Source organism: Nostoc sp. JL23, assembly GCF_017115065.1.
GTDB lineage: Bacteria > Cyanobacteriota > Cyanobacteriia > Cyanobacteriales > Nostocaceae > Nostoc > Nostoc punctiforme_A.
Genome location: NZ_JABXKN010000143.1, coordinates 1 through 55,354, shown reverse-complemented (window position 1 = coordinate 55,354; position 55,354 = coordinate 1). Strand labels below are relative to the sequence as shown.

General features: G+C 42.5%; 64 protein-coding genes, 1 tRNA gene and 1 pseudogene. 46 read left to right on the top strand and 20 right to left on the bottom strand.

The genetic code is table 11. From position 1 onward, the window contains the following. Window positions 1–28 precede the first annotated feature (28 nt). From rplV to prfA, 26 genes are all read left to right on the top strand, one after another. The gene (rplV, locus tag HWQ42_RS30410) at window positions 29–385 is read left to right on the top strand and encodes a 50S ribosomal protein L22 (protein ID WP_069070777.1); all 357 of its coding nucleotides are present in this window, start codon (window positions 29–31) and stop codon (window positions 383–385) included. A gap of 53 nt (window positions 386–438) precedes the next feature. Further along, entirely contained in the window at window positions 439–1,221 is a 783-nt protein-coding gene (gene rpsC / locus HWQ42_RS30405; RefSeq protein WP_094342453.1) for a 30S ribosomal protein S3, read from the top strand. Window positions 1,222–1,287: 66 nt separating this feature from the next. Beyond that, window positions 1,288–1,713 carry a 50S ribosomal protein L16 gene (rplP, locus tag HWQ42_RS30400; RefSeq protein ID WP_012410718.1) on the top strand — a complete coding sequence of 142 codons (426 nt, stop codon included), beginning with the start codon at window positions 1,288–1,290 and terminating at the stop codon, window positions 1,711–1,713. Between the two features lie 3 nt (window positions 1,714–1,716). Continuing rightward, on the top strand, window positions 1,717–1,944 hold the full coding sequence (gene rpmC, locus HWQ42_RS30395; RefSeq protein WP_289799262.1) for a 50S ribosomal protein L29: 228 nt from the start codon (window positions 1,717–1,719) through the stop codon (window positions 1,942–1,944). A 6-nt stretch (window positions 1,945–1,950) separates the two neighbouring features. Next, entirely contained in the window at window positions 1,951–2,199 is a 249-nt protein-coding gene (rpsQ, locus tag HWQ42_RS30390; protein WP_094349093.1) for a 30S ribosomal protein S17, read from the top strand. 46 nt (window positions 2,200–2,245) lie between these two features. Then, a complete protein-coding gene (gene rplN, locus HWQ42_RS30385) occupies window positions 2,246–2,614 on the top strand; it encodes a 50S ribosomal protein L14 (RefSeq protein ID WP_099101129.1) in 369 nt (122 codons plus the stop codon). After that, window positions 2,614–2,967, top strand: coding sequence for a 50S ribosomal protein L24 (gene rplX, locus HWQ42_RS30380; RefSeq protein WP_292729115.1), 354 nt, complete (start codon window positions 2,614–2,616; stop codon window positions 2,965–2,967). Before rplN ends, rplX begins: the two co-directional genes overlap by 1 nt. Window positions 2,968–3,092: 125 nt before the next feature. After that, window positions 3,093–3,641, top strand: a complete 549-nt coding sequence (gene rplE / locus HWQ42_RS30375; protein WP_094349095.1) for a 50S ribosomal protein L5 — start codon at window positions 3,093–3,095, stop codon at window positions 3,639–3,641. Between the two features lie 20 nt (window positions 3,642–3,661). After that, on the top strand, window positions 3,662–4,063 hold the full coding sequence (gene rpsH / locus HWQ42_RS30370) for a 30S ribosomal protein S8 (protein ID WP_094349096.1): 402 nt from the start codon (window positions 3,662–3,664) through the stop codon (window positions 4,061–4,063). 79 nt (window positions 4,064–4,142) lie between these two features. Continuing rightward, window positions 4,143–4,691, top strand: a complete 549-nt coding sequence (rplF, locus tag HWQ42_RS30365; RefSeq protein ID WP_163927942.1) for a 50S ribosomal protein L6 — start codon at window positions 4,143–4,145, stop codon at window positions 4,689–4,691. A 2-nt stretch (window positions 4,692–4,693) separates the two neighbouring features. Next, entirely contained in the window at window positions 4,694–5,056 is a 363-nt protein-coding gene (gene rplR, locus HWQ42_RS30360; protein ID WP_094349098.1) for a 50S ribosomal protein L18, read from the top strand. A 79-nt stretch (window positions 5,057–5,135) separates the two neighbouring features. Further along, window positions 5,136–5,663 (top strand): 30S ribosomal protein S5, encoded by a 528-nt coding sequence (gene rpsE / locus HWQ42_RS30355; protein WP_094349099.1) that lies wholly within the window; start codon window positions 5,136–5,138, stop codon window positions 5,661–5,663. A 158-nt stretch (window positions 5,664–5,821) separates the two neighbouring features. Then, window positions 5,822–6,265, top strand: a complete 444-nt coding sequence (rplO, locus tag HWQ42_RS30350; protein ID WP_292729123.1) for a 50S ribosomal protein L15 — start codon at window positions 5,822–5,824, stop codon at window positions 6,263–6,265. A 74-nt stretch (window positions 6,266–6,339) separates the two neighbouring features. Further along, window positions 6,340–7,650 carry a preprotein translocase subunit SecY gene (secY, locus tag HWQ42_RS30345; protein WP_292729126.1) on the top strand — a complete coding sequence of 437 codons (1,311 nt, stop codon included), beginning with the start codon at window positions 6,340–6,342 and terminating at the stop codon, window positions 7,648–7,650. A 2-nt stretch (window positions 7,651–7,652) separates the two neighbouring features. Continuing rightward, window positions 7,653–8,207, top strand: coding sequence for an adenylate kinase (locus HWQ42_RS30340; RefSeq protein ID WP_292818577.1), 555 nt, complete (start codon window positions 7,653–7,655; stop codon window positions 8,205–8,207). 175 nt (window positions 8,208–8,382) lie between these two features. After that, complete coding sequence (gene infA / locus HWQ42_RS30335; protein ID WP_006276978.1) at window positions 8,383–8,607, top strand: translation initiation factor IF-1; 225 nt, start codon at window positions 8,383–8,385, stop codon at window positions 8,605–8,607. A gap of 124 nt (window positions 8,608–8,731) precedes the next feature. Beyond that, a complete protein-coding gene (gene rpmJ, locus HWQ42_RS30330) occupies window positions 8,732–8,845 on the top strand; it encodes a 50S ribosomal protein L36 (protein ID WP_015129703.1) in 114 nt (37 codons plus the stop codon). A gap of 115 nt (window positions 8,846–8,960) precedes the next feature. After that, complete coding sequence (gene rpsM, locus HWQ42_RS30325) at window positions 8,961–9,341, top strand: 30S ribosomal protein S13 (protein WP_094349103.1); 381 nt, start codon at window positions 8,961–8,963, stop codon at window positions 9,339–9,341. 54 nt (window positions 9,342–9,395) lie between these two features. Next, the gene (rpsK, locus tag HWQ42_RS30320) at window positions 9,396–9,791 is read left to right on the top strand and encodes a 30S ribosomal protein S11 (protein ID WP_012410703.1); all 396 of its coding nucleotides are present in this window, start codon (window positions 9,396–9,398) and stop codon (window positions 9,789–9,791) included. A gap of 311 nt (window positions 9,792–10,102) precedes the next feature. Then, the gene (locus HWQ42_RS30315; RefSeq protein WP_118167590.1) at window positions 10,103–11,050 is read left to right on the top strand and encodes a DNA-directed RNA polymerase subunit alpha; all 948 of its coding nucleotides are present in this window, start codon (window positions 10,103–10,105) and stop codon (window positions 11,048–11,050) included. Between the two features lie 31 nt (window positions 11,051–11,081). Then, window positions 11,082–11,432 carry a 50S ribosomal protein L17 gene (gene rplQ / locus HWQ42_RS30310; protein WP_094349105.1) on the top strand — a complete coding sequence of 117 codons (351 nt, stop codon included), beginning with the start codon at window positions 11,082–11,084 and terminating at the stop codon, window positions 11,430–11,432. A 132-nt stretch (window positions 11,433–11,564) separates the two neighbouring features. Then, window positions 11,565–12,413 carry a tRNA pseudouridine(38-40) synthase TruA gene (truA, locus tag HWQ42_RS30305; RefSeq protein WP_292818574.1) on the top strand — a complete coding sequence of 283 codons (849 nt, stop codon included), beginning with the start codon at window positions 11,565–11,567 and terminating at the stop codon, window positions 12,411–12,413. Between the two features lie 116 nt (window positions 12,414–12,529). After that, a complete protein-coding gene (gene rplM, locus HWQ42_RS30300; protein WP_012410699.1) occupies window positions 12,530–12,991 on the top strand; it encodes a 50S ribosomal protein L13 in 462 nt (153 codons plus the stop codon). After that, the gene (gene rpsI, locus HWQ42_RS30295) at window positions 12,991–13,407 is read left to right on the top strand and encodes a 30S ribosomal protein S9 (RefSeq protein ID WP_012410698.1); all 417 of its coding nucleotides are present in this window, start codon (window positions 12,991–12,993) and stop codon (window positions 13,405–13,407) included. The genes rplM and rpsI overlap by 1 nt, the downstream gene beginning before the upstream one ends. Window positions 13,408–13,539: 132 nt before the next feature. Further along, window positions 13,540–13,782 carry a 50S ribosomal protein L31 gene (rpmE, locus tag HWQ42_RS30290; RefSeq protein ID WP_069070756.1) on the top strand — a complete coding sequence of 81 codons (243 nt, stop codon included), beginning with the start codon at window positions 13,540–13,542 and terminating at the stop codon, window positions 13,780–13,782. Window positions 13,783–13,885: 103 nt separating this feature from the next. Continuing rightward, a complete protein-coding gene (gene prfA, locus HWQ42_RS30285; protein WP_292818569.1) occupies window positions 13,886–14,983 on the top strand; it encodes a peptide chain release factor 1 in 1,098 nt (365 codons plus the stop codon). A 9-nt stretch (window positions 14,984–14,992) separates the two neighbouring features. Here prfA and HWQ42_RS30280 read toward each other — a convergent pair whose 3' ends face one another. Then, the gene (locus HWQ42_RS30280) at window positions 14,993–15,439 is read right to left on the bottom strand and encodes a hypothetical protein (RefSeq protein WP_292818566.1); all 447 of its coding nucleotides are present in this window, start codon (window positions 15,437–15,439) and stop codon (window positions 14,993–14,995) included. Window positions 15,440–15,679: 240 nt separating this feature from the next. Between HWQ42_RS30280 and HWQ42_RS30275 the strand changes: the two genes are divergently transcribed. Beyond that, window positions 15,680–16,042, top strand: coding sequence for a helix-turn-helix transcriptional regulator (locus HWQ42_RS30275; RefSeq protein WP_094328443.1), 363 nt, complete (start codon window positions 15,680–15,682; stop codon window positions 16,040–16,042). Window positions 16,043–16,173: 131 nt separating this feature from the next. Beyond that, the gene (locus HWQ42_RS30270) at window positions 16,174–16,632 is read left to right on the top strand and encodes a DUF29 domain-containing protein (protein ID WP_292818559.1); all 459 of its coding nucleotides are present in this window, start codon (window positions 16,174–16,176) and stop codon (window positions 16,630–16,632) included. A gap of 51 nt (window positions 16,633–16,683) precedes the next feature. Here the strand turns inward: HWQ42_RS30270 and HWQ42_RS30265 are convergent, their stop codons facing one another. Together HWQ42_RS30265 and HWQ42_RS30260 are read right to left on the bottom strand one after the other, a co-directional pair. Beyond that, window positions 16,684–17,142 carry a hypothetical protein gene (locus HWQ42_RS30265; RefSeq protein WP_292818556.1) on the bottom strand — a complete coding sequence of 153 codons (459 nt, stop codon included), beginning with the start codon at window positions 17,140–17,142 and terminating at the stop codon, window positions 16,684–16,686. Beyond that, window positions 17,142–19,070, bottom strand: a complete 1,929-nt coding sequence (locus HWQ42_RS30260) for a hypothetical protein (protein ID WP_292818553.1) — start codon at window positions 19,068–19,070, stop codon at window positions 17,142–17,144. The genes HWQ42_RS30265 and HWQ42_RS30260 overlap by 1 nt, the downstream gene beginning before the upstream one ends. A 355-nt stretch (window positions 19,071–19,425) precedes the next feature. On the opposite strand from HWQ42_RS30260, the gene HWQ42_RS30255 reads away from it, so the two are divergent. The 6 genes from HWQ42_RS30255 (at window position 19,426) to HWQ42_RS30230 (ending at window position 25,719) form a co-directional block, all read left to right on the top strand. Continuing rightward, the gene (locus HWQ42_RS30255; RefSeq protein WP_104899075.1) at window positions 19,426–19,923 is read left to right on the top strand and encodes a hypothetical protein; all 498 of its coding nucleotides are present in this window, start codon (window positions 19,426–19,428) and stop codon (window positions 19,921–19,923) included. Window positions 19,924–19,957: 34 nt separating this feature from the next. After that, window positions 19,958–20,779 (top strand): Rpn family recombination-promoting nuclease/putative transposase, encoded by an 822-nt coding sequence (locus HWQ42_RS30250; protein WP_292818546.1) that lies wholly within the window; start codon window positions 19,958–19,960, stop codon window positions 20,777–20,779. A 285-nt stretch (window positions 20,780–21,064) separates the two neighbouring features. Then, a complete protein-coding gene (locus HWQ42_RS30245; protein WP_292818543.1) occupies window positions 21,065–22,750 on the top strand; it encodes an ABC-F family ATP-binding cassette domain-containing protein in 1,686 nt (561 codons plus the stop codon). A gap of 221 nt (window positions 22,751–22,971) precedes the next feature. Continuing rightward, complete coding sequence (gene gpmI, locus HWQ42_RS30240; RefSeq protein WP_292818540.1) at window positions 22,972–24,570, top strand: 2,3-bisphosphoglycerate-independent phosphoglycerate mutase; 1,599 nt, start codon at window positions 22,972–22,974, stop codon at window positions 24,568–24,570. Between the two features lie 98 nt (window positions 24,571–24,668). Continuing rightward, window positions 24,669–24,902, top strand: a complete 234-nt coding sequence (gene secG / locus HWQ42_RS30235; protein ID WP_099101249.1) for a preprotein translocase subunit SecG — start codon at window positions 24,669–24,671, stop codon at window positions 24,900–24,902. Window positions 24,903–24,912: 10 nt separating this feature from the next. Beyond that, window positions 24,913–25,719, top strand: a complete 807-nt coding sequence (locus tag HWQ42_RS30230; RefSeq protein WP_292818537.1) for a peptidase — start codon at window positions 24,913–24,915, stop codon at window positions 25,717–25,719. A gap of 61 nt (window positions 25,720–25,780) precedes the next feature. On the opposite strand, the gene HWQ42_RS30225 is transcribed toward HWQ42_RS30230, so the two are convergent. The 7 genes from HWQ42_RS30225 to HWQ42_RS30195 form a co-directional block, all read right to left on the bottom strand. Then, complete coding sequence (locus HWQ42_RS30225; protein WP_292818534.1) at window positions 25,781–26,224, bottom strand: DUF29 domain-containing protein; 444 nt, start codon at window positions 26,222–26,224, stop codon at window positions 25,781–25,783. 165 nt (window positions 26,225–26,389) lie between these two features. Next, window positions 26,390–26,785, bottom strand: coding sequence for a hypothetical protein (locus HWQ42_RS30220; protein ID WP_292818531.1), 396 nt, complete (start codon window positions 26,783–26,785; stop codon window positions 26,390–26,392). Window positions 26,786–26,914: 129 nt separating this feature from the next. After that, complete coding sequence (locus tag HWQ42_RS30215) at window positions 26,915–28,063, bottom strand: glycosyltransferase family 4 protein (RefSeq protein WP_292818528.1); 1,149 nt, start codon at window positions 28,061–28,063, stop codon at window positions 26,915–26,917. Window positions 28,064–28,419: 356 nt separating this feature from the next. Next, entirely contained in the window at window positions 28,420–30,072 is a 1,653-nt protein-coding gene (locus HWQ42_RS30210; RefSeq protein ID WP_292818854.1) for an MFS transporter, read from the bottom strand. Then, window positions 30,059–30,961 carry a DNA repair protein RecO gene (recO, locus tag HWQ42_RS30205; protein WP_292818525.1) on the bottom strand — a complete coding sequence of 301 codons (903 nt, stop codon included), beginning with the start codon at window positions 30,959–30,961 and terminating at the stop codon, window positions 30,059–30,061. Before recO ends, HWQ42_RS30210 begins: the two co-directional genes overlap by 14 nt. Window positions 30,962–31,059: 98 nt before the next feature. Beyond that, window positions 31,060–31,740: a deoxyribose-phosphate aldolase gene (gene deoC / locus HWQ42_RS30200; protein ID WP_292818522.1), complete on the bottom strand. Its 681-nt coding sequence runs from the start codon at window positions 31,738–31,740 to the stop codon at window positions 31,060–31,062. A 170-nt stretch (window positions 31,741–31,910) separates the two neighbouring features. Next, window positions 31,911–33,086 carry a DNA cytosine methyltransferase gene (locus HWQ42_RS30195; protein WP_292818519.1) on the bottom strand — a complete coding sequence of 392 codons (1,176 nt, stop codon included), beginning with the start codon at window positions 33,084–33,086 and terminating at the stop codon, window positions 31,911–31,913. Window positions 33,087–33,464: 378 nt separating this feature from the next. Between HWQ42_RS30195 and HWQ42_RS30190 the strand changes: the two genes are divergently transcribed. From HWQ42_RS30190 to HWQ42_RS30165, 6 genes are all read left to right on the top strand, one after another. Then, on the top strand, window positions 33,465–34,739 hold the full coding sequence (locus HWQ42_RS30190; protein ID WP_292818516.1) for a glycosyltransferase family 4 protein: 1,275 nt from the start codon (window positions 33,465–33,467) through the stop codon (window positions 34,737–34,739). A gap of 609 nt (window positions 34,740–35,348) precedes the next feature. Beyond that, the gene (rsfS, locus tag HWQ42_RS30185) at window positions 35,349–35,807 is read left to right on the top strand and encodes a ribosome silencing factor (protein ID WP_292818512.1); all 459 of its coding nucleotides are present in this window, start codon (window positions 35,349–35,351) and stop codon (window positions 35,805–35,807) included. Then, a complete protein-coding gene (locus tag HWQ42_RS30180; protein WP_292818509.1) occupies window positions 35,804–36,304 on the top strand; it encodes a CGLD27 family protein in 501 nt (166 codons plus the stop codon). The genes rsfS and HWQ42_RS30180 overlap by 4 nt, the downstream gene beginning before the upstream one ends. A gap of 95 nt (window positions 36,305–36,399) precedes the next feature. Next, window positions 36,400–37,353 carry an asparaginase gene (locus HWQ42_RS30175; protein ID WP_292729647.1) on the top strand — a complete coding sequence of 318 codons (954 nt, stop codon included), beginning with the start codon at window positions 36,400–36,402 and terminating at the stop codon, window positions 37,351–37,353. A gap of 46 nt (window positions 37,354–37,399) precedes the next feature. Further along, window positions 37,400–37,476 (top strand) — tRNA-Met (locus HWQ42_RS30170). A gap of 103 nt (window positions 37,477–37,579) precedes the next feature. Then, window positions 37,580–39,034: a YcjF family protein gene (locus HWQ42_RS30165; protein ID WP_292818506.1), complete on the top strand. Its 1,455-nt coding sequence runs from the start codon at window positions 37,580–37,582 to the stop codon at window positions 39,032–39,034. A gap of 303 nt (window positions 39,035–39,337) precedes the next feature. On the opposite strand, the gene HWQ42_RS30160 is transcribed toward HWQ42_RS30165, so the two are convergent. Next, window positions 39,338–40,387: a sugar transferase gene (locus HWQ42_RS30160; protein WP_292818503.1), complete on the bottom strand. Its 1,050-nt coding sequence runs from the start codon at window positions 40,385–40,387 to the stop codon at window positions 39,338–39,340. Window positions 40,388–40,585: 198 nt separating this feature from the next. Between HWQ42_RS30160 and HWQ42_RS30155 the strand changes: the two genes are divergently transcribed. Next, complete coding sequence (locus HWQ42_RS30155) at window positions 40,586–41,383, top strand: 7-carboxy-7-deazaguanine synthase QueE (RefSeq protein ID WP_292818500.1); 798 nt, start codon at window positions 40,586–40,588, stop codon at window positions 41,381–41,383. 503 nt (window positions 41,384–41,886) lie between these two features. On the opposite strand, the gene HWQ42_RS30150 is transcribed toward HWQ42_RS30155, so the two are convergent. Continuing rightward, a complete protein-coding gene (locus HWQ42_RS30150; RefSeq protein ID WP_292818497.1) occupies window positions 41,887–42,531 on the bottom strand; it encodes a DUF3318 domain-containing protein in 645 nt (214 codons plus the stop codon). A 77-nt stretch (window positions 42,532–42,608) separates the two neighbouring features. After that, complete coding sequence (locus HWQ42_RS30145; protein ID WP_292729217.1) at window positions 42,609–43,166, bottom strand: hypothetical protein; 558 nt, start codon at window positions 43,164–43,166, stop codon at window positions 42,609–42,611. A 661-nt stretch (window positions 43,167–43,827) separates the two neighbouring features. Here HWQ42_RS30145 and HWQ42_RS30140 point away from each other — a divergent pair. Continuing rightward, complete coding sequence (locus tag HWQ42_RS30140; RefSeq protein ID WP_292818494.1) at window positions 43,828–44,709, top strand: LysR family transcriptional regulator; 882 nt, start codon at window positions 43,828–43,830, stop codon at window positions 44,707–44,709. Between the two features lie 135 nt (window positions 44,710–44,844). Here the strand turns inward: HWQ42_RS30140 and HWQ42_RS30135 are convergent, their stop codons facing one another. Continuing rightward, window positions 44,845–45,447, bottom strand: a complete 603-nt coding sequence (locus HWQ42_RS30135; protein ID WP_292818491.1) for a hypothetical protein — start codon at window positions 45,445–45,447, stop codon at window positions 44,845–44,847. A 96-nt stretch (window positions 45,448–45,543) separates the two neighbouring features. On the opposite strand from HWQ42_RS30135, the pseudogene HWQ42_RS30130 reads away from it, so the two are divergent. Both HWQ42_RS30130 and HWQ42_RS30125 read left to right on the top strand, forming a co-directional pair. Next, a pseudogene (locus HWQ42_RS30130) lies at window positions 45,544–45,755 on the top strand (type II toxin-antitoxin system HicA family toxin). Beyond that, a complete protein-coding gene (locus tag HWQ42_RS30125) occupies window positions 45,755–45,985 on the top strand; it encodes a type II toxin-antitoxin system HicB family antitoxin (RefSeq protein WP_292818851.1) in 231 nt (76 codons plus the stop codon). Before HWQ42_RS30130 ends, HWQ42_RS30125 begins: the two are co-directional and overlap by 1 nt. A 28-nt stretch (window positions 45,986–46,013) precedes the next feature. Here the strand turns inward: HWQ42_RS30125 and HWQ42_RS30120 are convergent, their stop codons facing one another. The 4 genes from HWQ42_RS30120 to HWQ42_RS30105 all read right to left on the bottom strand — a co-directional run bounded on the left by HWQ42_RS30120 (window position 46,014) and on the right by HWQ42_RS30105 (window position 50,692). Further along, entirely contained in the window at window positions 46,014–46,631 is a 618-nt protein-coding gene (locus HWQ42_RS30120; RefSeq protein WP_292818487.1) for a Uma2 family endonuclease, read from the bottom strand. A gap of 171 nt (window positions 46,632–46,802) precedes the next feature. Continuing rightward, window positions 46,803–48,611 carry an ABC transporter ATP-binding protein gene (locus HWQ42_RS30115; protein ID WP_292818849.1) on the bottom strand — a complete coding sequence of 603 codons (1,809 nt, stop codon included), beginning with the start codon at window positions 48,609–48,611 and terminating at the stop codon, window positions 46,803–46,805. 236 nt (window positions 48,612–48,847) lie between these two features. Then, window positions 48,848–49,978, bottom strand: a complete 1,131-nt coding sequence (locus tag HWQ42_RS30110) for an aldo/keto reductase (RefSeq protein ID WP_292818484.1) — start codon at window positions 49,976–49,978, stop codon at window positions 48,848–48,850. Window positions 49,979–50,194: 216 nt separating this feature from the next. After that, entirely contained in the window at window positions 50,195–50,692 is a 498-nt protein-coding gene (locus HWQ42_RS30105) for a bifunctional nuclease family protein (protein WP_094349146.1), read from the bottom strand. A gap of 340 nt (window positions 50,693–51,032) precedes the next feature. On the opposite strand from HWQ42_RS30105, the gene HWQ42_RS30100 reads away from it, so the two are divergent. Further along, window positions 51,033–51,713: a riboflavin synthase gene (locus HWQ42_RS30100; protein ID WP_292818481.1), complete on the top strand. Its 681-nt coding sequence runs from the start codon at window positions 51,033–51,035 to the stop codon at window positions 51,711–51,713. A 76-nt stretch (window positions 51,714–51,789) separates the two neighbouring features. Here the strand turns inward: HWQ42_RS30100 and HWQ42_RS30095 are convergent, their stop codons facing one another. Both HWQ42_RS30095 and HWQ42_RS30090 read right to left on the bottom strand, forming a co-directional pair. Next, complete coding sequence (locus HWQ42_RS30095) at window positions 51,790–53,358, bottom strand: M23 family metallopeptidase (RefSeq protein ID WP_292818479.1); 1,569 nt, start codon at window positions 53,356–53,358, stop codon at window positions 51,790–51,792. Window positions 53,359–53,448: 90 nt separating this feature from the next. Then, the gene (locus tag HWQ42_RS30090; RefSeq protein ID WP_292818477.1) at window positions 53,449–54,267 is read right to left on the bottom strand and encodes a biotin--[acetyl-CoA-carboxylase] ligase; all 819 of its coding nucleotides are present in this window, start codon (window positions 54,265–54,267) and stop codon (window positions 53,449–53,451) included. A gap of 77 nt (window positions 54,268–54,344) precedes the next feature. On the opposite strand from HWQ42_RS30090, the gene pgeF reads away from it, so the two are divergent. Then, window positions 54,345–55,130 carry a peptidoglycan editing factor PgeF gene (gene pgeF / locus HWQ42_RS30085; RefSeq protein ID WP_292818474.1) on the top strand — a complete coding sequence of 262 codons (786 nt, stop codon included), beginning with the start codon at window positions 54,345–54,347 and terminating at the stop codon, window positions 55,128–55,130. Window positions 55,131–55,354: the final 224 nt, after the last annotated feature.

The window sequence follows — 55,354 nt, the reverse complement described above, 5'->3', positions numbered from 1 at the left end:
AGGACGAAGGACAAAATTGGAGAAAATTATGGCTACTAATACTACTGAAGTAAAAGCGATCGCTCGTTTTATCCGCATCTCGGCTTATAAAGTGCGTCGGGTACTCGATCAAATCCGGGGGCGATCTTACCGAGAAGCGTTAATCATCCTGGAATTCATGCCCTATCGCGCCACTGAACCCATCTTGAAGGTTCTCAGAAGCGCTGCTGCCAATGCGGAACACAACGCTGGGTTAGATCGGACTCAACTAGTGATTACTCAGGCTTATGCCGATCAAGGTCCGCCGTTGAAGCGGTTCCAGCCAAGAGCGCAAGGTCGAGCTTACCAAATTCGCAAGCCGACGTGTCATATTACTGTGGCCGTTGCAGCCGCCCCAGAAAAATAAGCACGTTTACACGAATAAATTGCGTAAAGTAAGAAATTTTAGAGGAAGCATTCGTGGGACAGAAGATTCATCCAGTTGGTTTTCGCCTGGGTATTACACATGAACATCAATCCCGTTGGTTTGCTGTTCCTGATCGCTATCCAGAACTTCTACAAGAAGATTACAAACTCCGTCAATATATAGAACAAAAGCTGGGTAGACAGGCTCAAAACAACGCCGGAATTTCCGAAGTACGGATTGAGCGCAAAGCCGACCAAATCGACTTAGAAGTACGCACAGCTAGACCTGGCGTAGTAGTGGGTCGTGGTGGACAAGGTATTGAATCCTTACGTACCGGACTCCAAGGATTGTTGGGTAGTAATCGTCAAATTCGGATCAATGTAGTTGAAGTTCAACGAGTTGATGCTGATGCCTACCTAATTGCTGAATATATTGCTCAACAATTGGAACGTCGGGTTTCCTTTCGGCGGGTAGTGCGGCAATCGATTCAACGCGCCCAACGCGCTGGCGTCCAAGGTATTAAAATCCAAGTTAGCGGTCGGCTCAATGGTGCGGAAATTGCCCGGACAGAGTGGACTCGTGAAGGGAGAGTACCTTTACATACCTTACGGGCTGACATTGACTACTCTTATTGCACCGCAAAAACTGTTTACGGCATTTTGGGTATCAAAGTATGGGTGTTTAAGGGAGAAATTATTCCTGGACAGGAACCAGATCCGCTACCACCCGCAAGCCGCGATCGCGAACGTGATCCCCGCGATCGCGATCGGGAACCCCGTCGCCGTCAACAACAACGTCGTCGCCAGCAATTTGAAGACCGCTCAAATGAAGGATAAATCGTCATTAGTCATTAGTAAATGGCAGATGGCAGATGGCAAATGACAAATGACAAATGACAAACCATGTTAAGCCCTAGAAGAACTAAATTCCGCAAACAACAGCGGGGACGGATGGAAGGACTAGCCACCCGTGGTAGTACCCTCAACTTCGGTGATTTTGCACTCCAAGCACAAGAACCTGCTTGGATTACCTCGCGTCAAATCGAGGCTTCCCGTCGGGCAATGACTCGTTATATTCGTCGGGGTGGACAAATCTGGATTCGGATTTTCCCTGATAAACCTGTAACCATGCGTCCTGCTGAAACCCGGATGGGTTCCGGTAAAGGTAATCCAGAGTTTTGGGTAGCTGTAGTCAAGCCAGGACGAATTTTGTTTGAAATTGGTGGAGTTTCTGAAGAAATCGCTCGTGAAGCGATGCGTTTGGCTTCATTTAAACTGCCCATCAAAACTAAGTTTATTGTGCGCTCTCAACCACAGGAGCAGGAGTAGCTTATGCCTCTTCCCAAGATTTCAGAAGCTAGAGAATTAAGCGACGAGAAGCTCTCTGATGAAATTGTCGCGATCAAAAGACAACTATTTCAGTTGCGCTTGCAAAAAGCCACCAGACAACTAGAAAAGCCCCACCAGTTTCGACAATTGCGCCACCGCCTAGCCCAATTGCTGACGCTAGAAACAGAACGCAAACGGGCAGCAAGTCAATCGGCTAAAGAAGCAAAGTAGGAGATTATGGCAGTTAAAGAACGAGTTGGCTTGGTAGTGAGCGATAAAATGCAAAAAACTGTGGTAGTCGCCATAGAAAACCGCGCTCCTCACCCCAAGTACGGCAAGATTGTGGTTAACACCCAACGATATAAAGTTCACGACGAAGAAAATCAGTGTAAAGTAGGCGATCGCGTTCGCATTCAGGAAACTAGACCCCTGAGTAAAACCAAGCGCTGGAAAATCACAGAAGTCCTGAACGTCAAGCCTACTTAAACCTCATCGTTGTTAGCAACTAACAACATTACAAGGGAGAATAATTGTGATTCAACCCCAGACTTACCTGAATGTCGCAGATAATAGCGGCGCCCGCAAACTGATGTGCATCCGCATCTTAGGCGGAGGCAACCGCCGTTATGGTTTTATTGGCGATAAAATTATCGCAGTTGTCAAAGATGCTACACCTAACATGGCTGTAAAAAAGTCTGATGTCGTGGAAGCAGTAATTGTCAGGACTCGGAAAGCTGTAAATCGTGACAGCGGCATGAGTATTCGCTTTGATGATAACGCCGCTGTAATCATCAACAAAGATGGTAATCCTAGAGGCACACGGGTTTTTGGCCCAGTTGCACGGGAACTGCGCGATAAAAACTTTACTAAAATTGTTTCTCTGGCTCCGGAGGTGCTTTAATGGCAACCAAACAGGGTACGCCCAAAGTATTCCACAAAATGCACGTCAAAACTGGCGACACCGTACAAGTGATTGCTGGCAAAGACAAAGGAAAAGTTGGTGAAATTATCCAGGCACTTCCCCAACTGAGTAAAGTCATCGTCAAGGGTGTCAACATTAAAACCAAGCACGTCAAACCTCAGCAAGAAGGGGAATCAGGGCGAATTATTACCCAAGAATTCCCAATTCATAGCTCCAACGTGATGCTTTATTCCACCAAGCAAAACGTTGCCAGTCGTGTTGGTTACACCTTTACCTCAGAAGGCAAAAAGGTCAGAAAACTCAAGAAAACTGGCGAAATTCTAGATAAATAGTCATTAGTCATTGGTCATTAGTCATTAGTTATTAGTAAAAAGACAAATAACAAAAGACAAAGGACAAATAACAAAGGACAATAAAAGTTCCCTGACCAAGCCCAGGGATATCAGGACAAAAAACTATGCCGACAACAAGACTCAAAACCTTATATCAAGAGACAATCGTCCCCAAACTGATTAATCAGTTTCAATATACCAACGTTCATCAAGTACCGAAGTTGGTAAAGGTTACGATTAACCGGGGTTTGGGTGAAGCAGCTCAAAATGCGAAGTCTCTAGAGGCATCCATTAACGAAATTGCCCTGGTAACAGGTCAAAAACCAGTGGTGACACGGGCGAAAAAGGCGATCGCTGGCTTTAAGATTCGTCAAGGGATGCCTGTGGGGATCATGGTTACTCTCAGAGCCGAACGGATGTATGCCTTTTTCGATCGGTTAGTTAGCCTGTCACTACCCAGAATTCGAGATTTTCGCGGTGTTAGCCCTAAAAGCTTTGACGGACGCGGTAACTATACTCTGGGCGTGAGAGAACAGCTAATTTTTCCAGAAGTCGAATACGACAGCATCGATCAAGTGCGTGGGATGGATATTTCCATCATCACCACAGCAAAAAACGACGAAGAGGGACGCGCCTTACTTAAAGAATTAGGAATGCCCTTTCGCGATCAGTAAGTTCATCTATAGAGGGAACGATGGCGGCTAACGACACAATTGCAGATATGCTGACGCGCATCCGCAATGCCAACCTGGCGCGGCATCAAACTACACAAGTGCCAGCGACAAAATTGACCCGAAGCATTGCCAAAGTGCTACGGGAGGAAGGCTTTATTGCTGAAATCGAAGAAGCAGAAGAAGGGGTAAAACGCAATCTGGTGATTTCCCTAAAATACAAGGGAAAAAACCGTCAGCCTCTGATCACCGCCTTAAAGCGGGTCAGTAAGCCTGGCTTACGTGTTTATTCAAATCGAAAAGAATTACCAAGGGTACTAGGCGGCATTGGCATTGCCATTATTTCTACATCCAGTGGCATTATGACTGACCGCGAAGCGCGACGTCAGAACTTGGGTGGCGAAGTACTTTGTTACGTTTGGTAGTCATTGGTCATTAGTCATTTGTCATTAGTGAAAGACAAAGGACAAAAGGCAAAGGACAAATAACAAAGGACAAAAAGTCATGTCTCGTATTGGTAAACGTCCAATTACTATTCCCGCCAAAGTTCAAGTGGCGATCGATGGTACAAATATTGTGGTGAAAGGCCCGAAAGGAGAACTTTCTCGCACTCTCAGAGATAATGTCTCACTCTCTCAAGAGGGGGAAATATTACACGTAAATCGTCGGGATGAAACTCGTACCTCAAAGCAGCTACACGGCTTGAGCCGTACTTTAGTTGCCAACATGGTCGAGGGAGTTTCCCAAGGTTTTCAGCGCCGTTTGGAAATTCAAGGTGTTGGTTACAGGGCACAACTTCAAGGGCGTAACCTAGTTTTGAATATGGGTTACAGCCATCAAGTGCAAATTGAACCACCAGATGGAATTCAGTTTGCCGTAGAAGGTACCACTAACGTCATTGTCAGTGGCTATGACAAAGAAATCGTCGGTAACACAGCCGCCAAAATTCGTGCCGTTCGTCCACCAGAACCTTACAAAGGTAAAGGCATTCGCTATGCCGGTGAAGTGGTAAGACGGAAAGCTGGTAAGACTGGTAAGGGTGGTAAGAAGTAGAAATGAAACTTACTCGTAGAGAATCAAAAAACCGTCGTCATCGACGCGTTCGTGGCAAAGTTATTGGCTCCCCAGAACGTCCGCGTTTAGCGGTATTCCGTTCTAATGAGCATATTTATGCCCAGCTGATTGATGATACTCAGCATCAAACCATCGTGGCTGCATCGACCGTAGAACCAGAGTTGAAATCTAGTTTAGCGTCATGTGCAAACCGCGATGCATCGGTACAAGTTGGTAAGTTGATCGCAGTGCGATCGCTAGAAAAAGGCATCACCAAAGTAGTCTTTGATCGCGGTGGTAACTTATATCATGGTCGTGTCAAAGCACTAGCTGATGCAGCACGCGAAGCTGGTTTAGATTTCTAAAGTCATTAGTCATTAGTTATTGGACAAATGACAAAGGACAAATGACAACTGACAACTGACGTTCACCAGAGCATAAATTATGGCAACAGAGCGTAAAAGTAGAACAAAGCGTGCCAAAAAAGAAGAAACCACTTGGCAAGAGCGGGTTATCCAAATCCGCCGCGTAAGTAAAGTGGTCAAAGGTGGTAAAAAACTCAGCTTCCGAGCGATCGTTGTCGTTGGTAACGAACGCGGTCAGGTTGGAGTTGGAGTAGGCAAAGCTTCAGATGTAATAGGTGCCGTTAAAAAAGGCGTAGCCGACGGCAAAAAACACCTTATTGATATCCCAATCACCAAATCCAACTCCATCCCCCATCCCATTGATGGCGTCGGTGGCGGTGCGAAAGTGATGATGCGCCCAGCCTCACCTGGTACTGGGGTAATTGCGGGTGGTGCTGTGCGAACTGTGTTGGAATTGGCAGGAGTTCGTAACGTTTTAGCCAAGCAACTAGGCTCCAACAATCCACTCAATAATGCTAGAGCCGCAGTTAATGCCTTATCTACACTGCGTACCCTTTCTGAAGTCGCCGAAGATCGCGGTATTCCTATTCAAAATCTCTACATCTAATTTAGTCATTAGTCATTGGTCATTAGTCATTAGTGAATAACAAAGGACAAATGACAAATGACAAACGCCCCTACGGGTTCGCCAGTTACTCATGGGGGAGACCCCCAAGACCGCACTGGCTCACAAATGACAAACGACAAATGAGAACTTGATAACTTATGAGACTCCATGATGTTAAGCCGCAAAAAGGCTCAAAGAAACGCAAGAAGCGTGTAGCTAGAGGTATTTCTGCCGGTCAAGGCGCTAGTGCTGGTCTAGGTATGCGGGGTCAAAAATCTCGTTCTGGTAGTGGTACCCGACCAGGTTTTGAAGGTGGTCAACAGCCATTGTACCGCCGCTTACCTAAGCTGAAGGGCTTTCCGATTATTAATCAGAAGATTTACACTACGATTAATGTAGAGAAGCTAGCCTCCCTTCCCGCGAATACGGAAGTAACTTTGACCTCATTGAAAGCCGCAGGTATCCTGACTGCTGTCAAAGGGCCATTGAAAGTTTTAGGTAACGGGGAATTGAGCATTCCGCTCAAAGTACAAGCGGCAGCTTTTACAGGTTCAGCTCGTAGCAAAATTGAGGCAGCTGGTGGTAGTTGTGAAGTCTTATGAGTGAGCCGGAACAGCGCACTTAAATGTAAGCCAACTCGCTGCCAGTGCTTGGTTCACTATAAAGGTAGCACTCTATGATCAGTCGAGATAAAGCCCCAACGGCTCAAGAAACTTTTATGCAGATGGCACAGGCAGCTGGCCTTAGAGGTAGGCTGCTTGTCACCGTCGGTATTTTAATTTTGGTTCGCCTGGGTATTTTCTTACCCGTGCCAGGGATTGATAGACCGAGATTTGCTGAAGCCATATCGGGCAGTAATTCCATATTTGGCTTATTGGATATATTTTCTGGGCGAGGACTTTCGACTTTAGGAGTCTTTGCTTTAGGAATTCTGCCCTTCATTAATGCGTCTATTATCATCCAATTGCTCACTGCGGCGATTCCATCTTTAGAAAATTTACAGAAAAATGAAGGGGAAGCCGGTCGGCGAAAAATATCGCAAATTACCCGATATGTAACTGTAGTTTGGGCAATTCTTCAAAGTACAGCTTTTTCGGCATTATTCCTCCAGCAATTCGCCTTAAAGCCAGGGCCAATCTTCGTAGCTGAAACTGCGATCGCTCTGACTGCTGGTTCGATGTTCGTCATGTGGGCATCAGAACTAATTACAGAACGGGGTATTGGGAACGGAGCATCATTGTTGATTTTTGTCAACATTGTTGCGTCATTACCAAAAGCTTTGGGTGATACCATCGACTTGGTGCAAGTCGGCGGTAGGGAAGCAGTTGGTCGGGTGATCGTGTTGATCTTAGTTTTCCTCGCAACAATTGTTGGTATTGTGATTGTTCAAGAAGGAATGCGACGCATCCCAATTATTTCAGCTCGTCGCCAAGTAGGTCGAAGAGTTTTGGCAGAGCAGCGTAGTTATCTGCCACTGCGGCTAAATCAAGGCGGCGTAATGCCAATTATTTTTGCTGCTGCCATCCTCAGTTTGCCACTGCTGATCGCCAATTTTACTAAAAATGCCGATTTGGCGAATATAGTTAACACTTATTTGAGTCCAAGCGGTTCTAGCTCCTGGGTCTATGCCTTGGTCTACATGGTTTCCATTGTTTTCTTCAGCTACTTCTATTCTTCGTTGATTCTCAACCCGGTAGATGTGGCGCAGAACTTGAAGAAAATGGGTTCTAGTATTCCTGGAATTCGTCCCGGCAAGGCAACTAGCGAGTATATCGAACGCGTGTCCAACCGACTAACTTTTTTGGGTGCGATCTTTTTGGGCTTCGTTGCTATTATCCCCACTGCCGTAGAAAGCGCTTTGAATGTGAAAACTTTCCGGGGAATAGGTGCAACCTCGTTGTTAATTTTAGTTGGTGTGGCAATTGAGACAGCCAAACAAGTCCAAACTTATGTCATCTCTCAGCGCTATGAAGGAATGGTGAAATAATAGTGACGCGATTAATCTTCTTGGGGCCACCTGGAGCAGGTAAAGGAACACAAGCTCAAACCTTGGCTGAACATTTGAATATTCCCCATATTTCTACTGGTGAAATATTAAGACAAGCCATGAAAGAGCAGACTCCTTTAGGAATCAAAGCTCAAGGTTATGTTGATAGCGGCGAGTTAGTACCCGACCAGCTAGTGGAGGACTTGGTACAGGAGCGCCTCGATCAACCAGATGCTAAAAATGGTTGGATTCTAGATGGATTTCCCCGAAAAGTGACCCAAGCAGCTTTTCTGGAGAAGTTACTGGAAGCAATACATCAAGGTGGCGAAAGGGTAGTCAATTTAGATGCACCAGATGAAATTGTCATCGCACGTTTGCTAGCTAGAGGACGAAAAGATGATACCGAAGAGGTGATTCGTCGTCGTTTAGAAGTGTACCGCGCTGAAACTGCACCTTTAATTGATTATTACGGCGATCGCAAAAAACTCCTAACAGTCAATGGCAATCAGTCCCAAGAAGATGTCACTAGTGAGCTACAAAAGGTAATCGCTTCGTGAAAAGAAGGGGAATAGAGAGTATAGAATTCCCTATTCCCCACTTCCCCTCCCAAGAAAAAGATCAATTTTAGCTAAGATATATTAATAAACTGTTGATATATTTCTTAAAATGTGTTTCTTTGCAGATGAAGCGCTGCAACTGAACACGAAATTGTTGAGTTGAGGAAAAAACAAATTGTCTAAGCAAGATTTGATTGAAATGGAAGGCACGGTTACAGAGTCCTTGCCCAATGCGATGTTTCGCGTTGACTTGGACAATGGCTTTAACGTGCTAGCACACATTTCCGGCAAGATTCGCCGAAATTATATCAAGATTTTGCCCGGCGATCGCGTCAAGGTGGAGTTAACCCCCTACGACTTGACCAAAGGCAGAATTACCTATCGACTACGCAAGAAGTAACTAGTAACTATATGTAGAGAATCTTACCATAAAACCATTTTTTTGACTGTTTATTAGTCATTTAACTGGATTAATTTCCCTAGAAATGCTATAATTTTATATTTGGAGTCAAAAAATAAAAGGCATGAAAGTTAGAGCCTCAGTCAAGAAAATTTGTGAAAAATGTAACGTGATCAAACGTCGTGGTCGCGTCATGGTGATTTGCGTGAACCCCAAGCATAAACAACGTCAAGGATAACGCTCTTACCAACAGAGCTAGTTGTAACACGCATATCATCATTAAAACGAAAAGACGCGATCAATCACGTTTTTCCAACCAACAGTAATTGCGACAACAATAGGGAGAGTTCATTGTGGCACGTATTGCCGGAGTAGACCTTCCACGCGATAAGCGCGTCGAGATCGGTCTGACTTATATCTACGGAATTGGGTTATCACGCGCTCAAGAAATTATAGCGGCAACTGGTGTGAACCCAGACATCCGCGTTAAGGACTTAAGTGATGCCGATGTAACAGCCCTACGAGGGGAAATAGAAAGCAACTATCAAGTTGAAGGCGACTTGCGGCGCTTGGAGTCTTTGAACATCAAGCGCTTAGTTGACATTGGTACCTACAGAGGCCGTCGTCATCGCATGGGCTTACCAGTTAGAGGACAAAGAACTCGCACCAATGCCAGAACCCGTCGAGGCAGAAGGCAGACAGTGGCTGGGAAGAAGAAGGCTCCAGGGAAATAATTTTGCAACGCTTGTTAATCCGAGCAAGTTTTACCTTAAATCAACTAAACAAGTATGGCGAGACAACCAACTAAAAAATCCGGGAGCAAGAAGCAGAAACGGAATGTACCCAGTGGGATGGCCTACATCCAGTCTACTTTCAACAATAGCATTGTCACCATTACCGATCAAAACGGAGATGTCATCTCCTGGGCCAGCGCTGGTTCTAGCGGTTTTAAGGGAGCAAAAAAGGGAACTCCCTTTGCAGCGCAAACCGCTGCTGAAAGTGCAGCCCGTCGAGCTATCGATCAAGGAATGCGCCAAATTGAAGTAATGGTCAGTGGCCCAGGAGCAGGTAGAGAAACCGCTATCCGGGCACTTCAAGGAGCAGGACTGGAAATTACACTGATTCGGGATATTACCCCCATTCCTCACAATGGTTGTCGTCCACCCAAGCGCCGTCGAGTTTAAATACCAAAACTTGGGCAGTGAGGACGAAAAGTTACAGCCAACAATGACCGCTTGAGCGTCTAACGTTCAAACTGTCATTAAGTTAAAGCTTGGGCGACCAGAAGCGTGTCAGATTTTCCCGCCGGGAAAGCTGTTAAGCTTCAGGCTACCCAAAATATTATTAGCGCCTGCAAGCTGAATGGGAGTGTCAAACTATACCGTAATTTTATACTAATAGTTTGATAGACCTAATAATCTACAGGACATAAATTCAATTCTGGAGGCAATTGATTTGTCTGCTAGCAGCACCTTAGAAAAAGGGAGGCTCATCCGTGGCGCAGTTTCAAATTGAATGTGTAGAGTCGAATACCGAAGAAAGTCGGAACCATTACAGTAAATTTGTTTTGGAACCTCTAGAACGCGGTCAAGGAACAACTGTTGGCAACGCACTGCGGCGGGTTTTACTATCTAATTTAGAAGGTACAGCAGTTACAGCAGTGCGGATTGCGGGCGTTTCACACGAGTTTGCTACAGTTCCGGGCGTGCGGGAAGATGTGCTGGAAATCCTCATGAAAATGAAGGAAGTTATCCTCAAAAACTATTCTTCGCAGCCTCAGATTGGAAGATTACTCGTTACCGGGCCAACAACAATCACTGCGGCGCATTTTGATTTGCCCAGTGAAGTAGAAGTCATCGATCCGACCCAGTATGTAGCCACCATTGCTGAGGGTGGAAAACTGGAAATGGAATTTCGGATCGAGAAAGGCAAAGGCTATCGTACTGTAGAGCGAGGACGTGAGGAAGCCACATCGTTGGATTTTCTGCAAATCGACTCGATATTTATGCCGGTGCGAAAAGTCAACTACAGTGTTGAAGAATCTCGTGGAGAAGGCTTGATTCCAAAAGACCGACTACTGTTGGAAGTTTGGACAAATGGCAGTATTTCCCCTCAAGAAGCACTATCTTCGGCCGCTGCGATCTTGGTAGATTTATTCAACCCGTTGAAAGACATCTCCCTAGAACCAACAGATACAGGTTCCGATATTCCAGACGATCCAACTGCCCAGATCCCCATCGAAGAGTTGCAACTTTCTGTGCGGGCATACAACTGTCTCAAACGGGCACAAGTTAACTCTGTGGCAGATTTGTTGGATTATACCCAAGAAGACCTCTTAGAAATTAAGAACTTTGGGCAGAAGTCAGCAGAAGAAGTCGTGGAAGCTTTGCAACGACGCTTGGGCATCACACTGCCAATGGAAAGAGGCTCTAAACACCCTTAAGAAAAACCTTCATAATTCATAGTGCATAATTATGCGTCACCGTTGTCGCGTCAAAAAACTCAGTAAACCAGCCGATCAACGCCGTGCTTTACTGCGATCGCTCGCCACCGAGCTGATCCGTCATGGTAAGATCACCACCACTTTAATTAGAGCGAAAGTTCTCAGAAGTGAAGTGGAGAAAATGATTACCCTAGCCAAAAATGGCTCCTTGTCAGCACGTCGGGAAGCTCTTGGCTATATCTTCGACAAACAACTGGTTCACGCTCTATTTGAGCAAGCTCCAACTCGATATGGCGATCGCCAGGGCGGTTATACCCGCATCCTGCGTACCGTACCGCGTCGGGGTGATAATGCAAAAATGGCAATAATTGAATTGGTTTAAGTCATTGGTCATTCGTCATTAGTCATTAGTCATTGGTCATTAGTGAATAACAAAGGACAAGTGACATAGACGCCCGGAGGGCGGCTTCCCGAAGGGTAGGACAAATGACAAAAGACAAAGGACAAAATCTGTATGTTAGAAAGCCACCAGCCTACACAAACTCATCGAGTAGCCTTGGTAATCCAATACCTGGGCACTCATTTTCATGGCTGGCAACGGCAAAAACAACACCGGACAGTTCAAGAAGAGATTGAAATTGCGATCGCTACTATTCTTGGGCATCATGTAACATTACACGGTGCTGGGCGAACCGATTCTGGAGTTCACGCTGCTGCTCAAGTAGCCCATTTTGAAGCAACAGGTTTCATTCCGCCTCACAAGTGGGCAACAATCCTCAACAGCTACCTGCCGCCAGATATATTAATCAGGGCTTCAGCTAGTGTCGATAACCGTTGGCACGCTCGCTTTAGTGCAGTCTATCGACGGTATCGCTACACAATATATACTGAAGATCGGCTTAACTTGTTTGTAAGACCCTTCAGTTGGCATTATTATTATGCACCCCTGGATGAATCTTTAATCCAAGCTGCCTTGAAACCTCTCTTGGGAAAGCATCACTTAGCTGCTTTTCACCGTGCAGGCTCAAAGCGATCGCATTCCTGGGTAGAGGTGCAAGCAGTAGAGTGTCGTCGCAGTGGGCCATTTATCCATATTGAAATACAGGCAGATGGATTTTTGTATGGCATGGTACGGCTGTTGGTAGGGATGCTGGTAGAAGTAGGTTCTGGACAACGAACACTTTCTAGCTTCACCGAACTCTGGAAAGAAGAACGCCGGGAAGAAGTGAAATATGCCGCACCGCCTCAAGGCTTGTGCTTGTTGCGAGTCGGCTATCCCGATTTTCCCTTTCCAAAAGAGATTTGGTACGACACCTTGCCAAAGTTCGTCACTAGTCAAGAGTCATTAGTCATTGGTCAGTAGAGACGCGATTAATCGCGTCTCTACAAAGGTCATTAGTGAATAACAAAGGACAACTGACAAATGACAAAAGACAAATGACTAATGACAAATTAAAAATGACAAAGGACAAATGACAAATGACAACAGTTAAAACATACCTTCCTTCTCAAGCAACCCTTGAGCGTGAGTGGTACATAGTAGATGCCACCGATAAACGTCTCGGTCGCCTCGCCAGCGAAATCGCTCAGGTATTGAGAGGCAAAAAGAAACCCGAATATACACCTCATCTAGATACAGGTGACTTCGTAATCGTCATCAATGCCGAGAAAGTAGCAGTCACAGGCAAAAAGCGTACTCAAAAGCTTTACCGCCGCCATTCTGGTCGTCCCGGTGGGATGAAAACGGAAACTTTCGCTAAACTGCAAGACCGCATACCAGAGCGGATTTTAGAACAAGCTGTTAAAGGTATGCTACCTAAAAATAGCCTGGGTAAGCAGTTGTTCACCAAGCTGAAGGTTTACGCTGGGCCTACGCATCCCCATGATGCTCAAAAACCCAAAGAACTAAAAGTTAGTACAATTCCTGGAGAAGAAAATTAATGGTAGTAGCAGATGCTAATAGCGGTCGCGCCGTATACTGGGGTACTGGCCGTCGTAAGAATGCAGTAGCAAGGGTACGCTTGGTTCCAGGTACCGGTCAACTGACTGTGAACGGTAAAGATGGAAATTTGTATTTCCAATTTAACCCCAACTACCTAGGAGTGATTAAAGCACCCCTGGAAACTCTGGGACTAGAAAACGAATATGACATTTTGGTGAAAGCAGAAGGCGGCGGCTTGACCGGACAGGCTGATTCTGTTCGTTTGGGAGTTGCTCGTGCTTTATGCCAACTAGACCCAGACAACCGCCCACCTTTGAAAACCGAAGGTTATTTGACTCGCGATCCGAGAGCAAAAGAGCGGAAGAAATATGGTTTACATAAAGCCCGGAAAGCGCCTCAGTACTCTAAGCGTTAGGGAATTGGGCATTGGGAATTGGGCATGGGGCATTGGTTTTTCCCACTTCCTCATCTCCCCCTACTCCCCACTCCCTAGCTGCAATTGAACGCTGAAAGTTATAATTGATATAGATTCATCACAAAAAGAACAATGGCTAAAGCTGATATTCACCCCAAGTGGTATCCAGATGCTAAAGTTTACTGCAACGGTCAAGTTGTTATGACCATTGGCTCTACCAAGCCAGAATTGCACGTAGATGTTTGGTCTGGAAATCACCCCTTTTACACCGGCACTCAGAAGATTATTGACACTGAGGGTCGAGTAGAGCGCTTCCTCCGCAAGTACGGTATGAGCAGCACTCAAACATCTGGCGACGAACAAGACAAAAAGTAGCGAGTTGGCTCTGCTGTTAACGACGGCCCTGCATCAGCTGGGTCGATTTTCATTTATATGCTCGAGCCAATTTGTTATTTTTTAAGGAGCGATCGCACTCGTCATGGCTGAATCATACTTACTAGACAAACTAAAATCCGTTGAACAAACTTTTAATGAATTAACCCGTCGTCTTGGCGACCCCGATACCGCTAGCAATCCTGATGAGTATCAAGAAATTGCTAAGTCTCGTTCTTCTTTGGAAGAGGTTGTTGATACTTATGAAATTTGGAAAACAGCCCAAGAAGACTTAATTGGAGCGCGTCAGGTTTACAAAGAATCTGCAAGTGACCCAGAGTTGCAAGAAATGGCATCACTGGAAGTAAAAGAACTTGAAGAAAAAATAGAACATTTAGAGTCTCGCTTGAAAGTCTTACTGCTACCACGCGATCCCAATGATGAAAAGAATATCATGTTGGAAATTCGCGCTGGTACTGGTGGCGATGAAGCAAGCATTTGGGCTGGCGATTTGATGCAGATGTACACCCGCTATGCCCAGACTCAAGGTTGGAAAGTTTCTCTAGTGAGCGAATCTCGTGGAGAAATGGGTGGCTGGAAAGAGGTCATTTTAGAAATTAAAGGTAATGACGTTTACAGCCAGCTAAAGTTTGAAGCTGGAGTGCATCGTGTGCAGCGCGTGCCGGCAACTGAATCTGGGGGACGGGTTCATACTTCCACAGCTACCGTGGCGATTATGCCAGAGGTGGATGATGTGGAAATTCACATTGACCCGAAAGATATTGAAATGACTACAGCTCGTTCTGGTGGTGCTGGTGGACAAAACGTCAACAAGGTGGAAACAGCCGTTGACTTGATGCACAAACCGACGGGAATACGCATTTTCTGTACAGAAGAACGCAGCCAGTTGCAAAACAAAGAACGGGCGATGCAAATTCTGCGGGCGAAGTTGTATGACATCAAGTTAAGCGAACAACAAGCAGCTGTAACTTCCATGCGGCGATCGCAGGTTGGTACTGGATCGCGATCGGAAAAAATTCGCACCTATAATTATAAAGATAACCGCGCTACCGATCATCGGTTAGGTCAGAATTATTCCCTTACCCCTGTTTTGGATGGTGATTTAGAGACGCTTATCCAATCTTGTATATCTCTAGACCAACAGGAACGGCTGGCGGAGTTAGCGACTTCTGCCGCTAACTAATTTTTGCCCTTAAATATACTGTAAAATCACTTGTTGTTCTGTTGTTTTTAACAGACACAGGTGGTTTTCTAATATCATGTCGAGTGTATCTTTTATTTCACTGGGATAATGGTAATAGGCAAATTCGTACTTCATAACGTAGTTTAGCTTCGCCCATTCCTTTAGGGTTTGACAGATATAAATTAATTTTTCTACTTCCTTTTGCCAACGCGCAAAAATCCGGTAGCTAAAAAAGCTGCTGCATATATTGCCTTTTACATCCCAATAGGAAATACACACTTGATGCTTCAGAAGGTGGATTTTTTTGATTTGCTTAACATCGTAGCCTTTAACTTTTAAAGCTTCTTTGGTTTCTGCCTTAGAAATGTTCCACAGTTCTGGTTTAATTTTATTAGTGGCTATAAGGTTTTTACCTTTGCGGCGATATTGATTAATTTTGCGTGGCTTGCGAAACATGATGCACCTTCGATATTATTTCTTCGCAGCAAAGTTGAGCTACTAGCACAAACGCTGTAGCAAACTAAGTTTTTTGGGTTGATTAAAGATAGATGGGTTATTCTACTAGCTTGATGCCTGTAGTTGCCGATTTACAACCAGAGATATAGTTTAGTACTAAAACACAAGGCTGTCAATATAAAAGTAAACTTGTAATATTGAAAGTAGACTTGTAAATAAAGTTGGCTAGCTATATAAGCAGTGAAGATCGAAAGCAAACAAAAACTGATTGAAATCATTAAACTAGCTCGCGGTTCAATGAGTCAGCGAGCATTTGGTAAGCTTTTGGGGGTATCTGCTACTGCTGTTCAGATGTGGGAAAAAGGTGTGAAGGTGCCAGATACAGAAAATTTGGCTCGAATTGCATCGAAAGCAGGCTACACAATGGAAGAGTTAATCAGCTGCATAGATGGCAAGCCAATTCCAGAAACCTCAGATTTGAGTCTGATTCTGAGACAAATCCAGCACATGCCTTTGGCTCAAGTGGCTCAAATTGTCCAAGCTGCGGCAGAGAGATTGGCGGCTGTGGCTGAAGCATCCGGGGATGAAGCAAAAGCAAGTTGAATATTAAAATAATTCGTAATTCGTAATTCGTAATTCGTAATTCGTAATTCGTAATTAAGTTTTTTAAGGGCGATTTAGCGCAAAATCGGATCAAAGTAGCTTGTGGTTTCTTGCTGTCAAGGTTCAACTCTATGGACAAACCTTTTTTGTATGACCAAGACTTCTATGGCTGGACACAGCAGCAGGCTAAAGCGTTAGAACAGAGGCTAGTTATGGAACTAGACTGGCAACACCTGCAAGAGGAAATTCAAGCTTTGGGCAGACAGGAGTATCGGGAACTCGTGAGTCGTCTGAGTGTATTACTCGGTCATCTCTTGAAGTGGGAGTATCAACCCGAACAACGCTCTCGCAGTTGGTTTTTAACAATTCGAGAACAGCGCCGCGCCATCAATAGGCATTTGCGGCAGAACCATAGCTTAAAGTCTCGAATAGAAGAAGCTTTGTTAGATGGCTTTGAAGCGGGAGTCGATTTGGCGCTTCGAGAAACTAACTTACCATTACGAACTTTTCCAGAGCATTGCCCCTATTTATTTGATGATGCGATCGCAGATAATTTTCTGTGCGATACTCGTCAAGACTGGGAAGGATAATTCCTGCCATTTTTTTACGCTCATTTGTTACTTGGAGACAAGTTATATTTGTCAATAAATAATAGAAACTAGCTTTTCAAAATCTTGGAAATTAAAGCTTTGCCGCATTTTACCATTTCTAAGATAGTTTACCTGATAATCTTGAGATTCAAAGAAAGCACCTAAGACAGGTAATTGTTCACTTTTAAGTCTAAAAATTATTGTATTCAGCTTATATTCACCATACTTTTTAATAAGATAAATAAAACTATCAAAACTTCCATTTACAGCTTTTTCAAATTCTAATATATCCTTCTCTAATTTATTAGAATTTTGTAAAATTAACGGTGGTACATCTTTAAGACTATTGAGATAATTACTCGTAAATACTGCGTCTTTTTTCGTATATGCAATAATTTCATGATAATTGTATAAAATACCTATTTCTGAACCAGATTTTTTTAGGTATCTTTCAATCTGTTCCTCATGATTCTGTAAGTCTTCTTCTTCTCGCTTGACTTCCACAATCATCAGAGGAGGGCGATATGGTTTAAAATATTTATTTTTGATTCACCTGGAGGTCTTACTTTACCTTTTTCGTTAATTAGAGCCTGCCAGAATTTAGAATCTTTGCTTTCACTTTCAGGTGATAGTTTTGTTTTAGCTTTCTCTTGAATTTCTTTTCCTACTTTACTAATAAAATCGTCATACAATGAGTTAAGTTGTATAACTAATTCAGGGATGAATGTCTTTAAAGATTCATTTACAGATGTCAGATCATTCAAGATATTTTCTAATTCCTGCTTTGGTTGTTTGGTAAACTTTTTCAACATTTCATCTTCATTTATTCCCTCAGCAAAAACCCTCATATCATAATATATATCTATATCTTTTGGCTCATAAAAGCCAAAGTTTCTATGAATAGCGTGTTTAGTATTCCATGCTGGATAGAGGTTACGATAATGTTCAACATATTTAGTAACAAAACCTTTATCTAGTTGACCTTTATCTTCATAAAGAAAACTTTGTACTCTTTTACTCAAATCCTCGAAATCTTTTATCTTTTGAATGGCAATTTCAATTGCTTTGATTTCCGATGATGTCAAAGCACCACTGCTTTTTATTTTCGTAAAGCTTTCTTGAATATTCTTGATTTCGTCCAATAAAATATTCCGTCTACCTTCTACTACACCCGCTATAGCTTCGATAAATTTATTTTTATCTGCTTGGACATCTTCTTCACTATAAAGGTCAGTATTTAGTTTGACTATATCATTACGATAGTATCTCAAAGCATCATAGAACAAAATATTTTCCAGAAAAAAATCTAGGTTCAAACGCCTGAATGTAGCTTGAATCTCTTCTTTTCTGATTTGAATTCCTGTATCATAATCGCTATTACATCCATGAACTTGTTCCGGTTCATTTTTGTGAGGTAATACCAAAGTTACAAATCTATGATGAAAATCTTTTGATTTAGATGTAAGATGATAGCCTATTAATTTACTAATATTAGTTTCAGGAGCAGCATTAAAGGGAGTTACAAAGAGACAGATGGTATCCTGATTCTCAATATATTTCTGTAAGTCTTTACGAATTGGATTTTCATCAAGTCCTTTAGTATCTACAACTGAGTCGAACTGAGACAAGTTTGAGCCAGATAAAACATCATAGCTCACATAAAGATATATTTTTCTTGGAATAGCAAACTCTTTTAACTCAACATTATTAATTGCAGCAAAGGTATTTTTTATCCATTCTTGCTCGTTCTTTTGATTGTCAAATTCAATCTTATTATTATTTCTAGATTCAAGTTTTGAATTATTTAAGGCAAGTTTTTTAAACTCATCTAATCCTAACTTATCAAATTCTTCCTTAGCTAGATCAATTTTTTTTACCTCATTATTAATTGTTGGATAGCGTAACTTCATTTCTGTAACATTTCTAATAGCTCTTTCAATTTCTTGAGAAATAATTATCCTTTTATCTGGGTTAGCATTATCTTTGTCTGCAATATAGTCGCAGAATTCAAAAATAAGATTTTCCATCTCATCAACTGTATAAGGCTCTATCTCTATGTAAGTTTTTTCCGAAGATTTGATAATTACTTCACATATAGTAGTTTTCCCTGCTCCAGTTGATAGTAGCTCTTTGGTTTCGATTACATTTCGAGGCTTATTAGCAATAGTTTTGGAAACATTGAAGTCGCTTATTAAATTAAAAAGATGGCAAATAGCTGTCGTCTTTCCTTGACCAATAGTACCTATAAAAGCAATTTTATATTTTTCTATACTAAGAATTTTTTCTATTTCATCTAATCGCTCTAACTTGGATTTCAGGTTATTAATGCAAATATGATTAGGTATATTAATTTCCGAATGGCCTGAAATTTTATTTATTTCCTTACTCAAATCTTGTTTCAATAATGCAATCTCTTCTTGCCACGTTATCGTCAACATACTGTTTATCCTGTTTCGATGCTTAATTACTTGATATTTACAGTATGCCCATTATGGTTGAATATCTAACAATGGCCTCATAACACCACCAACCCTTTCTCTGGTAAGCCTATAGCCAGTTGGTGATGAGCAAGGCGATCGCTAATTTTGGCTGAGTTAGAGGTTCTGGTAGAAATACATAACGGCTGCACAAACTAAGTCCGTCTGCGTGGACTCCAGCAAATTGAAACCCACCTCCGTGGGTTTTGTCTGTATAGCTGCAATTTCTAATCGCCAGTGCTAGGGTATTTTACTGGCAGTTAAGGAATAAATGGTTTTAAAATAGTGCAATCTTAAAATATTTAGGGGTGCAGCTATGTCGCTACGCAATGAGCCTTTAGATTGGCAACTTGAAACGAATAATCCTTATATACCAGTTTATCATCAAGGCAATTTGGTGGGATTTTTTAAACCAGAATATGCCAGTGAAATTATTAAAATTTTAAATGAAGAAGAAGTTTTAAAGAAAGCGCTGAAAATGGCTTGTACTGATTTAATTAAAAAAATCGGCGGTGATACCAGAAAAGTCAATTATTTAATGGAAAAATATGTAAAAACTAGTGAGCGTCCCAAGCATGGAACTAGAGCGATCGCTGTTTTACTTAGTGATAGGCAAAAAGAGCTTGACTTGAGTAACCAGGAGTTTGCTAAGTTCTGTGACACCTTTAAATTATCCCCTACCGAACTGAATAATATTTATGCGGGACAAGCATTTGATGATAGTTTATTAGCACCCCTTTCACGTATATTAGGGATGGCAAAAGAGCAATTGCTGAAAGTGCGAGATGGTTCTGAAGAATCAAGTAACACATGAACAGCAAATCCAAATCTTCAATTGATATAAAATTTTGAAAACAGACATCATTTTTTATCGGCTGTTTCAAGAATTCCCTGATATCTTCTTTGAACTTATTGGTAATCCTCCAGAATCAGCTAGCCTTTATCAATTTTCATCAGTTGAAATCAAACAAACAGCCTTCAGAATAGATGGTGTGTTTCTACCTACACAAGGAAGTGAAAACCAGATTTACTTTGTTGAAGTGCAATTTCAAGCTGATGGGGAAATTTATTCACGGCTAATTGCAGAAATATGTTTATACCTGCGTCAAAATCAACCATCAAATGATTGGGGTGCTGTGATTTTATACCCAAACAAAAATGTAGATACAGGCAATATCAAACATTACCGTGAGTTTTTCACAAGTGGGCGCGTCAGACGGATTTATTTGGATGAATTAGGTGAGGCTGCATCGCTTCCAATTGGCATTGCAACTGCTAAATTAGTAATTGCAACCGACGATATAGCGATCGCACAAGCAAGGGAGTTGATAGACAGAACTAAGTCAGAGATAAACTCACCACCAAAACAGCAGCAATTATTACAATTTATCGAGACTATTTTGGCTTATAAGTTTCCCACAATGAGTAGGGAGGAGATGGAGGAAATGTTTGGATTAAGCGAGTTAAAGCAAACCAGATTTTATCAGGAAGCCTTTCAGGAGGGTGTTGAACAAGGTAAGGTTCAAGGCATCGAACAAGGTAAGGTTCAAGGCATTGAGCAAGGTAAACTCAGAGCAGTACCAGCAATGTTGGCAGCCGGGTTGACTGTAGAACAAGTAGCACAGGCGCTAGATTTGAGTGTCGAACAAGTCAGACAAGCCGCGCAGTAGGATTCTTCTGATCAAGGAGTAGAGGAATTGGTGGACTACAACATAGGAACTATTGACAGTGGAACAAGTGGCTGAGGCATTTGATTTCAGTGTCGAAGAAGTTAGACAAGTAACGCAAAGCCAGCCTTGAGATAGATGTGGTAAATTTTATCCGTGGCTCAAGCCAAATTTGGTTTGCAGCTTCCAGACTTTCTCACGACGAATTTATAGTTAATTTTTGTTAATATTAGAGGCGGTGTTAGTACTTCGTCCTCAACCACCCACTCCCTACCTGAGAGAAACTTAATGCTGCGACTAGAACATATAAGTAAAATTTATCCCACAGGCGAAGTTCTCAAAGACATCAACTGGGAAGTTAAACCAGGCGATCGCATTGGCTTAGTCGGTGTCAACGGTGCTGGAAAATCTACCCAACTCAAAATCATCTCCGGGGAAATTGAACCTACCGCAGGTGAAATTATCCGCCCTAATAGCTTACACATAGCCTACCTCAACCAAGAGTTTGAAGTAGACCCCACCCGCACCGTTAGAGAAGAATTTTGGACTGTCTTCAAAGAAGCCAACGAAGTACAGTTATCTCTGGCGCACATACCACAAGAGATGGAAACGGCTAACCCAGAGGAACTGGATCGACTGATCGACAAGTTGGATCGGTTGCAGCGCAAATTTGAAGCCTTGGATGGCTACAACTTAGATGCACGCATCGGGAAAATCTTACCAGAGATGGGGTTTGGGCTAGAAGATGGCGATCGCCTCGTCAGTGCTTTCAGTGGTGGTTGGCAAATGCGGATGAGTTTAGGTAAAATTCTCCTGCAAAAACCCGACTTGTTGCTGCTGGATGAACCGACTAACCACCTAGATTTAGAAACCATTGAGTGGTTGGAAAATTACCTCAGAGGGCTGATCACGCCGATGGTAATAGTCTCCCATGACCGGGAGTTCCTTGACCGCCTCTGCACCCAAATTGTGGAAACTGAACGTGGCGTTTCCAGTACCTACCTTGGTAACTACTCAGCATATTTGGAACAAAAAGCTGAAAGTCAATCAGCACAACTGAGTGCTTACGAACGCCAACAGAAAGAATTAGAGAAACAGCAAACCTTTGTTGATAGATTCCGCGCCAGTGCTACCCGCAGTACCCAGGCAAAAAGCCGGGAAAAGCAACTCGACAAAATCGAGCGCATTGAAGCACCCATTGCAGGGGTAAGAACTCTGCACTTCCGTTTTCCCCCTGCACCCCGGAGTGGACGTGAGGTAGTAGAAATTAAAGATTTAACTCATCTTTATGGTGATAAAATCTTGTTTTTGGCAGCAAATCTGCTAATTGAAAGGGGCGATCGCATTGCTTTTCTTGGCCCCAACGGTGCTGGAAAATCCACCCTTCTGCGTGTAATTATGGGGATGGAACCACCCACAGAAGGTAGTGTTCAATTAGGCGATCATAATGTTATTCCCGGTTACTTTGAGCAAAACCAAGCTGAAGCCTTGGACTTGAATAAAACTGTCATGGAAACTATCCATGATGAAGTTCCAGACTGGGATAATCAAGAAGTCCGCACCCTTTTGGGACGTTTCTTATTTACAGGTGATACCGTATTTAAGGCAGTTGGCGCATTAAGTGGAGGAGAAAAAGCTCGTTTGGCGTTGGCAAAAATGCTCCTACGTCCCGCGAACTTACTAATTCTAGATGAGCCGACAAACCACCTAGATATTCCAGCGAAGGAAATGCTGGAAGAAGCGCTCAAAAATTATGATGGCACGGCAATTGTAGTATCTCATGACCGCTACTTTATTTCTCAAGTAGCTAACAAAATCGTCGAAATTCGTGATGGTGAATTCCGCGTCTACTTAGGAGACTATCATTACTATCTCCAGAAAATTGCCGAAGAAAAAGAACAAGCAAAGTTAGCTGCAATAGAAGCCCAAAAAGCGGCTAAGAAAGCTGCAAAAGCTTCCACAAAAAGGAAATAAAGGATTGGATAACACCTTAGTAGTAGTGCTAAAACTCTACTACTAAGTAATCACTCCTTATTAGCGTTCAAAAAAATTACAGAAAAACTACTAAAAGTTAAAAACTATTTCAAAAAACTGCAAGTCCTTCGTAAAAGAAGTTAATAAGCAAAAATTCACTTGCGGCGTGGATTAGCAGTGGTATCATTCGGGTATTACAAAAAGTAAAGGGCAATTTTACTATGACCAAAGCACCTGTTGCTCCTGTGGTGCTAGTCATTTTAGACGGATGGGGCTACTGCGAAGAAACGCGAGGAAACGCCATTACTGCTGCTAAAACTCCCATCGTGGACAGTTTATGGGCCGCTTACCCGCATACCCTCATCCACACATCAGGAAAAGCCGTAGGGTTGCCAGAGGGTCAAATGGGCAACTCGGAAGTTGGTCATTTGAACATTGGTGCTGGACGAGTGGTACCGCAAGAACTTGTACGCATCTCTGATGCGGTCGAAGACGGTTCTATTGCCTTAAATCCAGCACTCGTCAAAATTTGCCAGGAAGTTCGCTCTCGGAATAGCAAGCTGCATCTAGTAGGGCTTTGTTCTGAGGGAGGGGTACATTCGCATATCACCCATCTATTCGGACTACTTGACTTAGCCAAAGACCAGCAAATTCCAGAAGTTTGTATCCACGCTATCACTGATGGTCGTGACACCGCCCCAACAGAAGGGGTAAAAGCGATCGCGCTGCTACAAGATTATATAGACCGCGCAGGAATTGGGCGCATAGTCACTCTCAGCGGTCGCTACTACGCGATGGATCGCGATCACCGCTGGGATCGGGTTAAACGCGCCTATGACGTGATGACCCAAGATGGTGTGGGTAGCGATCGCACGGCTGTGGAAATCTTGCAAGCATCTTACGCCGAAGGGGTAAAAGATGAATTTGTCAACCCAATCCGAATTGCACCCGGCGCAATAGAACCAGGGGATGGGGTGATATTTTTCAACTTCCGCCCCGATCGCTCCAGACAATTAACTCAAGCTTTGGTTAGTCCCACTTTTAACGGTTTTGAAAGACAGCAAATCACACCCCTGTCTTTTGTCACCTTTACGCAGTACGATTCAGACCTACCCGTGGCTGTAGCCTTTGAGCCTCAGAATCTCAGTAACATTCTGGGAGAAGTCATAGCCAATCATAGTTTGAATCAGTTCCGCACCGCTGAAACCGAAAAATACGCCCACGTCACCTATTTCTTTAATGGGGGTCTGGAGGAACCTTTTGTCGGAGAAGATCGGGAACTGGTAAGCAGCCCGATGGTAGCGACTTACGATCATGCCCCAGCGATGTCAGCAGTAGCAGTTACAGATGTTGCAATCGCTGCGATTCAAAAGGGTGCGTATTCCTTAGTTGTGATTAACTATGCTAACCCAGACATGGTAGGGCATACTGGTCAAATCGACGCTACCATTACAGCAATTGAAACAGTCGATCGCTGTTTGGGTCGCTTGTTAGAAAGCGTTATCAAAGCCGGTGGTACAACAATTATTACTGCCGATCATGGCAACGCTGAGTATATGCTAGATGAAGGGGGTAATCCCTGGACAGCTCATACTACTAACCCAGTCCCCTTCATCTTGGTGGAAGGAGAGAAAGTCAAAATCCCTGGATATGGTACAAATGTCGAACTGCGAAGCGATGGCAAACTATCCGACATTGCCCCCACAATTCTAGAGATTTTACAGCTGCCTCAGCCACCAGAAATGACCGGGCGATCGCTGCTGAAAACAGCAGAATATGAGCTGCAACGCACTCGCACCCCCGTACAAGTGGGGCTGTAAAAGAGTCCTGAGTCCTGAGTTAGGAGTTCACTAAAAACTCCTAACTCATGAATTCTGAATTCTGTTTTTTGAAACTTTTTATAAATGAGATTCCTACCATGACAGTTAGTAATATCGTGCAAGGCATTTGGGCATTTTCCGCCACTGGTTTGATTATTTTAGTTTTGCTGCATAGCCCTAAAGGTGATGGCGTTGGCGCTATTGGCGGACAAGCCCAGCTATTTAGCAGCACCAAAAGTGCAGAAAACACCTTAAACCGAATTACTTGGGCATTGACAGTAGTTTTTCTCGGTTTAACAGTAGTTTTAAGTGCTGGTTGGCTGCCTAAATAAGGATAGGTAAATGGGGAAAAGAACCCAACACCCGATACTTAACACCCTAATCAATTTAATTTCACGACGGTTAATTACAGCTCTTGCCTTATTTTTTGGCACAGGGCTGTTAATCGTTTTTACTAATATCGAGTCGAGTGATGGGTTTACAATAATACCAGAATATGTATATTCAGATTTAATCATCTCTCTCCCCACTTCCCCAAAACCTCATCCCTTACCGCCCACACTGGCGCAGTGGCAAGATAACACTAACAGTGGTGATTACTTTTCCCAAGTCACAACAACTCAGGTGGGTTATTTAGTCTGGTCACAATTTCCCATTCGAGTTTGTGTAGAACTACCAAAAGCCGTCAGTGAAAAACAAGCTCAAGCATGGGTTAACACTGTCTTGCAGGGTGTACAGGAGTGGAGTACTTATTTACCTTTAACAATAGTCGAACAGCCAGAAATTGCTGATATTACGATTGTACGAAAAGTGCCACCTTTACAAATTTCCCCTGATAGTAATATACCCCGTGCGCGATCGGCACAAACTACTTACGAGTTATACACCAGCAACAAAATTTTATCCCACCGCTTCACCATCTTGCTAAGTCCTACTCAAACAGGTGAATATCTCATTGCAGCGACCCGCCACGAATTTGGTCATGCACTAGGAATTTGGGGTCATAGTCCGCTACAAACTGATGCTTTATACTTTTCTCAAGTTCGTAACCCGTCGCCTATTTCTGCCAGAGATGTAAATACTCTAAAGCGGGTTTATGAACAGCCAACTACTTTGGGATGGTCTTTAGTGAATAATTCAGCGACTTAATTTTATGGTGTTGCTGAGTTAAAATATGAATATGTTTTATATAAAAAATCAAAATTTAAGATTAAGGCAACCAATTTTTATCCAAAATTTGCTCTAAGGAATAAGGACATGATTCAGGTAAGTTGGTTAGCTTTGTTTTAGCTTTAACATAATCTAAGGCATTGCTATAAATTCTGCTGAAATTATCCTCTAAATGTTTGTGTATATTGGTGCTTAAATCTTCATTTATTTGATTACGAAAACTAATAATTTCTGCTGCCCAATGATTAGCATTTCTTGGCTTTTCTAAATCCCAATATTGATAAAGTAATAAATGTCTAATAATCTGTTCTAATAAACTTCTTATTCGCCTTTTTTCATTTTTAGCCAAATCTTCCAATTCTTCTATTAAGTTTTCATAGTCAACGTCTGCTAATTGTCGATTTTTGAGACATTTAATAGTCTCCTCTAACCATTGCAGGTAATTGGATTCATATAATGTTTTTATGTCGATGATTGCAGTCATTTTTTGATTTTGTAGCTTTAATTTACTATTATTTATTATTTCATGTTAACTAATTTATTAATTTTTGCTGATAATTGCCCAGAAAAAAAAGATACACAGCACTGATAAGTTAAGTCAGAAGATATCCAGCGACTCCCAGAAGAACAATCAAGCAAAAGTTCTACCCTACCGTCTGTCAGTAATCCAAGTCTCTCGCTGTTCCCCCTGAATCGACTGTACAATTCCAAACCTTTCCTCAATTTTGCGTGGCAGAGTGTGTGTCCCAAAGATGTAAACGCAATCTTCTTCTGGTTGATTTGTCAAAACACGAACTCTGGCTTCGTTATCTTGTAAACGCTCTATGAAAATAGATGCACAAATTTCAACATCTTCAGGAATCTCATATACTTCCTTTGAAAAGGTGAATCTCTTCTCCAAACTATTTGCAATTTGGTCAATAACGTTTTGTTCGGGCAACGGATTTGTGAAGCAATAAACGTATGTTCGGCAGCACTTTCCATGTTCTAGCTGCTCTAAGTCAGGTATATTTTTCAACTTTATCTGACTTGCATCATACTTCATTTCGTTAACTCTAGATAGCCTTGTAAAACCGGTAAGAGAATTGTTAGTTAGGTATTTGTATTTTACCCGATCGCACTCATTGATTACCATCTGAGAATTTAGAGTGCGATCGCACTTTATTCCCTTTCCTTACGCTCTACGACTTAGTGGTAGAGGTCGCTGTGCTAAAACTCCTTTATAAAGTTCTTCCAACAGACTAATATTTTTACTAAGGGTATAGCGGTCTAATACACGCTGTCTAGCTTTTTGCCCCAGTAGGGTTGTTAACTCTGGATGGTCTTGTAACACTGGCAAGAGCGTTTTCAATTGCGATCGCGCTGTTTTGGTACTAATAACGACACCTGCGCCCTTTTCCAATACTTCTCCATCTGCACCCACATCTGTTGCTAAACAAGCCAACCCACACGCCATTCCTTCTAACAAAGACAGGGACAAACCCTCTACTAATGAAGGCAAAACAAATACATCTGCGCCCCGCAAAATTTCGATGCGTCGGTCTTCATCAGCGACAAATCCCAACCAGATAATGCCGTATTCTGAACCAAAAAACGGCTCTAAGGAAGACTTCAAAGGGCCGTCACCAACAATTAGCAACTTACTACCAGGCTCCATTACCGACTGCTTCCAAGCTCGCAGGAGGGCTTCAACATTTTTCTCTGGCGCTATTCTACCCTGATAGACAAACAAGCGATCGGCTTTAAATTCTGCTTTAATTTGAGAAAATCCTGGAGAATACTTAGCGGTATCAACACCATTGGGAATTACAGCAATATTTTCTTCCCGCACGCCCATCCCTGCTAATAATTCTCGCTGAATTTGGGAAAATACAATCACGCGATCGTAGTTAACTAAAAAAGGCGCGTAGAGCTGATAAGCCAAAAGTTGTGTTCCCGATACCAGCTTTGCTCCCTTGCCAGCAAACGGTGTGTGAAAAGTGGCAACTAAGGGCAACCTCAGTTCTTCACAGATTTCTGGGAGAAAAAAGTCTAGAGGAGATAAGGTCAAGGAAGCATGGACTACATCTGGTTTGATTTCCCGCAGTGAATCGGTTAAAACTTTGGTGGCTTTAAAAGTGGGAATCGTGTAAACCTGGGACTTGTAAATGAAAGGTAGGGAAACCTCTCGAAGATTTGGCCAATTATCAGGTTCAGAATCTTCCTGGGCGAAGTGAAGAAAGCTAACTTGATGTCCCCTATCTAGCAAGGCATTTGTAATTTCTCGACTGTAGGTAACATTGCCGCAAAAGGGTGATTTTTTTCCAATCCAGGCTATACGCATTCTTTATTTAGCTGTAAGAAAAGCGGGTTTAATGTATTACTTGTGTGTCCTTTGTGATTTTTCTTTTATCTAGCTATACTTGCTGGTTTTTTTATTTATTAAAAATTCCCACAACTTTCTACTAGTTTAAAAAGCTTGTTGTCAGCTAATTAAACCAGTGAATTGATGGCTTTATTTATTTTAGTTATAAGTTGTTAATTTCTGATATTTCAACAACTTATTCCGACTAATGTCAGATTCATATCCGGCAAGTATGTGATAAATTTTCACTGACCACAGTTTACCATGAACGCAAAAGCTTTAAGTAAATATTAATTACCTCAAGGTAATGAATAATAACTCCTGTTAGCTGATAACTACTTGTGCGAGTTATACCAGGTTAATATACCTCCTGAAAAGACGATCGCAGCTAATCCCAAAAAAACTACCTGTAATCCCAGAAAGGTTTCTGCGACACCAGCTAATGCTAAAGGTAAGGAGAGGGCAATATTAATTACATTGTTCTGCAAGCCAAAAACTTTACCACGCATTTCTGGAGGTGTTTCTGTTTGGATTGCAGTTTGCATAGGAATTCCCACTAGTGCCCCAAAGATGCCTACTAGCGCTACCAGTAACAAGACGAGCCACAGTTGAGTTGTAAATACTGACAGACCAATCAGTGATGCTGCCATACCCATACAACCACACAGACTTAGCTGAGTATAAGAGAAACGTTGACCAAATTGACCGAGAATTGTTGCTCCACCCGCGATACCAACACCACCAGCTGCTAGTAAAAAGCCGAACTGGGAAGCTTTCATGTTGGGAATTATTTCTGCCATCCGAACGGCTAGAACAGTTAATGCTGCAAAGACAGAAAACAAGATAATTAGCTGAAGCAAAGCATTGCGGACGCGATGATTTGCTTTGAGATAGGCAAAACCGTCTCGTAAGTCAGAAAATACGTGAGGGAATTCTGTATCGGGGTGGTGGTGTTTTTCCTTAGTTGCCAGAAGGAACAAAACTAGTCCAGCGATCGCATAACTGCCACCTACTAAAAGTTCTTTGCCCAAACTACCACTACCACCGATTTGCAGCCAAAGTCCATCAGCGATCGCTAACAAGGGTTCTCCAACGGCAAACCCAACAATCACCGATGCCATCATCGTTGTTGTGTAAAGCGAATTAGCCGAGAGTAAATGCTGTTCTTCTACGATTAAAGGAATTGCCGCCTGTTCTGCCGGGGCAAAAAACTGCGTCAGTGTGGAAACTAAAAAAGTCACACCCAGAACGATCAAAAAACCCACTGGCAACACTCCTATGGGTTTCCAGTCATGAGTCAACCACACCAGGAAGGGAATTGACAAAACTAGGATGCCGCGCCAAATATTCGTTGCTACCAGTACAGCCTTTTTCGACCAGCGATCAACAAACACACCAGCAACGGAACCAAACAATACGGCTGGAATAGTAAAAGCCATCATCAAGACTGATACCCAACCACTAATACTCTGATTACTTCCTTGAAACTGAGTATTAATCAAGGCAATCATCAAGACCAAATAAACTTTATCTGCTAGTTGAGAGAAAACTTGACCGCCCCAAAGAGCCAAGAAATTAGGATTTTTCAATACAGGTAAAAATCCTAGCTGTTTTACATTCCCTGCAATAGCTTCTCCACCTGAAGCAGACCCATCTAATTTTGGTAATTCTTTTTCTGGAATAGTGGCTACTGGCAAATTCTGTCCATTGCTAGCACCGTTACTATCTACCTCAGCAGTGGTTAATTTGTCCTCAGATTGTGTTTCTGATTGGCTTGGAAGATCAGTTTTTGGGATCTCCTCTGTCCAACTTTGATCGTTTTGAGAAACGTCTTTTGGGGACATTTCTTGGCCATTTATTTGACTAGGTGTACACTTGGGAACAGCACTCAAGTGATTCCTGACTGTAGGATCTGATACCCTATTCTGTTTTTTGGCGAGGCTAGGTGACAAAGGCAGGATTTTTTTATCCAAATCAGACGGTTGCATCATGGTTGGCAGCAAAATAAGAGTCGATCAAGGTAGCAGAGCGAATAGGGCGACCTAATTGATACTGAGCATACTGGCGCAAAATCTGCTCAACAGATAACCAGTTATGATCTCTAGCACCATCAATTTGCATTATCTCTGGTTGTGACAGATGTTGAAGCAAAGCTAGTTCCATAGCACCCAAACGACTAGAAATTACAGGTATTTCTTGCCGATGCACAACAACTGTTTGGGTATGGGGCATTGGGCATGGGGCATTGGGCATGGGGAATTGGTTATTAATCTCCCTCTGCCCTTCTTTTCGTAAACGTTCCCTAGCTTCTAAGGAAACCGTTCCACCCGCAGGGATGCTAAATCCTACCTGCCAGTTGGGGTCTGTGAAGTCTGGCTTCAGGGAACGTTGAGATAGACAACAGATTTGCACTTGTGGCGTCAGCCCTGCTAAGGCTAAAAGGTGAAATACACCATGAGCCAGATGAGCTAAAACACCAGATGGATTTGCACTAGACACCGCCTCTAAGCGATGGAGATGTTCATTGAACAAATCATAAAGTTCTTCTTGGGGTTGTTCGCTCAAAGCTTCACACAGAACTATTTCTGCTAAATATTGACTGGCAGCCAGTTTTCCCAAATCTTTAGCTAAACCAGGATAAGTTTTTAATGTCTGTGCTTGAGTAATTTTATCAAGCGATCGCCCTTTGGCAATCAATAGTTCATTCACAACGAACATTCCACTCCTACCGCCCAGGCTGGAGTTGTGCTTACGTGACCCTGGAGCCACGGCTCGAATTAGACCGAATTCTCGTGTCAAAATCGTCACTATTTTATCCGATTCTCCTAGCGCCTGGGTTTTAAGATTAATACCAGTTGCTTTGTAGGTTCTACTCATTAGTCATTAGTAGTTATTAGTCATTAGTCATTGGTCATTAGCTTAGGACAAATGACATAGACGCCCTTTGGCGGCTTCCCGTAGGGTAGGACAAATGACTATTCACCCTTTCCCAGGTTATCGCGCTGACGGATCAAATCCATACCGCGAGATGTGCCTAATCTAGTAGCACCCGCTACGATTAAGTCTAGAGCTTGATTGATAGTGTGGATACCACCTGAAGCCTTAATTCCTACCCTTTCTTTTGCCAATTCCTGCAAAAGTCGTACATCTGCCACTGTGGCGCCACCATTCCAACCTGTACTAGTTTTTAAGAATGCTGCTCCCGCCTCCATAGCGATTTCAGCAGCTATTTTTTTCTCTGCATCTGTCAACAGGTTAGTTTCCAAAATCACCTTGACCGTTTGGCCAGTCTCTTCACAAATTTCGGCAATCTCCCGGTGGACTTCTTCAGTTTTGCCAGCTTTCAACCAGCCCAAGTTCATGACTACATCCAACTCAGTGGCCCCACTATCCGCCGCTTCTTGAGCTTCGTACAGTTTCACGGCTGAAGTCGTTGCACCAGAAGGAAAACCAATCACCGTACAGACTTTGGGGTTTTTACCGTGGAGGAGTTCTACTGCTTGCTTAACATTAGTGGGGAACAGACAAACCGCCGCAAAGTTGAATCTATATGCTTCTTCACACCATTGCTCAACCTGCTCTGGAGTAGCCGTTGGCATTAACAGGGAGTGATCGATGAATGGCGCAATATCAATGTCTGGATAGTCTGCTGCCATCGTGTCTTCTGCCAGTGATTGATTATTAAACTTTATAAAAAATTAAAACATTTCTTATATATATATTAAACCACATTTATTACGAGTTTATTCTGAAAACAAGCTGCTGAATTGTCTTTAATCTTGGCTTTACAGATATCCCGGAATTACTGCAAGTATTTAAGTTGACGCTAAGTAGTAGTAATACTAGGAATATCAAGAGTGTTTTTTACACTATTTCCTAAGAAATTAATAATAGTTTGGGCCAATGCCTGCGATGCCAAATATGGGACACCATTACCAATAGTTTTAAACATATTAGTGAGTGACATACTTTCTGGAAGTACAAAATTTGCAGGCAAAGATTGGATAGCTAAAGCTTCTGCTACAGAAATACGCCGGACTTTGTAAGGATGTAAATGTACTTCATTATTTCCATAGCAAGCTGTCGGAGAGTAACGCCATCTATGTAGACGCTTGAAGGACTTTTTAGAATCATCTCCTTCATCAATAGCAGCAAATTTTGTGATACCTGCCCTTGGTTGAAAACAGTTTTCAGCATTGGGATGTTTCAGAACGTTATTTTTTCTAAACCAGTATTCAACTGTCAGTTGTTCAGGTATGCCATCAGGACAAGGTATTAGAGAATTTTCTTTGAATGGTTCACACTTACACCAGGGGTAAGAAAAAACTTTTTCTTGAGGATATAAAATGTAATTCTTCCAAGGGAAGGTTTCTTCAGAAAGTAATTTTTTATCAAATGCAATTTTCATTTCCTGAAGAAAATTATTTTTGAAGCCAATTAGGATAATTCTTTCTCTATCTTGGGGTACACCATATTCGATAGCATTAATTAATCGCTCTGTTAATATATAGCCTGCTTCGTGTAATTGTTGCTTGAGCGATTCAAAAAATAAACGGTGTTTTGTTGTCTTCCATAAACCTTTAACGTTCTCAAATAAAAAGAAATCTGGAAGATTGCGGCAAATTAATTCAATATATGCAGCGGAAAGTTTACCATTATCTCCTAAACTTCCTCTATTTTTCCCACCAATAGAAAAATCAGGACAGGGAGGCCCACCGATGAAACCAATTATATTATGAGATTTGCGGCAGTCTTTGACTAATTCTTGAAGGTGTTGTGCTTCTTTTCCGACAATAAATTTTGTGACATCTGCTGCTTCACCGTGATGATATCCATATTCAGGCGATCGCATTTTCAGAACTTCCCGTGAATGGCGATAGGCGGCGATGAATGGGGCGAAGATTTCATTTACATAAACAATATTAAAACCGCTGGTTTCAAAACCTAAATCTAGCAAACCGGAACCAGCAAAAAAAGAGAAAATACAAGGGCGATCGCTCATGGAATGACTAGTAAGCTCAAAAAGTATTATTAATATTCAGATTCTCGGAAAATAGATTATGTCCGTAACTTCTAGGAATAATTAGTACTAACTATCCAAATTTGGGCTTAAGGGTTGACAAAACCAAATATACTTACTCAGATTTTCTACGTAAGTACCAATCAAAAATGAACAATTTAAAAACTGCTTAAATAGTAAAAAAATTTCACAGTTTCTCTAAGTATTTCATTTCAAAGTTTACTCAATCTTTAAGGAAAATCCCTGACAGAAAAAGAGTCTGGAGTCACAATTAAATATAGGGGTTGCCAAGCCCAAATGATATTGCAGACAAATATTTGTCATTAAATAAAAAACCGGCGTACTTCAGACTAAATTTTTATGCGGATTTTAATTTACTCCTACAACTACTATCCAGAGCCAATTGGTATTGCCCCTCTGATGACTGAATTAGCAGAGGGACTAGTGAAACGTGGGCATGAAGTGCGCGTAGTTACTGCCATGCCTAACTACCCTGAGCGGCAAATCTACCAGGAATATCGGGGCAAGTGGTATGTCAACGAATACAGAAATGGCGTTCAAATTCAACGCAGTTACGTTTGGATTCGTCCACAACCAAACCTATTAGATAGGGTGTTACTAGATGCTAGTTTCGTCGTCACTAGTTTTCTACCCGCCCTCATCGGTTGGCGTCCAGACGTAATTCTCTCAACATCGCCATCATTGCCAAGTTGTGTACCAGTTGCGCTTTTAGGATGGTTACGTGCTTGTCCTGTAATCTTAAATCTACAAGATATATTACCAGAAGCAGCCGTCCACGTCGGTCTGCTGAAAAATAAATTACTCATCCAGTTGTTTACATTATTGGAAAAATTTGCCTACCGCAGCGCCAGTAAAATTAGCGTCATCGCCGATGGGTTTGTGGAGAATTTGCGAGCTAAGGGCGTAGAAGCTCACAAAATTGTGCAAATTCCCAACTGGGTTGATGTAAATTTTATCCGCCCTTTGCCTAAAGAAAATAACCCTTTCCGCGCAGCACATAATCTGAATGGCAAATTTGTAGTCCTTTATTCTGGTAACATTGCTTTAACTCAAGGTTTAGAAAGCGTCGTCAAAGCTGCTTCTGTATTGCGCCATATTCCAGATATTGTCTTTGTCATCGTTGGAGAGGCAAAAGGTTTACAGCGATTGCAACAGGAATGTCTAAACTGCGGCGCAGATAATGTCTTGCTACTGCCATTTCAACCCCGCAAAGATTTGCCACAAATGTTGGCAGCTGCGGATGTTGGTTTAGTGGTGCAAAAGAAAAATGTTGTATCTTTCAATATGCCATCAAAAATTCAAGTGCTACTTGCTAGTGGAGGGGCCTTAGTTGCCTCTGTTCCCGACAATGGTACAGCAGCAAGAGCCATCAGGCAAAGTGGCGGCGGAGTTATCGTTCCTCCAGAAGATCCCCAAGCTTTAGCGATGGCAATTTTAGATTTGTACCAAAATCCCGAAAAAGTCAAAACTCTGGGTTACAAAAGTCGCCAATATGCCGTTGAGCAATATGCTTTTGAGCAAGCTTTAAATCAGTATGAGTCATTATGTTACTCATTGACAGCAGAACGCAGAGCAATTCAGTCTAGAGGCATAGTTACGAAACAAGAAGTTTAATCTTTGCAGAAAAGTTATGTTGCATCTGTAAAAATTACAATTATGCCCTCATGTCTAAGTAGTAAGAGATTTTGGGGGTAGCTAATTTTACTATTAAAAATATAGCGATAGACAAGAAGGTTTTCAGGTGCATTGTTGAACTAAAAATTTCACGGCTTCACTTCATTCAAACCGTGGACAATTAATTACAAAGTATTTAACAATACTAGTATTTGTACGTATAAAAATCGCACTTTTGCTAGACCAATCATCAGTATGCTGTGTTGTATCCTAATTTTTAGCAGACAGTATAAAGCGTAGATGTATAGTGACCTGCGAATTACTAGCTTTACATTACTATACTATGCTGTTTGATGAATCTGTGATTATTTTCGCTGTCAATTCTTGCTGGAAAGCTATTGGTTGATTTATCGCTGCACAATAACCATCAGCAATCAACTGTTGGGGATATCGAAATCTAAACAGCCAATTATCAAACTCGGCCCATAGACACCTGTTTTTTTGTTAGTATTCAAAAAAACCTATTGACACATTTGTCAGATCAATTGTTTGTTGTTTGTAAGTAAATGTCAACAATTGTTTCAAAAGGAAGAAAGCACCTGAGGTTTAATGACTGATTATTTCCAAGGAAATTTCCCATTGCAATCTGTACCACTGACTAAGAGTGCGGTAATAAGCCACGGCCAAACCGAAGAGGCGAGCGAAAAACTAGCTGCAACGATCGCTGTTGCAGCCTCAGACCGCAAAGCAGGTGAGATTTTATTGCTCAAAGTAGCAGAGGTATCTTACCTGGCTGATTACTTTGTGATGATGACTGGCTATTCTAGGGTACAGGTCAGGGCGATCGCTCAAGCAATTGAAGGAAAAGTCGAAACTGAGTTGCAACGCCGTCCCTTAAGGACAGAAGGAAAAGTTGAGGGGAGTTGGGTACTACAAGATTACGGTGATGTGATCGTTCATATCATGATGCCCAAGGAACGGGAGTTTTATAATTTAGAAGCGTTCTGGATTCATGCAGAGCGTATTTCCCTTCCAGAATCTGATGAAGGTGAGGGTAAGCCAACATGATTAGGTCTTCGGTTTCTAATTGCCCAGTTCCTACAGACCAACAACCGCTTAATGAATACGAAGAGTTAAAAACTTCCTGGCTGTTTCGTGATACCACTTTAGATTTGCGCGAGTATATCACGAAACTTGTTTGGATTTGGGGTTTATCTTGGCTCTTCGCAGGGCCGATAGCTGCGGCAAGTTTTCCACCTCACAAGTATATTGCACATTTTATTCTTTGTGGTGCAGCCGGAGCGAGTGTCGGGTTAGTGCTGATACTGGTAAGATTGTACTTAGGCTGGTTCTACGTGTGCGATCGCCTTTGTAGTGCCACAGTATTTTATGAAGAGTCCGGCTGGTACGACGGTCAAACTTGGACAAAACCACAGGAAGTTCTCAACCGCGATCGCTTAATTGTTGCATACGAAATCAAACCCATTCTGCAACGGTTACAATTTACCTTTGCTGGCTTGGCGGGAATGTACGTTATTGGTACTATAGGTTGGCATTTGTTTTAAAAAGTTATTGGTCATTGGTCATTAGTCATTAGCTAAGGACTAATGACCAATGACCAATGACTAATTTAATTAAAAAAGGTAATAAATATAAACCCATGACAATGGGAAAACGAACTCAAGCCGCAGCACTGGAAGTCCGGTTGCTGCGGGAAGGTATTATTGAATCCAGGCATATAGTTCAAGCTGTTGTCTGCGACGAACGAGGACGGGTTCTAACCGTTGCCGGAAATTCTGAAACTGCTGCATTTATCCGTTCAGCGCTCAAACCATTTCAGGCACTCGCAGTCACCACCACAGGTACACTGGAACGCTATCAACTCAGCGATCGCGACTTAGCAATTATCACAAGTTCCCACAAAGGAAGAATCGATCAAGTGCGACAAGTATTTAATATCCTTTGGCGGGCCGATCTAGATCCAACTATACTCCAGTGTCCAATTCCTGAAGGCAAACGGAGTCCTCTGGAATACAATTGCTCTGGAAAACATGCGGGAATGTTAGCTGTTTGTCAGCAACGCCATTGGCCCTTGAATAACTACTTGGATCGCAAGCACCCAATACAGCAATTGATTTTGGGCAAGGTAGCAGAGTTGCTACGGATGCCAGCAGCAGAATTTATCAGCGCTCATGATGACTGTGGCGCACCAACTTATCTGATGCAACTCGGTCACATGGCATCTTTGTATGCACTGTTAGCCTCTAGTACCAACTTGGATATGGAGCGGATTGTCCGTGCGATGACTCATCACCCCGCGATGGTCGCAGGAGATGGAGAATTTGATACGGAACTGATGCGCTTAACTCCAGGGGAACTAGTCAGTAAAACTGGTGCTGAAGGAGTGCAGTGCATTGGTAGACTCGGTGAAGGCTTGGGATTGGCAATTAAAGTTATGGATGGGGCGAAACGGGCAAAATATGCCGTTGCTATTCACTTACTCCAGCAAATGGGGTGGATTAGTCCCAGCGCCGCCGAAAGCCTCTCAGAAAAGTTTGTCACGTTGGGAAAATACAAGCGTTTAGAAGTAATTGGAGAATTATCATTTTTGTAGTTGCCAAACTCTTGACTATAGGTTACTATAAATAAGTCGAGAGCAACGCGGGATAGAGCAGCCTGGTAGCTCGTCGGGCTCATAACCCGAAGGTCAGTGGTTCAAATCCACTTCCCGCCACCAAATGAAATATAAAACAAAACCCTACAATCAGTGAAGATTGCGGGGTTTTGTTTTATTTTGATCTATTCTGGAAGAAATAGCCATCCAAAAAGCGCGGAGAATCATGGTTGTGAAGTTGCAGCGACCAATTTTAGTGGGAGGATTGGGACTTTCCTTTTCCCTGTGGATGTTGGACAGTTGGCACGATTCTATAGTGCAGGTGGGTGAGTTTGGTTTGTTGAGTGCCTTAGCTGTAGGTGGTGGTTTGTGGTTATTCCAGCAAAATCGCCCCAAAGACAGTTTAGAGCCGCTAGATGGTATGGTGGTTGACCGAGCGACTGTGGAAAGTGCGATCGCTAAAACTGAAGCTGTAATTAACCAACTAGCACAAGAAGCAGAAAACCATCCAGCCTTAGAGACACTCAGACAACAAGTTGCCCAATTGTTGCTGGAATTAGACAGGCAAAAAATTAAAGTAGCTGTGACTGGCGGGAAATCCGTGGGTAAAAGCACTTTAATTCAAGTGCTACAAAATCTAGAGACACAAAATTTCGTATCTCTACAAGAGACAGCACCTTTATTTAGAGAAGTGGGTGAAAATTCAGATGCAGCTATTTTGGCAGAAGTAGCAAAATCTGATTTTGTGCTATTTCTGACAAACGGTGATTTGACAGACTCAGAATTTCAAACCTTACAGCAGCTAAAGGCAGCAAATCAGCCTAATATGCTGGTTTTCAACAAACAAGACCAGTATTTAACCGATGAAAGCGCCAACATCTTGCTGTCTTTGAAACAGCGGATGCAGGGAAATGTAGTTGCAACTGCGGCCTCTCCCATTGCCATCAAAGTCCGAAAGCATGAGGCTGATGGTTCTGTGCAAGAGTGGATGGAGCAACCAGCAGCAGATATCCAGCAGTTAACTCAGCAGTTGGGTGAAGTTTTAGCACAGCAAAGACAACGGCTAGTTTGGTTAACAACCATGAGAAAAGCCGGGTTATTGAAAGCTGAGGCGAAAAATTGGCTAAATGGAACCAGACGCGATCGCGCCACCCCAATTATTGAACAATATCAATGGATAGCTGCTGCCGCTGCCTTTGCTAACCCTGTACCAGCCTTTGATATTCTAGCAACTGCGGCAATTAATGCTCAAATGGTAATGGATTTGGGTAATATCTATCAGCAAAAATTTTCCCTAGAACAAGCACAAACCGTAGCTGGAACAATGGGAAGTTTGATGCTGAAATTGGGTTTAGTTGAACTTTCTACAAAGGCTATTAGTACTGTTCTGAAAAGTAATGCCGTTACCTTTGTTGCTGGTGGCGTAGTGCAGGGAGTAAGTGCAGCTTATCTGACTAGAGTTGCAGGGTTAAGTCTAGTTGAGTATTTCCAACAGCAGGAAATAGCCATAGATTCTGGAACTGGTTTAAATTTGGAGAATTTGCGGCAAACCTTGCAAAAGGTATTTCAGCAAAATCAGCAGATTGGTTTTTTGCAGGGGTTTGTTAAGCAAGGCATGAAGCGTTTGTTGCCAGAGGTGCAGCAGGTTGAAGTAGTTAGTGTTCAGAAGGCGATGGGATAATCTCATACACAGGATTACCAAATTTTAGATTTTGAATTTTGGATTTTGGATTGAATGATTCAAAATCCAAAATTTTTTTCAAACCCTGATTTTAATAGAGGATAAAAATACATAAACATCTTTGTTTTAAAAAAGAGGATTGATCCGTGGGATCAGTCTAAAATCTCAAAACCAAAATTGGCTGAACTTGCGTGGTGCTGTAAGTCAACCTAAAATTTACCCAAGCCCATAATAGGCTTGGGTGTATTTAAGAATATCGTGAGAGTTGCGAGTTCTCAAAAAATTGTGAATAAGGATAATTAGCTAAACAGCACCACTGTTTCTATTAAACAGAATAGCTATAGTTTTGAAAATTAGCTTTAAATCGTACACTAAACTCCAATTTTTTTGATACTGCAAATCCAGACGAATTACATCTTCAAAACTACGGACTGTAGAACGTCCATTTACTTGCCATTCGCCAGTCATACCGGGTTTTACATCTAAACGTTGCCACTCTGGTACTTCATAGCGTTCGACTTCATCGGGTGTAGGTGGTCGGGTGCCTACTAAACTCATCTCTCCTTTGAGGACGTTCCAAAATTGGGGTAATTCATCAAGACTAGTTCGCCGTAACAAGCGCCCTATCTTAGTAATTCTGGGGTCATTCTCATTTTTGAAAAAAGCACCTTGCACTTGGTTTTTAACTTGGGATTTCTTCGCTTCCGCATCCACACACATAGAGCGGAATTTCCAAATCTTAAACCGCTTACCCATCCAACCACAACGAATTTGACTAAAGAATATGGGACCGGGATCATTAATTTGAATAGCGATCGCAATCGGAATAAACAAAATTCCTGTAATTAATAAACCAATCATTGACCCAACAATATCTAAGAACCGTTTCATCCAAGATGCCATAGAAGGGTGAGTAGTGGGTAACTGCTCTACTTTACGGGAAGTTGTCTTCCGATTATCTACTACGTCATCTTGTTCTATTAACGACCCATCCTCCACAAGCTCTAGAGGAAAAACCTGATCCAAGCCTGTGAGTTTTAGAACTGCCATGACTTGAGGCGTTACATTCCGCAGTGTTAATGTAATACCCTGAGCCTGAGCATATTTAAAATTACTTACCAGGGCACCTAAACCACTACTATCGATAAAAGTAGTTTGGTGAAAGTCAATGATGATTTGCTTGGGATATGAATTGGGCCCAATTAAGCCTTGGCAGGTTTGCTTAAAGCCTAAAGCCTCCAGCACGCTCAACCGCGTCGGCACCTGCACTATAGCAATGTCGTTTAGGGAATTAACTGGAAAATCGACCTCTGTCGGTTGGCTAGTCATGAAGCTCTGCACTTTCGTTGCCATGTATAATGTAATATGCCAAACATTAGTTTGTCCTACAAAATTACTTAACCTAATATCGGAATTAGTGGTAATCAGGACTAACTGCTATTTATTGGGGCTGAGATTGGAGATCGCTAGCGACGATTCACAATAGAACAAGAAGCCAAAAAACATCCTTGCTGTTGTGCCGACGCAGCGCGATCGCGTTGCTCTCATCAAATGATTGCTAAAAATACGGTTACACCTACCGCACGCCTGATTGAGGTCTTTTCTGCCATTCAAGGGGAAGGATTGAATGTAGGGACACGTCAGATATTTATTCGTTTTGCTTTGTGTGATTTGCGCTGTCACTTTTGCGATAGTGCCCACACGTGGACTGCACCTACAACTTGTCGGATAGAGCGATCGCCTGGATTGCGCGACTTTGAAATCCACTCTAACCCCGTCCCATTACCCATATTAATCGAATGGGTGGAACAGCAAAATCTGCCTTGTCTACACGATAGCATTAGCTTAACTGGCGGCGAACCACTTCTTCATGCCTCATTTCTAACGCAGTTTCTACCCCAAGTGCGAGCCATAACTGGTCTACCTATATACTTAGAAACCGGCGGACATCGCCCAGAACAACTAGCAATGATTATCCCATACTTAGACTCTGTAGGTATGGATTTAAAACTGCCCAGTGTTAGTGGCGAAAGTCATTGGCAAGAACATAGTAAATTTCTCCAGTTATGTTATGACTCATATTTAAATGTTTTTGTCAAGATAATTGTGTCTCAAAACACAGATCCTGCCGAGTTGGAACGTTCAGCTTCGTTGGTGGCAGAGGTTAGTCCAGATATCTCAGTATTTTTACAACCTGTTACGCCTTTGGCAGTATCAGAACAATTTTCTCCAGTACCTGTACTTGCGCCTTCCAGCGATCAAGTTTTGACGTGGCAAGCTTTGATGAAGGGGTTTGTCAAGCACGTGCGCGTGATCCCCCAGACGCATAAAATGCTGAACCAGTTGTAAAATTTTAGTTTGATAAAGATGTAGTCAAGAAAAAAGTAAGATTTTATGAAATGGTGATTGGGCTGTTGCCGCTAATTAGGGAGGCAGTAGCCCCTTTACTAGCAGCAGGGCTGATTCATTCCATTTCAAACAGAATTTGTCAAGATGGTGAGGGAGAAAATTGTAAGTAAGGGTGACGATAAGATGAACATTTAAGCACTTAAATACCAGTAAAATAGTTCATTCTATCGGCACGCTGAGAACAAAACAATCAATTTTTAATTGCTATAACCCTTGATTTTTAAAGCTCTTTGGGTAATGAAACAGCCCTCCATCTCCCCTTACTAGGCAGTCTAATGAGCCAAATCAAAAGACCACTAAGAGGCTTTATTACGTAAAATCTTGCCTCCCTGACTCGGAGAGAAACTTGAACTTTAGTTCAAGGCAGGGAGAGGTTCCTCAAACTCAAATTGATTTAGGTATTTCGGGGGTAGGCAATACCCACCCAACCTAATTTTTGGTTGCTATAGTGCGCCCTCATCTGGAGCTTTGGATTTAGCTTTTGCCTTATTGGCACTGCGTTTGAGGGCAGAGAGTCTTGCTTCGTATCTCGATCGGTGGCGCTTACTAGGAGTATTATCAATCAGGGTTTTCAAGGCGCTACCGAGACTTTTGTAGGCATTAGGGAGGCTATAACCAAAACGAGTTGCTAAAGCGATCGCTTTCTCATCAGCATTGAGCAATTCTCTTAGTTGCTTTTCCCCATTATTCTTTTGGTACAGTCGCCAGCCTGACACGCCACAAAGCGACAAAGCTAACACCAGCAGCAATCCATCTTGTACCCACAATTCCCCTACAGCACCACCTAAACCAATCGCTAGTGCTGCCATTTCCCAACCATCTTTAGGAATTGTGTCATTTTGAACGCGAGCAACCTCATGCCAGAACAGCAGATTACGCTGATCCATTGCGAGGGCATCCCATTTCACCAAATCAATTTGAATTTCTACCTGGTCTTTACCAATTTCTTCGCAGCGAACCAGGGGTGGATTGACCTCAGTTGTGCCTTCAACCGTTACCCAGCTTTGCAGTTCTGGTGGTAGTAAGGCTTTCAACCGCCGGAGTTCGCTCATTTCCGCTTTGGCAGAGGAGGTTGCATAGGATGTCATAATATCCAGCCCCAGAAAATTTCAGTATATAGTGAGGGTATCACTTTGGAGTATAGCTATTTAAGTGATGATCCGTCTCACTCACTAGGAAAACTTCCTCGCTTTTTTCGCGCTTCCATTGCTTTTTCTAGTAAATCTAACAATCCTGGGGCTTCTTCTTGGATACTGAGTAATAGTCTTTCCCCAAGTTCTATATTCCCCGGATCGACACCTGTTGCCATCACTTCTTTTAGGCGAGGTATTGCTATGCCATCCACAATCTGAATTAATCCACTCAGACAACGGTGAAATTGTTTTTCTGTGAGAATCGAGTCTTCTAAAGGAAACTCAATAATGGCACGAATTTCACCATCGGATGGGTCATACTCCCATTGCAACATTTTGGTTTCCCAGGAAATGGCAAGCATTGTTTGGAGTATAGCTGCCTTGTGAGGATGCTCTTGGATTCCTCCCAGAACTTGAGGGGCAAATACCCGAAAAAATTTTCCTTCTTCATCCAGTTGGACAACTATTAGGAAATCTTCTAGGTTATCAGCCTCCACACCTGTTATAATTCGGTCTTCCTCATCATCAAAACGGTAGTCCCAACCAAGGTTGTCTAAATAGTTGGCAATCTGTTTGAGGTTAGCTCCCATAAAAGCCTCATAAGGAACGTGGAGCAGTTGTTACCAGACCTAGTTTAACCTGCTAGGGGTAGTTGTTTGGGTTGGTGTGGATACTTCTAATCCCATAGAAGTATGCAATTAGGTTATTGGGCATGAATTATGGGGCATAGGGCATTGAAGATAAGAAAAATAGACGAGCATTCGGCGCTATGAATGATATTTTTTGAATGACTATTGCTCATTATTAAAGAAGCAACAATTACTATTTTTCCAATTTTAGCCAGTGAAGGATATAGCACTAAATTGCTTAAATTTTAATATTATTTTAGAGTGTGAATCAATTTCTTACTATTGAAAGCTGAAGCCAAGTTTAAATAATTTTTACATAGCATCTGAGGCTTTTGAAAATATACCTAAAGGCTTCTAATACTGCTTTTAAAAGCTAATAAATATAGCATATAGACTGATACATTTTTATATTAAAAGCAACAAATTATTTTCACTAAAATTGTTTAGTGAAAAATACATTTTTGATTTTCTAGTATCAATGAAATTTATACGTAAATCATCATAAATCCTAGCGATCGCACCTCTAGCTTTTGTTATAAATTTTCTAAAACCTCTGCGTTACTTTGCGCCTCTCTGCGTTTATATATTTATAGAGAATTGAAACTTATAAAATATCAAAAAGATGGAACTGCGACATCTGCGCTACTTTATTGCTGTCGCTGAAGAACTGCACTTCAGTAGAGCCGCCGAGCGACTGCACATCGCTCAACCGCCCTTAAGCCAGCAAATTCACCAACTAGAGGTGCAATTGGGAGTAGAACTATTTCACCGCAAAACCAAACGACAGGTGCAACTAACAGAAGCAGGGCAAGTTTTTTTGCAAGAAGCTTATCAACTTTTAGCTCAACTCCAAAAAGCAATTGAGCTAACCCAAAAAATGGGAAGAGGTGAAAAGGGATTACTGCGAATTGGGTTTACCAGCTTGGCAACTTATGATTTGCTTCCTGTAATTTTGCGGCAATTTAGAGAGAAGTTTCCAGAAGTAGAGTTGGTATTGCAGGAATTAACCACAACTCAGCAGGAGCAAGCGCTACAGAATCGGCACATCCATATAGGTTTTGCCCATCCACCTTTAGAAGACAACACACTCAATCAAGAATGTATTCAGCAAGAAGCTTTAATTGTGGCTATGTTGGAAACTCATCCCTTAGCTGAACAAGAAAAGATTTCAGTGCGATCGCTAGTAAACGAAAACTTTATCATGTTCCCTCGCCATTTGGGGCCCGGACTTTACGACCAAATCGTAAGCCTTTGTCAGCAAGGAGACTTCAGCCCAAAAGTGACTCAAGAAGCGATTCAGATGCAGACGATTATCGGATTGGTTTCAGCGGGAATGGGGATTGCGATCGCACCGTCTTCATTGCAAAATCTTCAGAGAACTGGTGTAGTTTATCGTACTCTAGAGGAGAAAACACCATTAGTAGAAACCGCTATAGTGTGGCGGGAAGAAGATATAACACCTGTACTAAGGGAATTTCTACAAGTTGTCAGGAGTATCTGTTAAGAAATGACGGCCCTCTTCTGACGGAGATCCTACGCGAAATAACAAAACATTTAAACTTTGTATTTAGAAATATAGTTTTTTTAAGTAAAAAATTAATAATAGATGCTGCTGACTCAATCCAATTTTTACTACTTACTAAAATTTTAGTAGAGAGTCCTTCATTCTCATAAGCTGCTTTGGTGCTGCAAATAAATAGATATATTGAGAATGATAAGGCCATCTTGCCCAACCACCCCAATCGATAAAGCGAACCCATAAAGTTGTTGGTGAACATGTACCTACTTCCAGAGGAAACCTCCAAATATCCCTATTTAAAGCAAGCTCTGGATGAATTGGTGCAAAACTATCTTGAGCATCCCATTCAATGATTCCGTCTTCACCCCATGATGTACCATCAAATTCTGCTTTAAATGGTTGAGCTATCCCTTGCAAAATAGAATTGTTATGTTCCCTCTGTGAATTTGCCAAAGGTACATCGGGTAATGCAATAGCAATAAATGCTGCCTTTTGAGACGCTATTAGGGCATGAAATTGACCTATAATGTAACCAGAAGTTAAGGCATCTCCGCTTACATATTCTTGGAGGAACAAGTCTTGATAAGTGATTTGACTGGGATGCCCTTCATCAATTAAGTAATTACTTGCATTTTTGTAGAAAGTAAAGCATATTGGAAACCAATCTGGACTTTTCTCTACAATTTCATAAATTTTAAGCTTGATAGCTTCTGATAGAGACACAGTTTGACCTCAAAAATATTTAGTAAAAGTTTGAGTTATTTGTATAGTACTTATGTACCAAAAAGATAATAACATAGTTATTTAAATTTAGAGTATATGCCTAAGAAAATTAGAGAGTTAAAAGCAATTTTGATGAAGGCTGGGTTCTCTATCGTCCTGCAAAAGGTAGTCATACCTTCTGGACTCACCCATTGATAGTTGATGAACCAGTTACTATCGCTGGAAAAGATAGAGACGATGCACCCCGATACTTGGAAAAGCAAGTCAATCGTGTTTTGAAGCAACTAGGAGAGATAGAGGAAGAATGATGGACGATCGCTACAGTATGGTAATTCAATGGTCAGATGAGGATAATTGCTACTTAGTACACTTACCGGAATTCTCTTGGCAGCAATTCCACACTCATGGTAAGAGTTATGAAGAAGCCGCTAAACACGGGCAAGAGGTAATTGAATCTCTGATTGAATGGTATGAAGAGCAAGGAAAACCTTTGCCAGAGCCAATTACTTTTCCTGAAAAACCGTTAAAAGTGGCTTAAATATTTTTAAGATACAGTGCATCGCACCTTACCCCAATTCCTCAACATCAGCACTTTCGCCTTCCGACTCAACAGGCTCAAACTTCACCTTGTTGTATAAATCCTGTAGGGAAATTTCAAATGGTACGGTTACAAGTGCGATCGCTTCATCTTCTTCATCATATTCACGAAGCGTCCATTGCTTTTTCCCAGTTTTGGAAAATTGATCTACATGAATCCGAGTTTGGTCAATTAATAGGTATTCTTGGAAAGTGGAAATAGTTCGGTAAGCCTGAAATTTATCTTCGCGATCGTAGCCTTTGGTAGATTTTGATAAAACCTCAACAATAACCTGTGGATTCAGAATTATATCCTTTCGGTTGTTAAAAAACTCTGGTTCACCCGCCAAAATCATCACATCTGGATAAGTGTAGGTACGCTTTTGGAGTATCCATAGACGGATATAACCCATAAAAACCCGGTAGTTCTGCTTTTTAAAAGCGAAATTTAACTCAGTACTTAAGTTGAGTGCTATTCGATTATGATTTACTGTTCCACCTGCCATAGGAATTATTTGCCCGTCAATGTATTCACTTTTGTAGTCAGCAACTTCTTCTAACTCTAAATATTCCTCTGGGGTATAGTATCGCTGTTTTGTAATTTGCATAATTTTATCAGGTAGCAATGTTTAACGATACGGAGTGTCTAGTGACCCATATTTACTGAACAGTTTAACGTGGTTAGATAGAGATGTTATGTGCTTTCTACAAAGTGAGCGTAGGCGCAGCCCGCCGTAGGCATCGCTATCTCAATTCACACAGTCTGCTAGCTTCTTTTCCTATTGATAACCAGCGGCTTGTAACAGAAACAATTTGGCATAACGTCCTCCTAGCTGTAACAATTCTTCGTGAGTTCCTTGTTCTATAACTTCGCCGTTTTCTATAACTAGAATTTTGTCAGCCATTCGTACCGTCGAGAAGCGATGGGAAATCAAAAGTACCATCTGATTTTGAGTAATAGCGCGAAAATGATTGAAAATCTCAAACTCAGCTTGGGCATCTATTGCCGATGTTGGTTCATCTAACACCAAGATATCTGCTTGCGATCGCATAAAAGCACGAGATAGAGCAATTTTTTGCCACTGTCCCCCAGAAAGTTCTTGTCCTCCCTTAAACCAACGACCAAGTTGAGTCTGAAAGCTTTGAGGTAATTGGTCAATAAAAGATTGGGCCATGCCTTTTTCAGCAGCAGTTTTCCACTGTGTTTTGTTTTCAAGATGTTCTACATCGCCCACGCCAATATTCTCCCCCACAGTGAACTGGTAGCGGACAAAGTTCTGAAAAATCACACCAACGCGACGCCGCAACACATCCACATCCCATTCCTGCAAATCCAAGCCATCTAAGAAAATTCGCCCAGAATCTGGCGTGTAGAGTCGGGTCAGTAGTTTGATTAAAGTAGTCTTACCGGAACCGTTTTCACCCACAATTGCCAGTTTTTCTCTGGGTTTGAGATGCAGCGAAATGTTTCTCAAGGCTGGCTTGGAACTTCCCGGATAAGTAAATGAGACATTCTCAAAACGGATACCATCTTGGGAATTTAACCCAATGGTTGCCTTACCCCAAGATTTTGGTACTTCTTCTTCCAGAAAATCGTAGAGATTTGATAGATATAGGTTGTCCTCATACATCCCTCCAATAGAAGTGAGGGCATTGGAGAAAGTTGATTGTCCTTGGCGAAAAACGGTGAGATACATTGTCATATCTCCCAAGGAAATCTTACCTTGCACTGTTTCTAGTACAATCCAAGCATAAGCTAGGTAAAAAGCACCAGTACTCACTAAACCCAGGAGATAGCCCCACAATCCTCGCCGCAGAGTTAAATCACGGTCTTCACCATAGAGTTGTTCAAATAGGCTGCGGTAACGTCCTAGCAGCATCTCTCCCAACTGGTAGAGTTTAACTTCTGTGACAAAATCTTCTCTTGCTAATAGATTTTCTAAGTAGTGCTGTTGTCGAGTTTCTGCCGCCCGCCAACTAAATAAGCGAAAGCCTTCTCCAGCAAACTTAGTTTCTGCAATAAATACAGGCATAGCTGCCAAAATCAGTACCACCACTGCCCAAGCTGAGAAATTTACTAGCAAAATCCCATAGGTGATTAGGGAAAGGGCATTTTGCACCAATCCAAAGGTGCGGTTTACTAACGAAAGGGGACGAACCGATGCTTCTCTTCGGGCATTAGTTAATTTGTCATAAAATTCTGAGTCTTCAAACTGTCTAAGATCGAGTGTCAGCGCTTTTTCTAAGATGAGTACATTTACTCGCTGACCCATTAGCGCCCGCAATAATGACTGACAAATAGTGATTCCTCGCTGACTACCTGCTAGTAAAATTACAGCGATCGCTTCTAATCCTACATAAAATAGCGATGGATAAATATTGACAAAGCCATTGCTTTGTGAGTTAGCTTGAGAGGCAAATACCACTGCATCAACAATTAATTTACTGATGTAGGATATCGCCGCCGGTAAAAGACCAGCCACTAAAGTTAAACTAGCCAGAAAAATAGTAAGCGATCGGCTAGTAGTCCATACTAAGCTTACAGCCCGTCCACTGTAGCGGAAAACCGTCAGTGATTGGCGTAGGATATTTCTTTTTTTTTAATTTTCATCTTTTTTGGCGAGATACCCCAGCTTCCGCGGATCTTCCTAACTCTTTTAATCTTTATATAATTTTAACAACAAAGAACTCAGAACTCAGTACCTAGAATGACGAGTATGCGACTGGGTGGTGAATACCATGCTGAAGTTAACGGATATTCTGACTCCTGTTAGCGGTAGCGGGGTGTTTAGCCCATTCTGAATTCTGACTCCTGTTTACATTTTTATCCCCACAATCTCCGACCAGCTTTCCCACTTAATTTTTGGTGAGTATCTTCTAACAAAGCTGGAATATCTAACTTTTCTGGACAGCGAGGCAAACAGTCACCGCATTCTGTACAACGGTTGCCTTTCATTCCAGGGAACCAGTGACCGGCATTTTCAAACATTCCGTAACGATATTGTCCATAGTCTTTCATATCGTATGCCACTGCAAGATTACGTAACCGTAATACCTCTGGAATATTGATATTTTCTGGACAAGGTAAACAAGCATAACACTGGCTACACTTATCAGTTTCTAAAGCAACTTTTTGATGATTTTCTAATCGCTCAAAAGCAGAATTTTCAGATGATGTTAACTCTCCATCGTAGTCAGCAATTCGCAAAGGTTCCCTTAATTCATCTGGGTTAGCTGGCCCTATGCTCAAGGTATTAATACGGTTGTCAGAAAGTAAAAAGCGATAATTCAATTCTAAGGGAGAATACGGGTAGCATAGGTCTTTTAAAGTCTCAGGTGGCGTGTAGAGGCGTCCTCCCTTATCAGCAGGGGAAATAATGAAAATGCCCATATCCTTTTCGGCAGCAAGTTGAATCGCTGGTGCGTGCCGTTGAAAAAAATAGTAATAATGCAGATTGACAAATTCAAAAAAATCTGTGTTTATTGCTGCCAGAATTAGCTCTAATGGTCCGTGAGTTGAAAAACCAACGTGTCGGACTCGACCATCAGCAACAGCTTCTTCTACGGCTTGCATACAGCCATTTTTGGCTTGCACCCACTCCAAATGTTGCCACGTATTCAAACCATGAACACCTAAGCAATCTAAATAATCTAGTTGTAATCGTTCTAAGGATTCGTCAATGTACCGACGCATGGTGTCAGCATCTGCTGTGGCTGAGATTTTGGTAGTGACATAAAGCTTCGTTCGGGGTACTGACAACCCAGCTTTTAGCGCCCTACCAAAATACTCCTCGCTTTTGCCGTAACCTCTGGCGGTTTCTAGATGATTAATTCCTAGCGCTAAGGCTTGTTCGATAGTCTGGTGAGCATTTTCAAAAGAAGCCAGGTAGCGCATTGTTCCCAAGGAAAAAACCGAGAGGCGCAGATTCGTTTTTCCAAAGCGTCGGTATTTCATAAATTGAGTCCTGAGTAGTGAGTCCTGAGTAGAAATACGATTAATAGTGTCTCTACAAAAATGAACAGAGAAAGAATAAAGAAATTATTTTATTCTCTAGATTCTCTATTCTTTCTCAGCACTGGCTCAATCCTAGCTATCCGCTAACAGCACTCAGAACGGGCTAAACGCCCCGCTATCGCTAACAGCACTCAGCACTCAGCACTCAGCACTCTCCTAGCTGTCGCCATTACCAAAGCGCTTGATCAAATCTTCAGGACGGAGATTGGAAATAAATTCACGGAAGGCTTGCTGTTCGGCTTCATCTGCATCGCGATCAACAGGGATAGAAGCATCGGCAATGACTTCTTCCATTACCCAAATGGGAGTATTTGTACGGAGAGCAATAGCGATCGCATCGCTAGGACGCGCGTCAATTTCCTTTTTGACTTCGCCTTGCTGGACAATTAAAGCTGCATAAAATGTATCCTTTTGCAGGGAATGAATAATGACCTTTTCTAGAGTCATGTTCCAAGTCTCTAGAATATTTACAATCAGATCGTGAGTTAAGGGTCTGGGAGGCTTCTGATTCTCCAGTGCGCCCATAATTGCCCTAGCCTGTTCCTGACCAATGTAAATTGGCAAAGCCCGCCGATCTGAAGAATCTTTCAAAAGGACGATCGGGCTGCGAGTTATGGCATCTAATGCTATGCCAGCGACTTTCATTTCAATCATTGGCTAGGCCTCTACAATGCTTTGCGAGCCTTGGATGCCGTGTAATAAATAGCACCCCTTTTTAGGCGGTTTGGTGAAAGTAATAAACATAAGCATTCGTTCTCTATAATTGCTTCTATTAAACTCCGAACTTGTGGTGAAAACCAGAGTAAGTCAAATTGGTCTTCTTAAACAATAACCTTCTTACCCAAGTATGCCCTGTGAAGGATGCTAATGTGTTAATATTCCTATGCGAAAAAAAGTCAGAAAATACACTTGGATGTTCAAGATTTCTGTGACAATTACCAATTGATTTCAGGCAAAATTAGGCAATAAATAGAGTTAGTTTGACAAAAAAGCCGTGTTTACAGGATTAATCCAGGCATTAGGTACGATGGAACCCTTGGGGGGCGATTCTTGGCAAATTACTTGTGTAAGCCATTCGGGTGAAGTAATTATGCAAGATTTGGCTTATGGCGACAGTGTTGCTGTAGATGGTGTTTGCCTGACAGTGGAACAAGTTTTAAAAGACGGGTTTATTGCCACGGCTTCACCGGAAACTCTACGCCGGACAACCTTGGGAGGTGAGCAAACCCAACAGAGATATGTCAATTTAGAAGCGTCGCTCAAGGTAGGCAGCAAAGTTGGCGGTCATTTTGTGATGGGTCATGTAGACGGCATCGGTCGATTGCTAGTGGCACAACAAACAGCTACTTCTTGGGAAATGACCTTTATTGCTTCCGTTGCGATCGCACGGTACATTGTCCCCAAAGGTAGCATTGCCGTCAATGGCATCAGTCTCACAGTCGCCGATTATGAGCCAGAACTCTCCCAATTCAAAGTAGCGGTAATTCCCCTGACATACAGCGAGACAAATCTTCGCTATTTAGTTGCTGGAAGTTTAGTGAATCTAGAAGGGGATATTCTCGGCAAATACGTGGAAAAATTCCTTTATTCTGGCAACCCCCACACCAGAGGCACTGATGACAATAGTATAGATGGCATTACACCCGCATTCCTAGCAGAACACGGGTATTTGTAAGAGGGAATGGGGCATGGGGCATGGGGTATGGGGCATTAGTTATTCTTCCCCTGCTTGCCCTGCCCCTCAGCTTCTTCTAACTGCCTGGTTCCTGGCTTACCTGAGCGGTTTGCAAACCTCGCACTAACTGACTGAGGGCACTTTGTAATTCCACACCTGGGTCAGAAGCAACCCACCCATCTTGTGTCAGGTGGCGGACTTCAAAGTGCAAGTGAGGACCTGTGGAGTTGCCGGTGCTGCCAACTCGCCCAATGACAGTTCCTGGTTGTACCCACTGACCGGGTTGAACAAGGATCTCTGACATGTGACCGTAGAGAGTTTGTTCAGCGGATTTGTGATTCAGGATAACGGTTAAACCATAACCACCCACCCAATTAGCAGTTTCCACTTGACCCGCAGCAGCTGCCAAAACTGGTGTTCCCGTAGGCGCACCCAAGTCTGTACCTGCATGGAAGCGTTGATTACCTGTGATTGGATGAACTCGCCAACCAAACAAAGAAGTAATGGGAGCGGGAATAGATAGTGGATACATCATTCCCGTACCACTATAAGCGACTCTCCCCATGTAGGGAATTTGCGGCAATACTGATGCCAGTGAGAAGTCGTAAGCTACGTTGCTAGGGCGGGGTGCAATGTTACCATCTGCCATTGGTGGCGGTAAAGTCCCACCACTCGGTGCAATGGGAGTTGCACTAACTCTTGTGGGGCTGAATTCAGCGGGAGTCGGGATAAACCGATTCGGGCGATATGCGGTCTTGGTGACACCGCTAGAACCACTTTGAGCAGCACGCCATCTACTGGTATTGCCAGTAGTTGCAATTTGCCGCACGGGTGGAACTACTGCTAATTGGGCGTTTTGACTTCTTCTGAGCCAATTAGGTGCTGGTTTACCATTAGAATCAGCTACACTCCTCTGGGGTACTTTGGCGCAAACACCGCCTAATACGCTTTGCCCTGAAGGCAAGGTGGCTCGACAACCGCTGGAGCGTTCTGTAAGAATTACAGAGTTTGGTGCTTGATAAGTACCTGTTGCACCACTGTCATAACTATTAGGATCGATATAGGCGTTATTATAATCCTTGGTTTTCTCCGCCGTTGCACTGACAGGGCTGTTAGAGTTATTTGATGGTTGAGCAACTACTGGTAGTTTTTCAGGTGCATAGCGGGCAGGGGTATTGGGTTTTTCCTGTCTTACCCTTGTAGGAGTCAGCTGTGAGGCTTCTACTTTGGGCTTTGACTGTCTGATAATCACAACAGGTTCAGCTGCTTCGATTTTGGGTGTAGACTGCCTAACTGGCTCTTTTGATTGAGCAACCTCTGGCTTGCCTAGTCTCTGTCTGAGTCTGGCTCGCCGTTGGGAAAATTCCGGTTGCGCTTGAGAGGTTTCCGGCGCAACAGCCTGTTTTTTAAAAGTCGAGGCTTTAACTGGATTTGTAACTGCTGTTGGTTGAGAACTTTCAACAGTGGGAACAATTTTATCTATTTGTGTTTCCGTTTGGGCAAACACGAAGCCGCCGCTAAGGAGGCTAACGCTACTCAGCCAACAGAGGCTCTGGGCTGGTAGTGTTGAAGCAAAACGTTTTTTTGTTAGACCTTGCTGCCATAAATGCAAACGATGATGGGCAGAATTATTGCGCTGCGTCATTTGTTCTCTCAGTTGTGTGTAATTAGCCTAAAGAGATGATGCTAGTGGTTTGTCTTGCCCAAAGAGCGAAATTTTGAACAAACCTCAAATTTAAACGGAAGATTTATGGTACCCCAAACTGATTGTACCGGGTTCAATATAAATTTCCGGTGTAATTAGTCCCTTTGTATCATGTGTTTCTAAATCAACTCGTAAATTTCCTTGAGGAGTCACTCCCACTACTGTACCTAAAAGATTATTGACGTACACACGATCGCCTATGTTTGTAAGCAAATCTAAATAGCGAGACAAGAGTATGCTTATTCCTTCTTGGCAAAGGCACTCCATACCGGATTCTATTCCCAGCAAGACTTTAGAGGTGAGAATTTCCAGACAAGAAATTGGTCTAATATCTTGGCAAGCTTGCCATGATTCCAGATTGATTCCAGTTTCGGGTACTGGGTTTATCCAGTTAATACCTACACCAATTACTGCTTGAGTGATTTGTCCTTTGTTTACTTTAGTTTCTGTCAAAATGCCGCCTAGTTTGCGACCATTTAAAACTAAATCATTGGGCCATTTTATCCCAACATCTATACCGCATTGGCGCAATTGCGACGCGATTCCCCAAGCAGTAGCGAAAGTTAGCTGGTAGCTGTCAGTAGCCTCTATTTTATGGTCGAAAGAAATCGCCACGGAAACATATAATCCCCCAGCCGGAGAAATCCACTGGCGTCCCCATTGTCCCCGCCCAGCAGATTGCTGAGTTGCGATTACTACTGTTCCCGAAATAGCCCCTTGGTTGAGTAGGTTCCAGAGGGTTTGGTTGGTTGAGGAGACGCTTTCAAAAAAGTGAAGAGAAAATGGTAAATATGTATGCTCACGCCCTGCTTGCAAGGCTGCTTCCAAGTTTTGCAGATTAAATCCCACAGCAGTTAACCCAAATTCCGTTGTTCAAGTTAGCATTGATTGGCTGATGAGTGATTTCTGTTTAGGTTTGGTTGAAGATGCACACTTGGCACTGGCGCAATTGGGAAGGACTCCCCTATCTAACTTGTAGTATTCTGGAAAGTTGGCACCACGGCTTCTTTACCCAACAGTTTTGGCCGCGATCGCCACAAGCTATCACAGAAGTATTGCAACCAGAGGCATCAGTCTATCGCTTAAAGCAGGTTCATGGCAATACTGTTCTCACCCCTCAAGAAGTTGAAACCTTCTTAAGCTCTGCTGAGGAGGATTTAGCATCGGCAGATGGTTTAATTAGCGAACAGCCTCTACAAGCGGTTTGGGTCGCTAGCGCAGATTGTACACCCGTGCTAATTGGGGATGTGCAAACTGGACGGGTAGCAGCATTACACGCGGGTTGGCGGGGGACTGCTAAAAAGATTGTTCCCTTGGCGATCGCTAGATTACAATCTCAAGGCAGTAAACTCGATGATTTGAGAATTGCAATGGGCCCAGCGATCGCTGGTGAGGTTTACCAAGTCTCGATTGAAGTGGCTGCCGAAATCGGGGCTACTATTATATCACATGATGACGAAGAAAAAATTTTAACGGCATTGCATGAGTTACCAAATTCACCTTTACTAGAAGACCCCGATCCAGGAAAAATACGGTTAGATGTGCGGCGAGTGAATACCTTACAACTGGAAAATATGGGAATTAGTGCAGAACAAATTGCGATCGCACCTTATTGTACTTTCCAAACTCCAGAGCATTTCTTTTCTTACCGTCGGGAAAAAGAGAAAAAAGTACAGTGGTCAGGGATTGTTAGCGGCAAAACAAGTCACTAGCCTATATTCTGATTACAGGTTTGACTGAGTTTCTGTAAGTAATTTAATTGCTATCTACCATTTCAAGGGTTAATATTCCTTTTGGTTTGTTAACGACCAACAGCATAATATCTAACCACAACGAACCTATTATGGTATCAGGAATGTCATCTCCAACATGGACGGGAATTGTGCGATTCGTTGCTTAGTGAATCACGGTAATCAGCCCGTACATAACTAAGCCA

Excerpts from the sequence above, each read along its gene's own strand:
- gpmI (WP_292818540.1), top strand. The coding sequence starts at position 22,972 with ATGACCAAAGCACCTGTTGCTCCTGTGGTGCTAGTCATTTTAGACGGA.
- rpsE (WP_094349099.1), top strand. The coding sequence starts at position 5,136 with ATGGCAACAGAGCGTAAAAGTAGAACAAAGCGTGCCAAAAAAGAAGAA.
- rplQ (WP_094349105.1), top strand. The coding sequence starts at position 11,082 with ATGCGTCACCGTTGTCGCGTCAAAAAACTCAGTAAACCAGCCGATCAA.
- HWQ42_RS30265 (WP_292818556.1), bottom strand. The coding sequence starts at position 17,142 with ATGATTGTGGAAGTCAAGCGAGAAGAAGAAGACTTACAGAATCATGAG.
- rplV (WP_069070777.1), top strand. The coding sequence starts at position 29 with ATGGCTACTAATACTACTGAAGTAAAAGCGATCGCTCGTTTTATCCGC.
- HWQ42_RS30155 (WP_292818500.1), top strand. The coding sequence starts at position 40,586 with ATGATTGCTAAAAATACGGTTACACCTACCGCACGCCTGATTGAGGTC.
- HWQ42_RS30140 (WP_292818494.1), top strand. The coding sequence starts at position 43,828 with ATGGAACTGCGACATCTGCGCTACTTTATTGCTGTCGCTGAAGAACTG.
- HWQ42_RS30220 (WP_292818531.1), bottom strand. The coding sequence starts at position 26,785 with ATGAAGTATGATGCAAGTCAGATAAAGTTGAAAAATATACCTGACTTA.
- HWQ42_RS30160 (WP_292818503.1), bottom strand. The coding sequence starts at position 40,387 with ATGGCAACGAAAGTGCAGAGCTTCATGACTAGCCAACCGACAGAGGTC.
- rpmJ (WP_015129703.1), top strand. The coding sequence starts at position 8,732 with ATGAAAGTTAGAGCCTCAGTCAAGAAAATTTGTGAAAAATGTAACGTG.
- secY (WP_292729126.1), top strand. The coding sequence starts at position 6,340 with ATGATCAGTCGAGATAAAGCCCCAACGGCTCAAGAAACTTTTATGCAG.
- HWQ42_RS30110 (WP_292818484.1), bottom strand. The coding sequence starts at position 49,978 with ATGAAATACCGACGCTTTGGAAAAACGAATCTGCGCCTCTCGGTTTTT.
- HWQ42_RS30180 (WP_292818509.1), top strand. The coding sequence starts at position 35,804 with ATGATTAGGTCTTCGGTTTCTAATTGCCCAGTTCCTACAGACCAACAA.
- rpmE (WP_069070756.1), top strand. The coding sequence starts at position 13,540 with ATGGCTAAAGCTGATATTCACCCCAAGTGGTATCCAGATGCTAAAGTT.
- HWQ42_RS30195 (WP_292818519.1), bottom strand. The coding sequence starts at position 33,086 with ATGAGCGATCGCCCTTGTATTTTCTCTTTTTTTGCTGGTTCCGGTTTG.
- HWQ42_RS30190 (WP_292818516.1), top strand. The coding sequence starts at position 33,465 with ATGCGGATTTTAATTTACTCCTACAACTACTATCCAGAGCCAATTGGT.
- HWQ42_RS30280 (WP_292818566.1), bottom strand. The coding sequence starts at position 15,439 with ATGTTTCGCAAGCCACGCAAAATTAATCAATATCGCCGCAAAGGTAAA.
- rplX (WP_292729115.1), top strand. The coding sequence starts at position 2,614 with ATGGCAACCAAACAGGGTACGCCCAAAGTATTCCACAAAATGCACGTC.
- secG (WP_099101249.1), top strand. The coding sequence starts at position 24,669 with ATGACAGTTAGTAATATCGTGCAAGGCATTTGGGCATTTTCCGCCACT.
- rplR (WP_094349098.1), top strand. The coding sequence starts at position 4,694 with ATGAAACTTACTCGTAGAGAATCAAAAAACCGTCGTCATCGACGCGTT.
- HWQ42_RS30145 (WP_292729217.1), bottom strand. The coding sequence starts at position 43,166 with ATGGGAGCTAACCTCAAACAGATTGCCAACTATTTAGACAACCTTGGT.
- HWQ42_RS30165 (WP_292818506.1), top strand. The coding sequence starts at position 37,580 with ATGGTTGTGAAGTTGCAGCGACCAATTTTAGTGGGAGGATTGGGACTT.
- rpsH (WP_094349096.1), top strand. The coding sequence starts at position 3,662 with ATGGCGGCTAACGACACAATTGCAGATATGCTGACGCGCATCCGCAAT.
- deoC (WP_292818522.1), bottom strand. The coding sequence starts at position 31,740 with ATGGCAGCAGACTATCCAGACATTGATATTGCGCCATTCATCGATCAC.
- HWQ42_RS30270 (WP_292818559.1), top strand. The coding sequence starts at position 16,174 with ATGGACAAACCTTTTTTGTATGACCAAGACTTCTATGGCTGGACACAG.
- HWQ42_RS30225 (WP_292818534.1), bottom strand. The coding sequence starts at position 26,224 with ATGACTGCAATCATCGACATAAAAACATTATATGAATCCAATTACCTG.
- rsfS (WP_292818512.1), top strand. The coding sequence starts at position 35,349 with ATGACTGATTATTTCCAAGGAAATTTCCCATTGCAATCTGTACCACTG.
- rplP (WP_012410718.1), top strand. The coding sequence starts at position 1,288 with ATGTTAAGCCCTAGAAGAACTAAATTCCGCAAACAACAGCGGGGACGG.
- HWQ42_RS30150 (WP_292818497.1), bottom strand. The coding sequence starts at position 42,531 with ATGACATCCTATGCAACCTCCTCTGCCAAAGCGGAAATGAGCGAACTC.
- rplO (WP_292729123.1), top strand. The coding sequence starts at position 5,822 with ATGAGACTCCATGATGTTAAGCCGCAAAAAGGCTCAAAGAAACGCAAG.
- rpmC (WP_289799262.1), top strand. The coding sequence starts at position 1,717 with ATGCCTCTTCCCAAGATTTCAGAAGCTAGAGAATTAAGCGACGAGAAG.
- HWQ42_RS30255 (WP_104899075.1), top strand. The coding sequence starts at position 19,426 with ATGTCGCTACGCAATGAGCCTTTAGATTGGCAACTTGAAACGAATAAT.
- rplM (WP_012410699.1), top strand. The coding sequence starts at position 12,530 with ATGACAACAGTTAAAACATACCTTCCTTCTCAAGCAACCCTTGAGCGT.
- recO (WP_292818525.1), bottom strand. The coding sequence starts at position 30,961 with ATGAGTAGAACCTACAAAGCAACTGGTATTAATCTTAAAACCCAGGCG.
- rplE (WP_094349095.1), top strand. The coding sequence starts at position 3,093 with ATGCCGACAACAAGACTCAAAACCTTATATCAAGAGACAATCGTCCCC.
- HWQ42_RS30260 (WP_292818553.1), bottom strand. The coding sequence starts at position 19,070 with ATGTTGACGATAACGTGGCAAGAAGAGATTGCATTATTGAAACAAGAT.
- truA (WP_292818574.1), top strand. The coding sequence starts at position 11,565 with ATGTTAGAAAGCCACCAGCCTACACAAACTCATCGAGTAGCCTTGGTA.
- rpsQ (WP_094349093.1), top strand. The coding sequence starts at position 1,951 with ATGGCAGTTAAAGAACGAGTTGGCTTGGTAGTGAGCGATAAAATGCAA.
- HWQ42_RS30245 (WP_292818543.1), top strand. The coding sequence starts at position 21,065 with ATGCTGCGACTAGAACATATAAGTAAAATTTATCCCACAGGCGAAGTT.
- rplF (WP_163927942.1), top strand. The coding sequence starts at position 4,143 with ATGTCTCGTATTGGTAAACGTCCAATTACTATTCCCGCCAAAGTTCAA.
- rpsK (WP_012410703.1), top strand. The coding sequence starts at position 9,396 with ATGGCGAGACAACCAACTAAAAAATCCGGGAGCAAGAAGCAGAAACGG.
- pgeF (WP_292818474.1), top strand. The coding sequence starts at position 54,345 with ATGCACACTTGGCACTGGCGCAATTGGGAAGGACTCCCCTATCTAACT.
- HWQ42_RS30230 (WP_292818537.1), top strand. The coding sequence starts at position 24,913 with ATGGGGAAAAGAACCCAACACCCGATACTTAACACCCTAATCAATTTA.
- rpsI (WP_012410698.1), top strand. The coding sequence starts at position 12,991 with ATGGTAGTAGCAGATGCTAATAGCGGTCGCGCCGTATACTGGGGTACT.
- HWQ42_RS30215 (WP_292818528.1), bottom strand. The coding sequence starts at position 28,063 with ATGCGTATAGCCTGGATTGGAAAAAAATCACCCTTTTGCGGCAATGTT.
- HWQ42_RS30120 (WP_292818487.1), bottom strand. The coding sequence starts at position 46,631 with ATGCAAATTACAAAACAGCGATACTATACCCCAGAGGAATATTTAGAG.
- HWQ42_RS30105 (WP_094349146.1), bottom strand. The coding sequence starts at position 50,692 with ATGATTGAAATGAAAGTCGCTGGCATAGCATTAGATGCCATAACTCGC.
- HWQ42_RS30210 (WP_292818854.1), bottom strand. The coding sequence starts at position 30,072 with ATGCAACCGTCTGATTTGGATAAAAAAATCCTGCCTTTGTCACCTAGC.
- HWQ42_RS30095 (WP_292818479.1), bottom strand. The coding sequence starts at position 53,358 with ATGACGCAGCGCAATAATTCTGCCCATCATCGTTTGCATTTATGGCAG.
- HWQ42_RS30175 (WP_292729647.1), top strand. The coding sequence starts at position 36,400 with ATGACAATGGGAAAACGAACTCAAGCCGCAGCACTGGAAGTCCGGTTG.
- HWQ42_RS30125 (WP_292818851.1), top strand. The coding sequence starts at position 45,755 with ATGGACGATCGCTACAGTATGGTAATTCAATGGTCAGATGAGGATAAT.
- prfA (WP_292818569.1), top strand. The coding sequence starts at position 13,886 with ATGGCTGAATCATACTTACTAGACAAACTAAAATCCGTTGAACAAACT.